Raw genomic sequence first — 57671 nt, 5'->3', positions numbered from 1 at the left:
CACAATCACGCGCCGGTGGGCGCGGTAGACTTGCCGGGACAGCTTGGTTTGCATTTGCTGCACCGCATCCAGCGTGTCCTTCCCTATGCCGGACATGACGAAATACGGCTTATCCTGGCCGCCGCCCCCACCGCCGGAGCTGCCGCCCTCGGCGCTGCCCATACGAAAAGGGGCGATCACCTGCGCACTGATCATCAGGTCTTCGTTCTTGGCTGTATCGATCCCCCAGGCCAACTCCAGCGCGAGATCGTTCACCTCCGAGCTGTCCCAGCAGCCCGCCGACAGTACCAACGTCAGGAGGGCCAAAGCAACCCTTCCAACTTTCCGCATTGGATTCATGATTCGTTCCTCCCCCGATCCGGGCTCGGCTGCTGGCCTTCCGGCACACGCCGTTTATTCCCTGCAGTGGAGAGCAAGGGGCGTCGATGCATGCTCCATCGGGGCGCACGGATCCATACATCCTTCATGTTCTCGGGAGTATGGGGCGAGATCGGCGTCATGTATGGAACTCCAAACGAACGGAGGCCCAGAAGATGGATGACGATGAGAAACATGCCCGCAATAACCCCGTACAAACCCAGCACACCAGCTAAAATCAACATCGGAAACCGCAGCAACCGGAAGGCCGTCCCGAGATTGTAACGTGGAATCGCAAACGAGGCGATCCCCGTCGTGGCCACGATAATCACGACCGAGGCGGACACGATGCCGGCTTGAACCGCGGCTTGTCCGATGACAAGCGCACCTACAATGCTAACCGCCGAACCAATCGGCTTCGGCAAGCGGATCCCCGCTTCGCGGAGGCCTTCAAACATAAACTCCATGAGCAACGTCTCGATTACGGTTGGCAGCGGAACCCCTTCCCTGGCCGCGGCAACGCTGATCAACAAATTCGTCGGAACCAACTGCTGATGGAAGGTAGTCAGCGAGACGAACAGCGACGGAAACAGCAGGGAAATGTTCAGCAAAGCAAAGCGAATCAGTCGAATAAACGACGTATATATGGAACGCTCATAATAGTCCTCCACCGCTTGTAACCCGGACCAAAAGGACATCGGAGCAATCAGGACAAACGGCGTATTATCAATAAAAATGGCGATCTTCCCCTCCAGCAAGCTGGAGCAGACGACATCAGGCCGCTCCGTATTTTGAATTTGGGGAAAAGGAGACCAGGGTACATCTTCGATGAATTCTTCGATATACCCCGATTCCAGCACCCCGTCAATCTGGATGCGTTCCAGCCGCTGACGGACTTCTTTTAAGACCGATTCCGATACGATCCCCTCAAGATAGGCAATGACAATATCGGTTTTGGAGTATTGGCCCAGGGTGAGGGACTCCATCTTGAGCTTCTCGCTGCGAATCCGTCTGCGAATCAGACTGGTGTTCGTTCGCAGGGCCTCGGTAAATCCGTCTCGGGGTCCGCGAACAGACAGCTCAGCACTAGGCTCCTCGATAGCCCGCTTCTCAAAGCCCCCCAAACTGAGCAGCAACACTTGAGGCTCCCCGTCGATCAGTACGGCGAGCTCGCCTTTGAGGATGCTTGCCACGATATCATTGATCTTCTGAACCGGCTTGACCTGAGCAACAGCGCCTAGCCGATCCTTCAACAGCGTCCCGAGCGATCCTGCGTTCTCCGCACTGCCAGGCAAACCCTCAAACAGCAGCGGCTGCAAGGCAACTTGATTCAGCATGTCCGCGTTAACCAGCCCGTCGACATAAACCAAGAGCACCCGGGCTTGCTCGGGAATCGTAAACGAACGATAGATGAGATCGGAACTGTTACGGAATATTTGTTTAAGAACCTGCTCGTTGGCAGAGAGATCGTCGGAGATTTCATCGGTTTGGTCACTGCGCGGCGGGCGGCCCAATGGATTTCGCGGCACCGTTTTGTTTTTGGATTTCATCCGCATCGGAATCTTCATCACTTTGCTCCTCCATCCTGATGATGTTAGTATTCCGGTTAGGGAATCAATCATGCAAATGATGGATTCCCTGCATGAAAAAGGGGCTTGTTCCAAGGTAAATCCACCTTAGAACAAGCCCTTTCGCTTACCGCGCACTGCGCAATTATTGCGGGGTCGGGGTGATCGCACTCTCTTGCGGAGCCTGGCTTCTCGCTTTCAGGAAGACGTTTAGCCGCTCGGAGAACAGCCACATCGCTGCGGCCGACAACACGATGTACACCGGGAACACGCCAATCGTGGAGTGCGAAGCCAGGAATCCCAGCAGCGGCGGCATAAACGTGCTGCCGGTGTACGCCATGGCCATCTGGAAGCCCATGATCGTCTGCGATTGCCGCTTGCCGAATCGGACCGGCGTTTCATGCAGCATACAGGGAAAGATCGGAGCGAGTCCAAGGCCGATGATCAGTAAGCCGACCAGCGACAGGGTTGCGGGGAGCGGCAGCACCAGCACAACTGCACCGAGCAGAGCAATAATCTGGCCTGCGCGGATCATCACGCGGTTACTCAATTTAAACGTGACGAACCCGGCAATAAAGCGGCCTACCGTGATCCCGGCAAAATACAGCGAAACCCAACTCGCCGCCGTCGCCGCATCCACCCCTTTGATGCCAACGAGGTAGCTGCTGCCCCATAGGCCGACCGTCGATTCCACTCCGCAATAAAACAGAAACGAGGCGAGGGCTAGTTTGACGCCGGGAATCCGCAGCGGTTTCACCGATCTGGCGTCCGGCGGCTCTGCTTCCCCCTCGCTTGGCCCCTCCTTCCGGGAATCGCCGGCGATCCGGGCCACACGATCCCACAGCGGCAGCGTGAGGAACAAGATCACCACCAGCGCGAATTGGATGATCGCTACGGTCAAGTATCCGCTCCGCCACGGGCCCCCGCCGGAGATGAACCCGGCCATAATAACCGGCCCCAGTGTGGCGCCAACGCCCCAGAAGCAGTGCAGCCAGCTCATGTGATGCGCTTTGTAGTGCGCGGCCACATAGTTGTTAAGCCCGGTGTCAACCGCCCCCGCACCCAGGCCAAGCGGAATCGCACAAACGCCAAGCCAGAACACCGACGGCGCCGCCGAATAGCCAAGCAACGCCGCGGCGGTCATCAGACAGCTGACTAGCGTCACCTTGCCCGTGCCGAACCGGCCCAGCAGCGATCCGCTGGCCAAGCTCGAAACGATCGTGCCGGCAGCTACGATCATATATAATACGCCGGCGGTGCCTAGCGGAGCTCCCAGGTCGCCTCGAATGATCGGCCAGGCCGAGCCCAGCAGCGAGTCGGGCAGCCCTAAGCTAATAAAGGCCAAATAAATGATCAATAAAAAAAATGTCGCCATTTTTGTCTCTTCTCCTTCTCCTTCTCCTTCTCCTATCCAAATCAAATCATCAAGGTGAGCCCCAGATGCGTAAGACCATTCAAATAATCGCGCCGCCAATCGCTCATCATCAGCCGAGGCAGATGCTCCGCCGGAACGTATTGCGCGCTCTTCGCCTTAATGTCGTTCAGCAAGGACACGCTGACTTCATCATGGCAAAACACCACCGTATGCGGGTTGATTATTGCAGTACACGCCGCGATCAGTCGGCTGACGGCATCCGCTCCCGCTTCGCCTACCCTCGCGTAGCCGGGTCCCTTAGGGGGGCGCGTCTGCAGGGCCTGCCCGAAATTCCGCTCCTCGTATTGCGGAACGTAGGAAACCTCCCCCGAGAAGAACGTATTCCCCCGCACGACATCCCCGTTAATCAGGATCCCCGCCCCCGGTCCGTTCTGGCCAAAATAGAGGTACACCAGCGACGGATTATCGCTCGAATCGAGGCTGCGGGAATAACCCATTACCGCAGCGTTCATATCATTCTCCACGGCGGTGGGCAGCCCAAACCGCCGCTCTAGAGCGCCCTTCAAATCAAAGTGTTGAAGCGCCTCGTAATCGGGGATATGAATGATCCTCCCTTGATTGACCGCCCCCGGCACGCCGATCGCCAGCGATCGGATCTGCGGAAAACGGCGGATGCACTCCTCGATCAGTTCGGCAAGGCTGTCGCCCGCATCCGTCAACAGGCATGGGCCTCGACCTTCATCTTTCACTTCCCCGCGGCAGTTGTAGACGATGTAGTTCGATTCCGTCCGCTCCAGGAACACGGCAAGGCCCAGCATATACTCCGGGTTGTATTCATACCGCTCCGCCCGTCTGCCGCCGCTGGAATTATCCATTCCGACGACCGCGATCTCCCCGGTATCTTTCATTTCGGCCAGAAATTTGCTGACGGTCGGAAAGCTTACCCCCAGCTTCGCGCTTAGCTCCGCTTTTGTTGCGCTGCCCAGAGCCAGCAGGGTGGACCGGATGCCGCTGTGGATGAGTTGCTTCATGTCTTTGGGAGTCGCCGGCAGTTCGGTCATTTAAGCACCTCCACTTACTTTTTAAACATCTTTAATAAGTCAACGTCAGCGTACCATATCCAAACGAAGAGGGGAAGGGGAGGGAAGAAATTTTCTTGCCGCCTACGGCTCGTATTCGCTGAGCTTCCCTTCGTACACGAGCTGCAGCCGGTCACACTGCCGAAAATCGTCCGGTGTCACCAGCGCGGGCAGCTTGTTCCACAGCTTGATCCCCGAGCGCTCCAGGATCTCCGCCACGAATTGCGAGCAGAAATAGGAGTTGCTAAACTCAATCGGCTCCTTCAAAGCGATGCCGATGATACCGAGAATGTTGTACAGGAACTTTTGCCGTTTGCGGATAAACAGCTGGAGCACACGTTCCATTTTTTCCACCTCGCGCGGGGTGACCTTCAGCTCGTAAATGACGCAGGTCGTGTTCGGATATTTGCTGAACGTACCGGTCTTGATATCCTCTTTCACAAAGCCGCCGTTTAACGGGTTGTTCGGATGCTTCCGCCCGAAGCTGTACAGCTCCGACAGCTCGCGATTAAACGAGATCGAGGCATGGTTGTAGGGCGCCCTCGTGTATCCTTTGATCATTTTGGTAAAAAGCGTTCCCGTATTCGTAAGCAAAATAAACACCGAGCATTCCGCGGCCATGGACGAAATTCCTCTTCTCCCAGGTAGACTAATTATGGACTATTCCTCCATAATAACATATGATTCCTTTGGTGGAATCTACCTCCTGAGGAAGTTGGGATTTGACATGTTAAACAACCTGCAATGGACGATGATCGTGATCTTCGTGGCCTTGGCGGCCATCCACCTCATCTGTTTCGTCCTTAAGCGGAAGCATTCCGGTGACGAGACGTATCTTGCCTTTCGCCAGCGCTTGCGCACCTGGTGGGGCATGTGGCTGATTCTCTGCCTGGCGACCTTGTTTAATCCGGTCGTGTCGCTGCTTGCGGTGATGCTGCTGTCTTTTTTCGCGTTAAAAGAGTATTTCTCCATGATCCGTTCACGCAAATCCGAGCGCCGATTGTACTTATGGGCGTATCTAGCGATTCCGGCCCAATTCTACTGGGTTTTGATCGAGTGGTACGGGATGTTTATCGTCTTTATCCCGGTGTACGTGTTCCTGTTCCTGCCGCTTCCCCGCATGATCAACAAAGGAACGGCCGGATTCTTGCGCAGCGTGAGCCGGGTTCAATGGGGCTTGATGCTGATGGTGTTTGGTCTCAGCCATCTCGCGTATTTTCCGTTCGCCACGTCGCAGTATGGGGCCGGTCTGGTACTCTATCTGGTGGTCCTGACCCAGCTCAATGATATCGTTCACTATGCGGCTTCGTCGTACTTCGGCAAACGCAAGGTTGTGCCGACGGCCAATCCGTTCGTGACGTGGGAAGGCTTCGCCTGCTCGTTTGCGGTGACGTCCATCACGGCTTACTTCCTGGCCCCGGTTCTGACGCCGCTGGGGGCTTCGTTTGGCTTGTTCGCCGGGATGCTGATCGGGCTGGGCGGCTTTATCGGCAGTACCACCATCTCCGTGCTGAAGCGGGATTTGCTCATCGGGGATGACGACAAGGCCCAGGCCTTGAAGAAGAGCTACCTGAGCCTGGTCGACAGCTTAACGTATACGTCGCCGGTCTTCTTTCACGTGACGCGTTATTTCTTTGATTTCATGTAACATAACCTATCGATAACATTTAGGCGGTATAGCGGATAAGCATCTCTCATTCCGCACGACACGGCCTCTATTTCCCCGGTATCGTGCAATCCTAAGGGGGAATCGCTCATGGTGACCGCTATCATTCTCATCGTACTTACTTTGCTGCACATCCCGTCGGCCATCATCTCGGGGCGCAATGAAGCGCGAATCAAAGCGCAGGGAGGCCGCGAATACGGACAAACCCACAGCCGCGCGCTCATCGTCGTGCAGTTTCTGATTTATGTGGGCAAAAAGAGGCTTTCCGAAGTGTCTCCACCTCGGGAAAGCCTCTTTCTTTCGCGCTCGCTAGAACCTGCATTAGGTCCACCATAGCTCCTTCGGATAAGCCGCGTCTCCGATGTAGACGGGCTCGCCGATTTTGGGCGTGGCGATGGGCACGCCTAGGCGTTCCGCTTCGGCGGTTGCGCGGCGGACCGGATCGTTCCAATCGTGCAGCGACAAGGTGAAGGCCCCCCAATGGATTGGAACAAGCAAGCCTCCCTGTACATCTATGTGGGCCTGAACCGTCTGTTCCGGCAGCATGTGGATCTCGCTCCAACGCGGATCGTATTGACCGCATTCCATCAAGGCCAGATCAAAAGGGCCATACTTCTCGCCGATCTGCTTGAAATGCGGGCCATATCCGCTGTCTCCGCTGAAGAAGACCTTCCGCTCCGGAGTGGCGATCACCCAGGAGCACCATAGGGTGCCGTCCCGGTTCGTGAGCCCCCGGCCCGAGAAATGGCGGGCGGGGGTGCTGGCGAGCTTCAAACCGTTCCATTCCAGCTCCTCCCACCAGTCATGCTCGCTGATTCGTTCCGGCGCCACACCCCACCGTTCCAAGTGGCTGCCGACCCCCAGCGGGACAAAGAACCGCCCGACCTTATCTTTCAATTTCCGGATCGTGCCGTAATCCAAATGATCGTAATGGTCATGGGACAGGATCACCGCATCGATCTCCGGCAGATCCTCCGGCTCGACCGGCAACTGCCGGTTATACCGCTTGCCGCCGAAAGGAGGAACCGGCGTGGGCGACGGCCCCAGCATCGGATCGAGCAGGAGGCGCTTGCCTCCGAGATGCAGGAGAAGTGCCGAGTGACCTAACCAGACGACCTTGTCGCGGTCTAGGTCACTCAGCGTTTCTGGCGTCAACGGCATGACCGGCAGCTGCCGATCCGGCCTCACCCGCGGGTTGCCGCGCAGGTAATCCCTTAGCAGCGAAACCATATTGCCCGACGAGGGCTGAAAGGAGGCCGTTGGCTCGGTGTAGGCGAACTTCTTGCCCTGCCATTGCGGAGACAACGCGTAACGCGTTCTTTGGGCAGCCGTAGCCTTCCCGCCAAAGGCGGGGTACAGCCGGAGAAACAACGAAATACCGATGAGAAGTACGAGTAAGATCCCTAAAGCTATGTACATGTAAGATACCGCCTTTTCCTGTGTAAAGAGTAAGAGTGGATCAGGATGGATGGATTCAAGCAGAGTATACTGCATGACGGGGGGTGTTGCCAAATGAGGGGAAGCGCTCACCTACTTAAAAAAGAAATAGACCGCCCAATCACCAGGGAAACGGTCTATTTCTGATCGTGCAGCACCAAGAATAAAGCCGACGATAATGTTACCACATTCTGCTGAACTTATACAAGGCGTAGAAGAAGGGTAGGCGGTCACCGCACCCAGGTTACGATATCGTCCAGCGCCTGTCTCGATTTCGGACGTGGTTCCCTTACGCGGTAGCCGAAGGCGGCGAAGCAGGCGATGCCAAACCGGTCGTCCTCCAACAAACCTTCTTCCCGGAGGAGCTGTTCCGCCTGTACTTTGTCGAACCCTTCGATTGGACAGGAATCCACCCCGATCAGCGCCGCAGCTGTCAGCATGTTGCCCAGTGCGATATAGGCCTGTTTACAGGACCAGTCGAACATCGCGCGGTCGCTTTCGAGCAGACGGAAGTCGGACTCCTGAAAAGTACGATAATTGCCGGTCAGCATCTGGTCGACGATCTCCTCGGGGATGTGGTGAACCTCTTTCATCATATGGGTGACGTAAGGGGCATCGTATCTCAGATCCTTTATCGTCCGAGCCAAAATAACAACAAAATGGCTGGCGGTCGGCAATTGTCCTTGGGCTCCCCAGGAGATGGCGCGAAGCTTCTCGCGGAGCTCCGAATTCTGCAGGACGACGAATCTCCACGGCTCCAAACCTACCGAGCTGGGAGATAACCGAGCCGCCTGCAGGATAAACCGAAAGTCTTCCTCGGGAAGAGTCCGGTCGGGATCAAATTGCTTGCAGGCATGACGGAATTGATAAGCCTCCAAGATGGCTTGTTTAGCTTCGGACTTGTCCAGTTTCTCCATTAGACTCATAACGAAAATTCACTCCTCCACGTAAAAAGGTTGCAACCCTTCCGACTTATTAGGTCCCGCAAAACGTCCGGTACGGCCGGTCGCAAGCAGCCGGCAGTTCTGCGTATTCTGCCTGTTCCGGCGTATGGGCGTAGGGTTGCTGCAAAGCGTCCAGCAAACGCTGCATCACGCTGTAATCGTCTCGCTCTACAGCGGCTTCTAAAGCTTCCTCTACCCGATGGTTGCGCGGGATCACCGCCGGGTTGCTGCGCCGCATCGAATCGCGGACCTCCTCTTGGGATTCGGTCTGGCTGGCGAGCCGCGCCTGCCACCGCGTAAGCCATTCCACCCACTCGGGGGTGCCGGCCATCGGCGGCTCCTCCAGCCGGCCCAAGGTCAAGGCAAGGAACGTATTGGTGAAATCGGCTTGATGCCGGTGCATCAGGTCGAGCAGGTCTTTGACGAGGGCGGGATCCTCGTCCTGTTCGCCAAACAACCCCAGCTTCGACCGCATTCCTTGCAGCCAGGCGGCCTCAAACTGCCAAGCAAAGCCTTTCAGTGCCTCTTCGGCGAGTCGGACAGCCTCATCCTCCTCCTCGTGCAGCAGCGGCAGCAAGCTCTCGGCGAATCGGGACAGGTTCCATACCGCAATGGACGGCTGATTGCCGTAGGCATATCGGCCCTGACGGTCGATGGAACTGAACACGGTCGCGGGGTCGTACGCGTCCATAAAGGCACATGGCCCGTAGTCGATCGTCTCGCCGCTCAGGGCCATGTTGTCGGTGTTCATCACGCCGTGGATGAAACCGACGAGCTGCCACTTGGCGATCAGCGCGGCCTGACGCTGAGTCGCCTCCCGCAGCAGCGCCAAATAGCGGCCGGATTCGCCGGTGTCGGCGAGCTCGGCCAGCTCCGGGTAATGGCGCTGGATCACGTAATCGGCGAGCGTGCGGACGTCCGCTGGCTCGCCAAATTGCGCGGCGTACTGGAACGTGCCGACGCGCACGTGGCTGGCCGCTACGCGGGTGAGAATCGCCCCGCGCAGGCTCTCTTCGCGGACCACCGTCTCCCCGGTGGTCACCACCGCCAGGCTGCGGGTCGTCGGAATGCCCAGCGCGTGCATCGCCTCGCTGATGATGTACTCCCGCAGCATCGGGCCCAGCGCGGCGCGCCCGTCGCCGCCGCGCGAACGCGGCGCGCCCGTCGCCGCCGCGCGAATACGGCGTCCGGCCGGAGCCCTTGAGCTGGATGTCAAAGCGATCGCCACCAGGCGCGATCTGCTCGCCGAGCAGCAGGGCCCGGCCGTCCCCCAGCATCGTGAAATACCCGAACTGGTGGCCCGCGTAAGCCTGGGCCAGCGGCTCCGCCCCGGGCGGCAATGCGTTGCCGGCGAAGACGGCTACGTTCTCTTCGCTCCGCAGCGCCTTCGCGTCCAAGCCCAGCTCCGCCGCCAGTTTGTCGTTCAGCACGATCAGTTTCGGCGACCGAACCGGCTTGGCCTCCTGCTTCGTGTAGAAGAACTCCGGCAAGCGGGCATACGTATTATCGAAATTCCATCCGGTTTGCAGGTTTCCGTTTGATTCGCTCATCGGCTTCTCCTTCGTGTTTCGTTTTTTCGTTTATCGTTTTATCGGTTATCGTCCCGTTCGGGTCTCAATGCAGGACTTGATTTATTTCATTGTACGGGATGGACGTGCTCCGCGAAACCCAGGAACGTTCTGCACCGAGTCTACCGTCTTCCACCAAGCTTCCGTCGGGTAGTCGAATCCCCCAATCCGTACAGGCTCCCCGATCTTTGGCAGGGCCAGCGGAATCCCCCGCTGCTTGGCCTCCTGGGTCAGCCGACGAACCGGATCGTACCAGCTGTGCATCGCCAGCGCAAACGTCCCCCAATGGATCGGCAGCAGCACGTTCCCCCTGACATCGAGGTGAGCCCGCGCCGTTTGCTCCGGGAGCATATGAATATCCCACCACCGGTCGTCGTATTGGCCGCACTCCATGAGGGTGAGGTCGAACGGGCCGAATTTTTCGCCAATTTCCTTGAAATGGGGTCCATACCCGCTATCCCCGCTAAAATAAACCCTCTTCTCCGACGTGGCGATCACCCAGGAGCACCATAACCCGCCGCCGCCTTGTTTAAACAGACTCCGCCCCGAAAAATGCCGGGCCGGCACGCACGCCAACCGAACGCCTTGGAGCTCCAGCGCCTCCCCCCAATCGCACTCTTCGATCTGTCCGGGAGCGACGCCCCAACGTTCCAGATGGCAGCGAATGCCCAGCGGTCCAATGAACCGTCCTACCCGGTCCTTCAACTGCCGGATCGTGCCGTAATCCAGATGATCAAAATGATCGTGTGACAGCACGATCGCATCCATCGGCGGAAGCTCGTCCAGGTTGCTGAAGGGCAGCTCGCTGAATCTTTTGGAACCCCCGATCGGCGACGTGGAGTCACCAAACACCGGGTCTACCAACAGCCGCACTCCCCCCATTTGCAGAAAAAGCGAGGAATGGCCAAACCAAACGACCGTATCCTCCTGGAATTCTTCCATCGTCTTGCGGTCTAATTTGACCTGAGGCAGGGCACGCTCCGGCTTCAGCTGGGGCTTCCGCTGCACGTATTCGCGAATCGCCGTAATCAAGGTGCCCGGCGAAGGCTTGAACATTTTGGTTTCCAGGGGATACTGAAACTTCGTCCCTTTATAATTTGGGGACTTCCGGTAGCGTTTCATGTCTTCGGGGGAAGGCTTCCCGCCAAACGGAGGGTATACCTTCTCGAATAGATCCAATCCCACAGCAAGGAGCACAACTACACAAATGAGGACAAATAGCCACATCATCGGGTGAATCCCCTCCTCTGAATGAATAACTTCCATCCAGGAAGGTTGTGCCAAAGCCCGGCGATTTATACAAAAAGGCAGGACTGCTACGGGCTGCTACTTCAAGCTACGCTCCTGACGAAAAGCCTCGATGCGCTCCCGGTTATTTGCGTCGATTCGCACCGAGATGCCGTGGCAGTTAATGACAACGCCATCCATATTCCCGGACACTGCCAACAGGTCGTCGTAAGCGGCGATGTTGCTGCTCCAGGTTGTTTTATCGTAGACTTTCTCGAACTCGGGCCAATCCGTAAACGCCGGGAGCCACGCCGAGCCATCCTCCGCGCTTAGCACGCCAAACTGAAGGATCGTCCCTTCCTTTAACGTTTTCATCCCCTGCTCATCCGTTGGCGAGGGGTCCGCTTCCTTCAACTGCATCGGCAGCAAATACTTCGCCTGTAGAATTTCATTCAGCATCTCGGCCTCCAGCGCATTTAGCTCCCGGTCTCGGGCCTTCGGATCTCCTGTCGGCGCATGCAGCGTTTGGAAGAAACGGATCATCGCCCGCTGCAGCCCCGGATTCGTTACGGGAATGTTGATTTCCGGCGTCCCGGTCCAATCCGGCGGCGGTACGATCTCATCCCGTTGGAGTTCGATATGATACTGTCCGTTATCCACGAGGACCTTAGGTAAACCCAGAATATGAAGCTGCCCAAACGTCCTCAGCACGTCTTCCCCGCCGATCGGTTTCATCTCCAGCATCAGCAGCTGCTGCCGGAAATAATCCTCTGCGTTCGCGGCGAACGCCTCTTGCGAGAACATCCATACCCGATCTTCTCCATCCACGTAGGGATATCCGGTCGCCTGGTCGTACGCGAGATAGAGCGTTTCGGTATTTTTTATTTTTTCGTACAGTACGCCAGTAAAGGCCTTGATCCGTTCATCCAAATACACATCCGGAAAAGCCTCCTCCGCCTTAAACCGCTTGGCCGCATGCACCAAAAAAATCAGCTCCTGAATCTCCAGCCCGCCGAGCACTTCCTGCGAAATCTCCGGCGTTAGCAAGAACCTCCGCCCGATCTCGTCTTTCCGCTCCTCGTTCATCTGGCACCCCATTTCCCATCTCGTTTGAATATAGTATAGCTTATAACGATGTAGAGAAAGTAAATCATTGGTATACTGATACCAATAACGATAAGGAGGACCCTACATGAATGACGATCATGGAAAACCCTTCTCCCCTTCTGCCGATCCCCACGGGGCTAAGGCTAACTTTGATACGAATGAACATAAATTACACTCCTCTGGAGTACCTGGATTTTGGAGACAAACCACCAACCTGCTGATTTTAGCCGGGGTCATCGCTGTAATTATTTTGATTAGTAGATTTCTATAGACTACAGCTCCCGGTAGCTTCTGGCGTTATTTCGAAAGCTCTTCCCCAAAAAGTAAAAGTGCCGACCTGCACGGGAAGCTCTGCAAATCGGCACTAGTATGAAATTAGTCGATGATAAACATAATCATCCTCTGTACTTCCATCAAAAGTAAATGGAACTTTATAGATCCCCTTACTTTTTTCCCTATACCTTATAGGGATGGTTATAACTACATGGTTATAATTACGATCTGGATAATTATCGAATGTAACTGAAGCTGTTTGAATATTTGCGTTTACTATCGAGGTATTTGTTCATAACACTCCCCTATTTACGAGTCTTTTCAAACTCCCTAAGATGCGATCAATTCCTTGCACCGTAACTATCGTTGAAGATGCTTAAATGGTGGCGTTTGTTTATAAATCCGCAAGAAGACGAAGAAAACAAATAACAGGTCAATCATGGTGGTATCTGACCATAATCGACCTGTTAGATGTATCGGCATAGCGTTATTTAGGGTATAAAAGTAAAGCATTGACGTGCGCACAGAGAGTTGGAGAAATCTTTATACCGGTATTACATGGGTTAATTGTGTTTTTGGTTGAATGATAAGTTCATTCGGCACGGGTAGCCCTCGCTGCTTTTAGTCACATTCTTTCCAGTAAACGTCCTGAGCTACAATGCAGACCTTCCCCACATCATCATTACCTGCAAGAATGATTTCTATATTCCCCTTATCATCTTGGACTTTCACTTCGAGAATCTCATTGCTGTTAATCATAAACTTTAGCGGTTCAATCTGAAACGAGCCTACATCAGTGAAAGTCAGTATCCCCGCCTGCATCTCGGATTCAGATTCATCATAATTTGCTTGCTTCCACTGACACAAGTCGAGTCTAATTTGAACCTTATTCTCATTAAGCAAATATTCAATATTCTCTACAACGCTATCGTGCAAGTCAAAAGTCGCTAGCAACTCAGTTGGTTTAATAAAAATCTCCTCCTATGGGACGATATGAGACGCTTTTGAGCCTTTAGCAACCGGATTACCATTTGCGTCAAGGTAATAATCCGCTTTTGTAGTACCATTTGGATTAGTAACATGGTAATGGTCTTTGCCTTCAAAGCCATTCGCTCCCGGTTTTCCTGGGTCAAACCTTACCTTCATTCCAGTCTCAGGGTCAATAAATTCCCTAGAAGCTGTATTCTTTGCCATCCCCTCAGGTGTAACATCTTTCCACCCATTTTTGATTGGTTCCTGCGGGTCTTTTGGTAAGTTATTCGGTGAGAACTTAACTTTTCCCGTCCCCTGAGCAGCATTACTCTTCGGTGCCTTTGACTTTTTTCCTCCCGATGATTTCGGAATCTTTAATCCATTTATTGGGACATGCGTTGAGCCAGCTGTATATATCTCGTCTGCTAACGGTATTGCTAATACCCACTGCTCAAAATATTCTTCTTTACTTATGCCAGATGCTTCCCAAAATGTCGAGTAGTATGGCGTTTTAAGAGGTTTATAGCCTGGTTTATTCATATCAAAATTATGAAATCCGTATACTTTACCATCTCGCAGATATGGGAATGCATTTACCATAAAGTCCGGAACGTAGTATTTTGTAGGGTCGCTTCTATTACACTGCCCTAAATGTGCATCTTTCCCATCTGGGGAAACACAGAAGTTTCCACTGGGATCTACGTAAGCTACTGGATTATTCTCTACATATACATACCCATTCTGACTCTGCGGGTTCCTCAGCGTGCCCTCATACGTATCCTCACTCACAAACCGCCCGATTTCGGAGTCAAAATATCTTGCCCGCGCGAAAGAAAGACCGCTCACATCATCATAGCCGAGCCCCGTGTAGCCGAACAGGTATGCTTCCCATTGTAATAACGAGTGCCACTTTCGCCCCGCCTTAGACATCGTAAACACGTCTTGGATAGGGGCAGGGATGTCATAAGCAACATCACATCGCACGAACAGCGCTTTCTTCGCATAGTCTCGAATTTGTTCGAGCCAATGACGGAAGTAAACAAGAGACTTCGGATAGGCTTCAATCCTCAGCGTGTTCTTCTGAGTTCTCGGAGCCAAAATCAACTTATAGGAGATATGCAGGAAGTGTTCTCCCGTATTGATTCTGTGATACCGTACTGAAATCCTCTTTCCCCCACCGTCATTCTGACTCCGCAAAAGTGACAGATGCGCTTATGGAACTCATTGAAAAAGTCCCAATATACATCTGTAAAATCGATGACAATGCGGTCAATGGATACAGTGACCCCTTCCATGTGTCGCCCCCTCCCAAATTTTTCCATGAATTTCAGGCTTAATTAGAGGGCAGGTGGCTAGCCTTTAACACATGACCTTCCCGTTGTGAAATGTTCAGTTCAGTCCTGACAATATAGTTGTCGGACTATCCTGCGAATTGGTTGCGATGCTCTCGACACTATATCCATCGGGGTATGTATTCGCAACGTTGCGTTAATTTGAAAAAACCGCAAGAAAACGAAGATAACAAAAAACAGGTCTATCATGGTAGTATCTGACCATAATTGACCTGTATAATGCAACGAAATAGCGTTATTTAGGGTATAAAATTCAACCCTTTACGTAGTACGTACAACTGAAATGACGAAATCTTATACGGGTATTACATGGGTTAGATGTGTTATTGGTTGAATGATGGGTTCGTTCGTCACTGGGTGTCCCATCGAAATATGAAGTTATTTCAACAGCTCAACAAATCCCAAAAAGTTTTGTGCGAGATATATTGTAGATGCTGTACTCCCTTTATTTGATTCAACGTATACGACAACAGGAGAATCGCTACCGCTATAATCAAAGCAAAACATATTTCCTTCCTCATCAACTGCAAATGGAAAATGCTTTGGAGGCAAGGTATATCTCTCAGAGTTGTATTTATCTAAAATATCAAGTTCATCAAAGGCTAAAAAAGTTAATAAGTAACCAAAGACAACTTTCCTATCGTTGACTTCAAGTATTTTTGAAGATGGTTGACCCCCTTGGTATTTTTGAACTACTTCAAGGAAGTCATCAGGAAATAAAATTCCAAAATTCTTCTCTACAGTTCTTATTACATCTATATCAGCAGGGTTGTACCCCGATTGCCATTCAATCTTATTTCCCATGGCTTCACTTCCTCATTACTTAGTAAGCGGATGATAATTAGGAATTACCATCCGCTATGAACCTACTTATTCCATTTTATTGCATCTTGTGACCAATAGGTACTCCAATTTGGGTCACCAACCTGACTGACTTGAATAATTTCACCAGTATCATTCCTTCTGACGACATAACCGCCATCCTTATGATAATAAGCAGTTACAGGAGCATTGTTTTGACCTTTTCTTTGGTCTGTCCAATTCACCGTTCCGACAGGTTCATTTATTGCTTCACCAATCCTCTTATCATTCCATCCACGCTCTGTTATTTGGTCTGCAATACTCTTTCCACCTTTTTTCACTGGTTCTTGACTGTAGTGGAATGGTTGACCTTCGTAGCTCTTAACATTACCCGTCCCCTGAGCAGCATTACTCTTCGGTGCCTTTGACTTTTTTCCTCCCGATGATTTCGGAATCTTTAATCCATTTATTGGGACATGCGTTGAGCCAGCTGTATATGTCTCGCCTGCTAACGGTATTGCTAATACCCACTGCTCAAAATAATCTGCTTTACTTATGCCAGACGCTTCCCAAAATGTCGAGTAGTATGGCGTTTTAAGAGCTTGATAGCCTGGTTTATTCATATCTAAATTATAATATCCGTATACTATACCATCTCGCAGATACGGGAATGCATTTACCATAAAGTCCGGAACGTAGTATTTTGTAGGGTCGCTTCTATTACACTGCCCTAAATGTGCATCTTTCCCATCTGGGGAAACACAGAAGTTTCCACTGGGATCTACGTAAGCTACTGGATTATTCTCTACATATACGTACCCATTCTGACTCTGCGGGTTCCTCAGCGTGCCCTCATACGTATCCTCACTCACAAACCGCCCTATTCCGGAATCAAAGTATCTCGCTCTTGCGTAAGAGAGTCCGCTCGAGGCATCGTAACCTAGTCCCGTGTAACCGAACAGGTTGTCCGGTCCTGGATAGTTTAGGTCGAACTTCTCCGGTGCCTTCGGTGTGCCGAACTCATCGTAATGATAGCGAAGCGCTACCTCTCCGTTCCGATTCAGCAAGGCTAGCGGGCTGCCCAGCATGTCGTTCAGATAGTACAAAGTTTCAGGCGCTGTGTTCGGTGCCGCTCCACTTGCCCCAGGGGTTGGCTCCCAGTCGGAGCTGCCGTCCGCACTCGGCAGATAGCTCATGCTGAGCCGTTCCCCGGCTGCTCCGTAAACGTAAGATTGCTCCCATTTCGTGCCGCTGGCATCTGTCGCATACAAAGGCTCCGGCCATGGACTGGTCAAGTCGTAGGTGAAATAGACTTCGCTCTGCTGCTTCTTGAATTGCGGTTCCCAGCCGCCACGCGATCCTGCCGGATGGCCGGATGGATAACGGTCTTGCCGGCTGCCGGTTCCTACAAATATGCCCATGTATACCCGGTTGTTGTCCCCGTCATACCGGTATACCGACTGGTCGCCCGCCGGGTTGATGTGACCGATCAGGCGGTTTGCCGCATCCCATGTGTACGTCTCCAGCACGCCAGGTCCTGCAAGCGCCGCAGCCGTCATCGGGTCAAAAACATCCAGTCCATAGACTTGGTCCGTTACGGCAGACTGATCAGGTTCCAAGGGAGCCGGATCCATTTCAGTCGAGGCGGCCTGTGTTGGGTCCATCTGCGACGGGTCGTTGGGAATTGGATCCAACAACTTCGGATAAGCGTCCGCCAATGGATTTACGGTATCCAGCACATCCGGTTTTCCCGTGATATCCGCCGGGAGCAGCGGGTCCGTGTCACCATTACCATAAACATCCTGCTGCACACTCTTGGGGCGATACGCATCATCGCCGCAGCGCGGTCGACGCCCTCTACTTGCAGCAGGTTGCCGCGCAAGTCATACGTGTAGTCTTTGTAGTCGGTCCCTTTGAGTTCAGCTTGAAGTCTAGCTTCTGCATGATTTCTCGAATGTGATTCTCCACATCGCTCATTTCACGATGGACGTCCCGAATCTGATTCACATGGCTTCGGACAAGGAAATCCCGATGATCCTGACCGTTCCGCTTCGTATTCCCGTCAGATTGAACACCTTCGAGAATGAGGGTTGCTTTCTTGGTCGAGCAGACGTTATTGCTATTCTTTCGAAGGAACGGCGTTAGGTCTTCTAGCGTGACCCCCTCAAGCAAATACAGTGAAGGATATTCGTGCCAAAAGGCTAGAGCCGTTCTTCCATCTACTTCGGAGAAGAACTTGCTGTAACTCGGATAGTTATAGCTTAACTGCGTGTGAAGCTGATTCTTGAGCATGACAAGGGTATCTCGTAAGCTGTACCGCCTCATGACTAGCTGTTTCAGAATCCAGTAATCGTCTTGTGGGTGGGCGTTTGGCAACCTGTCCAACTCATCCAATAACAGCTTGGCAATGTTCTCCGCATCCCAACTATCATGCTTTTCTGTCATGGCATAGCTTTTACGCTTCCAGTTAGATAGTGCGGCATTGACCTCTTTGACTAGGAAATGATTCTCCACAAGGTAAACGGCTAATGACCTTCCGTAGCCGCCCACATCCTCAAGTCCGAATACTATCGTCATGCCTTCCTGCACATGTTTCTTGACCTTGCTTACCACCGCAGGGAACGCCGATGGCTTGTTCTCAAACTCAATGACCTCTAGCTTCTCATTCCAACAATTGATGACAACAGCAGTATGCGTCCGCTTATGTAAATCAACGCCAACATATATAAACTGTTCTTTACGATGTCTCATGGTTATTATCCCCCTTCGCCGCTTATAGCGATTAGGGAAAAAGAATAGCCGCATCGTCTGTTTAGTATTCTCCCGAAGGGATACATTGAAGGGTAAGCGTGTCCATTCTTCCTCTTTAATCGCTATAAGATGGCTTGATGTAGTCCAGTTGCGGTAATGCCGCCATATTGATACTGACCTTTGTAAAATTCCCTGCGGTCAAGTATCCGCTTGACTTGTACTTTGGTGAACTGCTTGCCTTGCTGTGTCGTAAAGCCTTCTTGGTTCAGTTGAAATGCGATTTCTGATAAAGACCAATTCGGGTTCTGTTCCCGTATGTCAAAGAGCCGTTTCACTGCTTGGGCTTGCTTGTCGTACACTTCAATTGCCTTCTGTCCTTTACGGGCTTTATAGCCAAATGCCGCCCGTCCTCCTGCGTAACCGCCCTCTTGGGCTTTCTTGTTGCGCCCTCTGCCTAGCTTGAGGGCGATTTCTAGCCTTTGGTACTGGTCAAGCAATTCCATCAGACCATTAATAAGGAAATCGCTTGGGTCTTTCTTATGGATGGAATAAGTCGGTTGCTCGATGCTTTTCACATCCACGCCGTACTTCTTGAACTCCCGATGCACCAACACTTTCACAATGTCTGACCGCCATAAACGGCTTGTATTGAGGACAACAACAGCGTCATAGGTTCGGGTGGCTAGTGCGGATAGCATGCTTTGAAAGCCGATTCTGTCAACTTCAAGGGCTTCTTCATCGACCTTCGCCCCACTGATTCCTTCATCCGTAAAGATGTCCTGCAAGTTCCAACCTTGCTCCTGACAAAAGGAACGGATTTCGTCTTGTTGGTACGCTAAACTGTAACCGTCTTTGGCTTGTCCGCTTGTTGAAACTCGAACGTAACCGATGACATTCATGTTGTTTCCTCCCCTCCGTTACGATAACTTTGATCTCTGTAACGCTTAGTAGATACAACTTAATTATATATCGACTAGACGATACATTCAATCACTTTTATTACCGTAGAACAGAACGTATAATGGAGAGGAATGACTGGATAGAGAGAAGGTTGACTAATGCCTGTAATCGTTAAACTCAAGGAAATCTTGGCTGAAAGGAATATGTCTCAACGAGAGTTAGCTAGACTAACCGGATTAAGACCAAATACCATCAGCCATTTATGTTCAAGTGAAGTGGATAGAGTACATCTAAGTACCTTCGAGGTTATTTGCAAAACGCTCGACATACCACTACATGAACTAATTATCTTGGAGGACAAGTAAGGCTAAAGGGCAACTGGTACTTTGCTAATCAAGTCGCCCAGTATGGCACAAGGTACAGTAATTGCTTCCTCCCACTGTTCTTCCGCAAGTCGGTCGAAGTCCAATGTCGGGCGTTGCCGCATTTGCTCCACGATTTCCCTACGGTAATAAGCCGTAACATCCTGCTGTTCCAGTTCGCCGCGCATCAATCCATGCACCCTTTGTTGCAGTTTCGGTTTCAGTAGTCCAAGCGAAGTGGCTTGAGCACAAAGGTAAAGCCTATTGAATAGCGGCGGATACTGAACCAATACGCTAATTGGGATTTTTTCATCCGGCTTATACACGATTTCAAACCTCGTTAATTCGCCTTCGATTCGCACCCCACGCCTTTGCAACAGTTCCAACTTCTTGTCATATACTCGACAATATCCGGCTACTTGCCGCTGATGTCCCTTGTTGGAGTAAAACGTTCCCTTTCTTTTCTTCATGCTCCGCCCAGTTAACGAAAGAACGAACAATTCGGATAAAGGCAAGGGGATGCCAAATGCCACTTCGGAACGAACATGTAGAATGTCCGTGGCGTTATCTCCAATCGTTGAAATCCAAGACTGGAAATGAACTAATGATTCGGGCGGGCATTCAAGCCGAAGTGTATGTTTCTTTGAAGGGCGGGCATAAAAGAGTTGATACGAAAGATATGCCCAGTGCTTGCCCTCCCTTACTCTTACACGATACTTGAACCCTTTGTCTTTCAAGTAATATACGGCATTGTAGTATTCACATAGCCTCTGACGAAGTGGATTGAAGAATGTCCAGTACACATTCGTAAAGTCCACTACAATGCGGTCGATTGATACATTCACACCTTCCATGTTCAGCCCCCCATCGGAAATTTTTTAACGAATTTCCGTCTATAATTAGAGGGCAAGGTGGCTAGCCTTCACGTTGCCTTACCTGTATATGTCAACTGCTCGTCAGCAGATTTCTTTCTTACGATGTAACAATCGCAGTAAAGGTCAGTTCAGTTGCAAACAGAATCAAAATACTTCACGTTTGCCGCCTCCAATATAAATAGTCGTGTTATCCTTCCTAGAAGATGCGACTTCTGACCTTTTCACCCTCCCTATCGAGACAAGATATAGTACAGTTGCGGCTCAAATTAGAAAAACCGCAAGAAAGCGAAGATAACAAAAAACAGGTCAATCATGGTGGTATCTGACCATAATGAACCTGATATATGAAACGGAATAGCGCTATTTAGGTAATAAAATTCAAGCATTTCTGTGCGTACAGGCATATTAGGGGAATATCATACGGGGGTGATGGGGGTTAAGTTCTTTCGGGCTTTGCCGACCGATTCATTCGGCACTGGGTGGTGTAAAAGAAAGACCTTGAGGATTTTAGCCCCCAAGGTCTTATTTACAATCGTATTATTCTTTACGGATGATATAGCAGGTATTGAACAAAACTTTTCCCTGTCCTAAAAGAGTCCAAAATTCTTCCGGCGATATAACACCACATATTATTTCTCTGTCTTCGCTCTGATACCTCGCTAACAGCATTACAGTTTTTATTGGAGACTGTTCAATTAAATATGAGATTATTTTTACTACATCCTCTTCATAACCTTTTTTGATTATAAGTGGCGTTAAATGATATTTAACATCTTCATCTTTCATCCAATACGGAAGTGCAGTATCTTCTTGGACGTGTTCAAAATCAGAGTCACAAAAAGAGGCATATACCACCCCATCATCTTCTTTAATAAGAGAATACCAAATCCCGGAGGTTTGTGTCATGAATGGATAAATGGTATGGTACCTTTTTCCATCTTCGTCATCAATTTCATTCAAAACAGATATTGACGATGAAAATGGCAGTATAGTTTTTTCCCTTTGGTTAACAACCAAAACATTAAAATCGTATGGCATACTTTCTCCTCTCTCAATCAGCATAATCCCCTATTTTCCAAGTCGTATCAAAAGATTTTCCTTTATTAACTGTCGAAACAACTCTTATTGTCCCGTCACTTGCTAGATGAATATCAGGATTTTTACCTAACTTCTGTAGTTCTTTTCCATATACAGGGTCGTTTTTTAAGTCCTTTAATATGTCGAATTTAATCCCTTTACTTCCACTTGGATGGAAAGAACCCTTCTTAAGTCCAAAGTTTTTCTCAATTTGGTCAGGTGAATACTTCTTGAATTCTAAACCACAACTATTATGCGTCCAAATACCGAGGTTAGAAACAAAGTACGTATGGAAATCCTTCACCTTAAAGTTGTAGACGGTCTTATGTTCCTTTTTAACCTCAATCTTTTCAATGGCTAACTCTTTGCCATCCGAAGTTGTCAGAACATCGCCTAACACAAGGTTTTTGGATTCTACCCAACCTTTGCCGACAATCCAAAACGGATGCTCATCAGTAGTCGTTATGACTTCGTCACCAACAGTAATATTATACGTTTCCTCAACATCACGTTGGAAGAGCCATTCGACTTCCTTGTAAGCCATCTCGCCAGTCTCATCGTCTTTGGCTAGGACTTTATCCCCTACCTCAATTTCCTCGATAGGTTTCTCCCCTTCGTCTGTGAGAACCTTAGTTCCACTTGTAAAGCAGTTACATGCTTTCTTTGCTTTTTTAGTGTATTTAATAACTTCCTTACCTGAGTCTATTGCCTTTTCTGTCTTTTTGACAACTTTATATGCCTTGAAGACCGGAATAACCTGAATAAGCGTCCCAGCTTTTTCGAGACCACTTGCATCTTTGCTCATTAAGGTTTTGGCATCATCCAGATAAACCATATCAAAGGCCTGTTGTCCTCCCTTGATCTGCGCATCAAGATTCGTCTTACAATTTTCCATGTCTACAGCACAAGTTAACGAAGGAGTTGGCCCCATAGGCATGATATATTGCCCGCTCGGATCCACATAAATCAACGGATTATTCGCCACATACGAATACCGGTTCAAACTTAGCGGGTTAGCGATGCTGCCTTGGTACGGGTCCTTGGAGACGAATCTGCCCGCGTTCGGATCATACCAGCGGGCGCGCAGGTACTGCAGATCCGTCACACTATCCCAGTATTCGCCCGAATAACGGAAGACGTTCGGAACCGTCTCTTCTTCAGTTTCCGGGTTGCCCCAGATGTCGTAGGTGTAGGTGTTGAGTTGGTTGCCCTGGCTGTCGGTCAAGCCAACGACGTCGCCGTGGCCATTGAGTTGGTAATACTGCACCTCACCCGTGGCCTGGTCCACGCGAGACCATAGACGGCCGCTCAGGTCGTAGATATAAGTATACGTTACGCTTGGCGTGCTGCCATTGACGTTGGCCTCGGCGATCAGCTTCGCGTCCTCATCATAATAATACCGGGTTCGGTTGGTCCCTTCCACACGCTCATAGAGTAAGCCATCCCCGTTATAGGTATAGCTCACTTCTTTGCCGTCTTCCGTCTTCACCTTCGTTAAGCGATTCAGGCTGTCGAAGGTAAAATTCGCATTCGTCAAGCCCCGGAGTTCCCGGCCTTCCACGGTCAACTGATTGCCGCGTTCATCGTAAGCGTACTTTTTGCTTGTTAGTCCGCTTTCGGTCTGAATTCGGTTCAGCGGATCGTACGTAAACGTATCGACAGCACCGTTTTGCGTACGGCTGATGATGTTCTTGTTAAGGTCATAATCATACTTAAACGTATGCCCGGTAGCTACGCTCATCTTGGCCAAGCCATATGCCGCTTCAGTTACGGTCGCGGCATTTTCTTTTGCGTTGACAGCCGCTTTCTTCGCAGTGGCCGCAGCTCCAGCGTCTACCGTCATCTCCGTCAAATCATAACCTTCATAGCTGTAGGATGTACTTGGTCCGTTAACTGACGCTCCTTGCTCCAGCAATCCGTTGGCCTTGTAATCAAATGCAATCCGGTCGATTTCCGACAAAGCCGTTGGGGCAGCCGCCAACGCGGACATTCGAGTCCCCGCTGCATTTCGCACTACACCCAATGTGCTGACCCGGTTCATTTTATCTAACGTGTAGCTTGCGCCAGCCGCTTTCCCCGTGGCGTCCGTCAGCGTGTAGCCTGTACGTATTTGCTTATTGTAGGTATAGTCGATACGCGTGCCATCCGGATAACGAATGAACGTCAAGGATCCGTCTGTCGGGTCGTAGTTGTAAGTCGTGCTCCCCGTGGCATCCGTCATTCCCGTACGGCGACCCATTGCGTCATAGGTGTATTGAATCGTCTGATCCGGAGCTTGAATCTTCGTAAGCAAGTTATCGCTGTTATATTGATACTCCGTAAACCGGCTCGAATGGTCCAGCGATTTGATTAGATTCCCTCTCGAATCGTAAAAATAAGCCTCCACCAAATGCTCTTCGTTCATTTGGCGAATCAAGCTGCCCGCTTCGTTGTACTCTTTTTCCACGTATGTGTTGTCCGGGTATTCGATCTTGATCAAGTTGCCGGCCAAGCTATACGAATATTTCGTCATGCGCTGCTCCGGATCGGTTATGGCCACCACCCGTCCCAAAGCATCATACTGATGGAGGGTTTGCTGCCCCTTGCCATCCGTCACGGATACCGCATTCCCCTCCAGATCATAGGTGGCCTGTTGCAGTGGAGTAAAGACACCGTTCTTCCATTCTTCCACGGCTAGCGTGTTCCCGAGCAAGTCCAGCTGCTGCCGCTGCTTCACTCCGGCCGGGTCCGTGTAAGTTACCATGCGATTCACCATATCATAGTTGGTTACATCCTGCGAACCGTCAGCGTAAAGCGTCTTGGTTGGTCGGCTGAACCCGTCATAAGTGAATTTCGTGATGTTTTGTTCGGCATCGATTTGCTGGTCCAAATTCCCCGCTTCATCATAGGTGTATTCGAAGATGGCGTCATCCACCACTTCTTTAACCAAGAAGCCAAACGGGTCGTATTTCTCCAAAGTGACGATGCCTTCCGGCCCGGTCGTTGTGACAATATTATGGTCATCGTCATATTGAACCGTTGTCTGGGTCTGATCGCTGTACAGCGCCTTGATCACCCGTCCTAGTGCATCGTAGGTGTATGTCGTGACCGCACCCGCTTCATCTTCCGCCGTAAGGAGATCTCCCGCCGCCGTATAGGTAAAGTTCTGCTTCGATTCGGTGGAGGTTCCGTCAACCGCATGGATGACCATCGATTGTTGGGTGAGCAAGTGCTTCCCGTAAGGAGACGCATATGCAAAATAAACCGCATTCGTCCGCTTATCATCCTTGACCTTCTTTACGGAAGGATTGCCGTAAGCATCATACTCCCAGTCGGTTTGCGCCAGCAGCTTGCCGGCAGCGTTATTTTCTCTGATCGCAAATTGTGACACGCTTCCCCGGTCATTGTATTGGTAACGTACAATTCGCTTTTGTCCTGCACTGATTTGGGTCTGAACCTCATTCGGCAAAGACCAGAAGTAAGGCGCGGAGGAACCGGCATACTCGTAAATCGTTTCTTGTCCCGTACTCCACTTTTCCGACAACAGCTGCCCTTGCTCATTGTACCGGTAGGTTGCCGTCAGAGGCTGCGATTCGCTGCCTCCTTGCGAATAGCCCTCTGTAACCTGCACAGGCACATTCCAGCCCGTCACCTCATCATAACGAAATTGCCGCTTAAATCCCGTGGTGGCTTCTTCGCTTCTCTGCTCATCAAGATACAACCGATCCGGCTGACCGTTGCCTTGAAAAGCCTTCCGAACCTTCAACGTATCTGTAGTACGAGCTTCTTGAATGGTTATGGTCCAGACTGCGGCCTGACCAAAGCTGTTCAAGTCTTCCCCGGAATAGCTAAACTCCGCAGGATGGAGAACAACATCCCCAAGCGGCGTCGAGTAGACATTTTTGCGTTCCTTCACTTTAAACACAAAGTCCGTCGCATATTCGCCGATTTGCTTGCGGGCGGGTGCGTAATCAAACTCCGCCGTTCCCGAAGCAGGATAGATCACACGCATCAAAAGGGCTGAATGCTTAACCGGCTGCTGCCCCTCTTGATCCTTTAAAGCCGCCAAGAAATTATAACGAGATTCCGGATAGGTATAAAAATACTTGGTACTTCGGCCCAACGCGTCTTTAACCTCTTTTAATACAGATTGGCCGTTATCCACTGCCGTGTAGAACTCCATTTTCCGGTCCGTACCTGTTTGGGTTACGGTAACCTGACCTGCTGCATAAGCGAAGGCCAATTCATTGCCGTCACTATTCTTGATTCGGGACAGGACCGTTGCGTTATCTTGAGAAGTATAGTTGAATTCAACCTGGTTCCCATAATTGTCGGCAATTAGCATGAGATGACCTGAAGTGCTGAAGTAATACTGGTTCCCGTTCAACACCGAAACCTTCGTGGCGCTGGCAAGACCTCCAACCGTCTTGGTTGCGTCCGCGGTCAGCAACAGGTCCTTCCAGGGATACCCTTGCAGCTTAAGATCATCCGATAACAAATAACGCCCAATCCCCGGAAAATCCAAAATCCGCGCACCTTCCCGTTCTTCGATGAAGGGAAGCGCCCATCTCCAGCCTCGGCCTAGCGCAGAATCCCGCTCTTCCCGGCGGACGGCCGTCCGGTTCACATAAGCTCCGTTTTCCAAAGCAACGCCGATTTCCTCGCTGGCCCGCGCACTGTCATATATACGCGTTAGCCCAAAAGGAAGCGCCCCGGGCAGAGTTAAATCCGTAACACGAAGCTTCACGTCGCCAGTAGCAGCGTCAACCGAATCCTCGGCATAACCCATTTCATACATCGAAGATTCATCCAGCAGCGACAGTTGTTCGATAGCCGATTGATCGTAATCGGTTGCAACGGCGGAAACGGTGGGCAGGCTATCCATTTGCGCCAATGGTTCTTTCGTCCGCCCGGACGCCGGGGACGAACCCTTCGCTTGTTCGACCCCCCATGCTGGCTTGAACTGAGAAATAGCCGATTCATAACCGTCCTTCCCGCCAAGTAATGCCTTATAAATCTGATAAAGTGTATATCCTTTGGACAACTGCTCGTCCATCCAGTCTTCATGAACGTCAAATTGACGCATGATCCCGGATACGGTCAGGAACTCCGCGGGAGCCGGGGAACCGGCAGTGGTATTCTCCGTTCCCCCACGATCCGCAGCCGCGCCAAAAGACACGGTCTCCAACAAGCTTGTGCTAATCAGCGATAAACATAGGACCAGGCCTATGACTTTCTTAAACATCCTTGATCACCCCGTGAGTTTCGTATTGGTTCAACTGCGACACTTTACTGGAACGGAAACACTTTCTTCGTTCGACTCTTCAGATTCCCATTCGAGTCGTAGTTGTAAATCAACTTGTCTCCGGTTGGGAACATAATCTCCGTAAGCCGCCCATCCGGCCGATAATTCATTTTCGCTTCCGGAACCACCGTCATGACCGAAGCCATCAATTGCAGTTCAAGGGGTAGAGCGTTCTTCTCCTCAAGTTTCAAGTAGTACGTCTTGCCGCCCTGCAGATCAAACTCCAGAACGGTGTAATCGAGTCCGAACTCCTGCTCCACCTCGCTGCTTGAGGCAAGCGCCATAACCAAGGCTGGCTGATCGTACAGCGAAAGGATCGGTTGAATCGCAAAATTCTGCAGCTCTTTGGTAGCAAAACGGTAACGTCCTGTTTCCGGGGCCGTAAACCGGTAATAGCCATTCTGTCCGGCTTGTTTATACACGTATAAAACCTGACGATGCAGCAAGTCCTCAAACACGTAATCCTGACCCTCTACAAATTTGAAGCTGCGGTAAGGAGCCGTGAAAAGAACCGCATTGGCCGAAGTCGTCTTCACTTGGATCATCCCTCCGGCAGGAACAGCGTACGAGACCGCAGTTTGATTCCCTTGCCGGATGATACTTCCGTTCGCATCCAGAATCGTGAAGTCAAAGTAGCGGTTAGCCGATGTGTTGGCGTTGGTCGTCAGCTTCGCCTCAAAGTTGCCGATGTTTTCAAAACCGATCCGTTGTTCCGGTTCCAGTACGCGTTTCAGCAATGCCGGTTCTGCGCTTGGGCTTGCTTGAAAAGCTTGTCCACAGGTGAAGGTTACAGCACGATCCGTTGTTACCGTCACCACAACCTGGCTGTTCGCGGGTACGGAGAGATTACCGTCCTGATCAAATTTCGCCGTATCCGGCGTACCGTCCGCCCGATAAATTGCGTAGTCGTACCCCGTACCCAGACTAGCCTTCGCATCGCTGGTCAAGGTCTGAGGGGAAGCCTGCAAGTTGGTGAATAGATAGCTTTCGTTTTGGTACAAAGTCACCCGTTTAACCGTCGGATCCTCGCCCGCCGTGCCTGTGAACGAGGTATATACCGCCCCGAACGTAATCGGAGCCGCCAGCGGAGTTACCGTAATGGTGTAGCCTGCTGAAACTTGCACAGACGTGTACCGGCTTGCGCCTTCACTATGCACGGTCCCGTCCGGACGCCGGATGACATAGGCAAATTCATTCGTATTCAGGGTAGCGTTGCTGTACAGAGATTCTGCTTCACCGCTAATATTTTTGTAGGTATACGCGCTGCCTGGAGCAACCGTGGCCCGAAGTAATGCAGGATTCGCCGATAAGTCCACCGTAATCGTATCCGTGTAAGAGATAGTCACCGGACTTGCCGATTGGCCTGTAATTCTCGCGTACCCTCCGGCTGGAATCGTCACGTTCTCCGTCTCTTCAAACGATACGTGATAGACGCTGCCGTCCGCGCGGTAAACGGCGACATCATATTTGCCCCCCACATCCCGCGCATCGCTATTGATAATAATCGATTTGGTGCCTGAGTTGCTGAACGTATAAGACTCCCCTAACTGAACGATCTGCTTGGAGATCGCCACCCCGGGCTTGTCCTTCCACGAGAACAGGCGATAGTTCGCGCCGAAGGTTACCGGAGCCGAAACGGCCGTGACGACAATCGAGTTCCCGCTGGATACTTGAGGGTCGGTGTACGTATTTGCCCGCTTGGCTTGCTGCGTCCCGTCCGGATAATACTCTACCCAATCAAATCGGTTGCTGGAGGTCGCATCGGATCGCAAGGTACGAAGCTTCGAAGAGATATTCGTAAATTCGTAGCTCTCTCCTTGCGAGAGGGTCACCCGGAAATGGGATGGCTCTGTACTGACCTCCGCAGAAAAATCATCCGTATAATCAAAAGTCACTGGGACCGACCCTTGCACGGTAATGATCGCAAACCCGCCGGCCGGCAGCTGCGGTGTGCTGATCGAGTCAAAGCCCTGGGAGTAGTAGCTGCCATCCGCCTCATAAACGGTATAATCGTACAGGCCATCCACCTCTCTGGCATTGTTATTCACAGGATTACGAAGTGTGCCATTATTGGTAAATTTGTAAGAAACACCTGGAGATAATGTTACTCGGCTAATAGCGTCATCCTGGCGATTACCGCCCATAAAGGATCTGTACGGACCCCCAACCCGGACCGGATTATCGGTAAGAAGAGTTAGCGTCATATACCTTCCCACGGCTACCAAAGGCATGGTCGAGGTATTCGTTCCCCGTGAGGTTTCCGTACCATTCGCGTCATAAACTACATAGTCAAATTTGTCCTTGGTGGTTCCAGAATGTTCAATTCGATCCGATTTCGTACCTACGTTTGTAAACTTATAGCTCTCTCCCGGATACAGCAGCACACTGTCATAGGCTGGTTCATCCGTTTCATACCCAATGAAGCCTTCGTAAGGGACACCTACCGTTACTGGTTCTTCTGAGGCTCCGGTTAAAATAATCGAATCACCCACGCTGAAGGAAGGCTTGGTATATGTGTCAAAACTTGACTTCTCTAGGGACCCATCTTCTTTATAAACCGCGTAATCGTAACGTTTCCCGTTTGTTGAAGTCGCGTCACTCATAATAGATCGACCTGCATAAGCTTGATTGGAAATGAAGTAGCTCTCTCCTCGGCGTAACGTCTTTTTTAACAGGGCAGGAACCGGGGAGTAAGCATATGAAAGTTCCGAATTAAAACTGACCGTCAGAGGATAAGGATAATCCACAGTAATGACCGTGGTACCCCCTTTGGATAGCACGCTTGCACTGCCAGTATGGGCGAGATCATCATAAGTTACCTTGCCTTCACTGTTGTAAGAAACATAATCATAGCGAATATCATTGCTGGATTTGGCATCCGTTGTAATCGAGATTAAGTTGGATGTATCGTTTGTAAATCGGACGCTCTCCCCCGGATAGATGACTAATTCCGTCTTCTCAGCAGCGAGTAGATAAACGCTATTCGTTACGGTATATACATCCTTCGTCACGGATGGGCTAGAATCGTGTTCAACAGGTGGCTTTACCACCCCAAGGGAATTCCAGCTGGATTCTCCTTCTGCCCTTAACGATACCGGCCCCAAACTTCCTAAAAACAACAGGGCGACAAGACAAGTTAATATTGCTTTGCTCCTCCTCATACAATTTCCCTCTCCTTCCATATTAAGGATTTTTGATTCATATCTCTTATCGGATCTCCTATTTAGTTGATAAATAGGAATATTGTACCTACATGTTCTTAGCTCAACTTCATCACCTCCCTTCCGAACCTTGCTCTTCTCATTGCAGTGCCCTTAATTGCAATAAAAAAAGAACCACGATAAATCTATCGCAGCCCTACAAAGTTAATGTTATGTGACCGACACTAACATTTTATTCTTTATCATCCAGCTCTATCGGTCTATAAGCGGACATGCAAAGGACAGAAGGCGGTCGAATAACGGACAGTTTTGTATAGAAGATGACTTATCATGGATCTATCTATGGATTAAATCAACACATAAGGTCGAAAAAATCCGTACAAGGCATATAAATGAATTGTCGAGCTCCATAGTCGAAAGGTAAAATATAGTTATCAAGCAGATAAAGGAAGGTGATCGTTTGCCCTTTACCATTGACAATACGATTCTTCTCTTCTCCCTGCTGTTGTTCATCGGAGTGTTTACCACCAAGTTTTCCTCGCGGCTCGGCTTGCCTTCCCTCGTATTCTTTATTGCTGTCGGCATGATCCTAAGTAAGTTTATTTACTATGACAACGCCGTGATCACCCAGCTCTTTGGCATCATGGCACTGATTGTCATCTTGTTTGAAGGCGGGCTGCAAACCAAATGGCAGAACGTCCGTGGCGTATTGGCTCCTTCCTTGTCGCTGGCGACCCTCGGGGTTGTGCTGACCACGCTGGTCATTGGGGCTTGCGCAAAATACATCCTGGACGTCACTTGGCTGGAAGGTATGCTGTTTGGTTCGATCGTCGGTTCAACGGACGCCGCGGCTGTATTTGCAGTGCTCGGCGAGAAAAACATCAAGCAGAAGCTCACCTCCACCCTTGAAGTTGAATCCGGGTCGAATGACCCGATGGCTGTCTTTTTAACCGTCTCAGTCATCCAGCTGATCCAATCCCCGAACGCTAGTATGTTCACGATGATTTTGAGTTTTTTCTGGCAGATGGGCTTGGGGTTGGCGATGGGCTTGCTCTTAGGAAAAATCGCGGTTTGGTGCATCAACAAAATCAACCTCGATTCCTCCGGGCTGTATCCCGTGTTAGCGATGGCTTTTGCGATCTTTACCTACAGTTCCACATCCCTGCTCAAAGGGAGCGGACTTCTTGCCGTCTATGTCATGGCGATGTGGGTTGGTAACGCCGACCTCACCTACCGCCACTCCATCTTCCGGTTTAACGAAGGCTTTGCCTGGATGATGCAAATCCTCATGTTTATTCTGCTTGGACTTCTGGTCTTCCCCGCTGATCTCATTCATATCATCTGGCAAGGCATGGCGTTATCCATCTTATTGATGTTTGTCGCCCGGCCGATTGGTGTCTTCCTCAGTACGATGTTCATGAAATTTAACGTGAAAGAGAAGCTCCTGATCTCTTGGGCCGGACTGCGCGGTGCAGTGCCGATCGTGCTGGCCACCTACCCACTTATCGCCGGCATTGAAGATGGCCACCTCTTTTTCAATGTTGTCTTCTTCGTTGTGTTGACCTCCGCTTTAATTCAAGGGGCGACGATCTCGCCTTTAGCAAATCTTCTAGGCCTGTCCGAAGGCAAGAAAACCATAGTTCCACATGCACTAGAGCTGGTATCTATGGGCAAAACCAATCACGAAATTGTAGAAATCCAAGTCAGCGAAAATTCCGCCGCAGACGGACAAGAGCTCAGGCAGCTGAAAATGCCGCAGGATTCGTTAGTCAACGCCATTATCCGCGACCAGAAAATGATCACCCCAAGGGGCCACACCCGCCTGCAAGCCGGTGATACCTTGTACGTTCTGGCGCGAAAAGGACAAACCGAGGAAATCAAAGCGCTGTTTCACGAGCAGGTGCTATTGCAGGAGAATAGTTGAGAGAGAGGGAACAGAACATCTGTGAAGAAATGACTTGGTATCCATTTTTCTATGTCTTATACTAGATTTGGTTGTTAATATTTGGGAGGGCGTAGATGGATAAATGGGTGGAGTATCAAGTTACGCACGAATTGTGAGGCGGGAAATTTGAGGAGAGATAAGAGCGTTGATGTTTTTCTGTGTATTCTCTTCGGTATTCTTACGGGATTAATGCTTGGAACCAGCGAAAATTACGGAGTCACGATATTGTTAGGGTGCATTTTTGGTTGCTGACTTTTATTTACGCGAAGCTCCCCTCTTCGAAGACTCCAAATGATCCAAAAGAACAGAGTGAAAAAACGGAGACGAAGGAGCACTAACCAATATGAAACGAAGAACTATGCTGCTCTTGATTCCCCTAGGGATTCTCGCCATGATCGTACTCTTCCTCAAGCTGTACCCCACGATGGTCAAAAACACGAAATATGATCTCCAGCTCGGGTTTGTCCAAAACCAAGAATTCCCCAGAATCAACGATCCTTCGGATCACTTTAAGAACGACACCGGGCTCATCGCCATGGCCATCTATCCGGACAAGAAGGAAAGCTTGCGGCAGGCTCAGCTATATGTCACCAAACGCGGAGACAGTGAAATCCTTCAGGTTGAGAAAATGAGAGAGACAGCGGACTTAGCGGCCTTTGAAATGCGGCTGAACAATCTGCAGTGGGAAGCCGGCGAGTACACCTTGTACTTTAAACGCGGGTCGGATATTCAAATGAAGCTTGATTTTACATTGGAGTAAAAAATGCTAGTTATGTCGTGTGAACGAAAATAACCCGCCCAGGTTAGCGCCACGGGTGCGGGTTATTGATCCAAACACTTTGGAGGTTTCCCACCCAAAATGTTGTACCGGGAGTCGGATGGTCGTCCGGCTCCTTATTCTATCCTAATCCTATCACGGCTGTTTCATTCCTGCAATTTACGAGTTAGCCATTTTAAGTGAATCGGGATCACATCCATAATTGGTATATTTTGTGATTAATTTAATATGAGATCTTTATTTAATGGTCTATAATGGTATTTGTTAAGTAATATACCAAATTAGGAGGTTCGAGGATCTTGAAGAAACTAATAAGAGTTTTATTGCCTGTTATTTTACTTCTTTCGTTTTCAATTCAAGTCAGTGCAGAAGAGATAGTGAACACAGACTCAAGTATTCATGGTCATGTTAAAACAGTTGTAAAATTTCCTGGTAGAACTTTAGAGCAAGTTCAAGACTTGTATAAGTCAATTGGCGTTGATCTTACATCCGAAGAGAATGCAATATTAGAATCAAATAATGGTATACCAGAAATAAATATCAGTATGCCTAATGTGATACTAAAAATAGACGAAAGCATAGTACCTATAATTAATAATGAGTTTTTTATTAACCACCTGACTAACGGAACTCACAAAATTCAGCTGTATTCCACTAATTCTTTGGTATTTGAAAAGGAATATACATTAGATTATGGATTAAATCATATACCTCTAGAACTGAATCTGGATTTTAACAATCTAGTTCTAAATGCAGGAGTTAAAATGAATTCAACTATCAGTAAAGATGAAAATAATAAACTAGTCTCTCCATTTTATGATCCCGATCAATATTATAATGGAATAAAAGTTGGATCTTACTTTGGAGAAGGTAAAGGTAAGATGAAAATGCTAACGCCTGAAGGGCACGTAAGTTGCAATAAATCAGACTATGATCATGGTGCAAACTTCCCTTTCAATGGAGCTGATTGTACAAAAGCTGTTGCTGGAGGCGTGCTTTATCTCAGTAATCCATCGTTATACAATCGGTATATTCAAGGGATCTATTGTGTACAAGAAGCAATGGGTTCTGGCGATGATAGTAATGAAGCAAATTCATATTGTAATCACAAACCTAAAAGCAGTGGTTACTATAAAGGGTATAAGAATATGGGGTATAATTGCTCAAGCTTCACCTTCCTAAATGGTGACGAACGTTTGAATAAATATTAATTTTCAACTGGACTAGGAACTGCTCAAATCGGTTCCTAGTCCAGCTTATTATTATAAACTGGTTAATAATCTTCAAGGTAACGAAAGGAGAGCGTATTTTTGAACAAGAAAACTATTCCAATACTTGCTGCTCTGGGAGTTCTCTGCTTAATTATTCTTGTTCTAAATCTATACCCTATACTCGCCAGGAACACAAAATATGATCTTCAAATCGGATACACCCAAAATCAGGAATTTCCTAAAATAAACGATCATTCGGATCATTTTAAAAACAATGCCCAACTCATAGCTATGGCTATCTACCCGGACAAAAAAGAAAGCCTACGTCAGGCTCAGTTATATGTCACTAAACGCGGAGACAGCGAAATCCTTCAGGTTGAGAACATGAGAGAGACGGCGGACTTAGCAGCCTTTGAAATGCGGCTGAACAATCTGCAGTGGGAACCCGGAGAGTACACCTTGTACTTCAAACGCGGCACGGATCTTCAGATGAAGCTTGATTTTACGTTGGAGTAAATCAGGCTTCTTTTATTTCGAATTAGCTCCGCAATCCTTATCAAATTCTTATAATTCCCCCTTACCATAGGTTCCAGAATGGATGAAAAGGATGAGTACACATGAACCATAACCTTATTCTGCAGACGCAGAACCTATGTAAAAGCTTTAAGGGGCAGCAAGCCGTCAATAACGTCTCGCTCGCGATTCAGGAGAACTCCGTGTACGGATTGCTGGGACCCAACGGTGCTGGGAAATCCACCTTGCTTAAAATGCTGACCGGCATGCTGCGGCCGACTTCCGGTGAGATTCAATTTCTAGGCGCCCCCTGGTCGCGCGAGCATTTATCCCAAATCGGCGCTCTTATTGAGTCACCTCCGCTCTACGAGAATTTAACGGCCCGAGAAAATCTCAAAGTGCGGACTACACTTCTTGGTCTACCGGACATTCGCATCGATGAAGTGTTGCAGACAGTGGGTTTAACAAACACTGGAAAAAAACGCGCCGGCCAGTTCTCCATGGGAATGAAGCAGCGGCTGGGGATCGCCATTGCCCTGCTCCACCGCCCCAAGCTGCTGATTCTTGACGAGCCCACCAACGGTCTCGATCCGTTTGGCATTCAGGAGCTGCGCGAGCTGATTCGCTCTTTTCCAAAGATGGGGATCACGGTTATCTTGTCCAGCCACGTCCTGTCCGAAGTAGAGCAAATCGCGGACCACATCGGCATTATTGCCGGAGGCGTGCTGGCTTATCAAGAGGCCGTTGCTCCGGGAGAACATCTGGAATCCCTGTTCATGCAAATCGCTCGTGAACACCAGAAAGGAGATCAATAAGATGCAAGCTTACCTCCGTGCAGAATTTCTTAAAACGAAACGAACCTTTACGAGAAAACTGACCTGGTTGGCTCCTCTGCTCACCTTGCTGTTATGCGCAGTATTGATGGGCGGACGGTTCTTTCAAATCGCCAGCTACAACTGGTGGTATACCCTTTTGCTTCCCGGAGCGCTCACTTTGATGTGCACGGGTGTAATCCAAAAAGACAGCAAAAAGCTAAAATATCGAGCGATCCTCGGATTGCCGGTGCCTCTGCCCAAGATTTGGCTCGGTAAAATCGGCGTGATCGCCGGGCTGTTATTGGTTTCCTCGGTCATTTTAATGCTCGGGATTGCGCTTAGCGAGCTAGTCTTCCCTGGTGGATTGACTTTAGCGGATCACGCTTTGGGCAGCTTGCTGCTCTTTCTGACCTTCCTTTGGCAGATCCCGCTCTGTCTGTTCTTAACCGACCGGATCGGCATGTTTGCTACGATGATCGTGAATGTGCTGGGGAACATCGCCTGCAACGTTCTGTTGGCTACGACTGCGTATTGGTGGGCTGTGCCCTATGCGATTCCGTCTCGGCTGATGTGCGCCGCGATCGGCGTGCTTCCTAACGGGTTGCCGGTTCCCGAAGGTGATGCCTTGTGGGATAAGAGTGTGATTTTGCCAGGGGTGTTGATCACGCTCGTCCTGTTCTTCCTGCTGTGCATCTTGACGATGCGTGTATTCCGCCATTGGGAGGCCAAGTAATATGAGCACCTACTTCCGTTGTCTCCGATCTGAACTTATCAAGCTCCACAGACAACCGACCCTGTGGGTGCACTTACTCGTCCCGCTGGTCGTGATTGTGATTTTCTTAGGTTATTACGCCTATACTCCGTTTACGCCGGCTTCTAAAGTGAGCGGTTATTTGCAGGTGCTTGCGGTTTCTTTTCCAACGATGATCGGTATCATCTGTGCCATCGCTGCAGACCAGGAGGCTGCCGCCGGAAATTATCAACAGCTTCTCACCTTGCCGAACCGCCTCATCGCCCTGGCTGGTAAGCTGACCGTACTTCTCCTGCTGGGCTTGGGCAGCACAATTCTGGCTTCGGTGGGGTTCGGAGTTGGCTTCCTTTATCTATTGTCTCAATCGCCGTATGGGCTCACATTCTATATCGAAGCCGCTGGGCTCCTGTTCGGAAGCAGTATGTTTCTCTATGCCCTGCACCTCTACGTGGGTCTGCGCTTTGGCAAAGGGGCATCCATCGGTCTTGGGATTCTGGAGAGCCTCGTGTCCGCCCTCCTGCTAACCGGGCTTGGAGATGGTAACTGGATTTATATCCCTTGCGCCTGGGCTGCCCGGTTCGTTAGCCTTTGGATGCAATACGGGGTCGCGAACACTGCCTCCCTCCCGATCCCGGCGAGCTCTTTGCTTGAACCCGGAATCCTTACTTGTCTTACAGGAACCTTGGCAATCATGGTATTCTTAGGAGTGTGGTTCCGGCGATGGGAAGGTACGAGATCGCTGGACTAAACTTAGATCTCATCAATAAAGAAGGGATAGAACATGGCCCATATTCTTGCGGTAGATGATGATCCCGCCGTACTGACCTTGATTCGGAATATTTTGCAAAAAGAAGGACATCTCGTCACAGCTCTCTCCGCTCCTTCTGATGTGTTAACGCTGCAATTGGGAAGCTTTGACCTGATTGTACTGGACGTGATGATGCCGGAGCTGGACGGGTTCACCCTCTGCCGGCAAATTCGCAGCAAGGTCGACTGCCCCATCCTGTTTCTGACTGCCAAATCCATGGAAAATGATCTGGTGGAAGGCTTAAGCATCGGGGCGGACGATTATATCATCAAGCCGTTTGGCGCAGGCGAGTTAAGGGCGCGAATTGCTGCCCACCTCCGCCGGGAAAGCCGGGAACGGCGCAGCGTTCTCTTGATCGGCGAAGTACATTTCAACCTGTCGGGCAAGGAGATGCGGGTGCGGGATACCTTCATCCCGTTGACCAAAAGCGAATATGCCATCTGCGAATTTTTGGCGTTACATCGGGGGCAAGTGTTCTCGAAGGATCAGATTTATGAATCCGTGTTTGGATTCGATGGAGAAAGTGAAGTTTCTACTATCGTCGAGCATGTCAAAAATATCCGTGCCAAGTTGAACCAAATGAACGTGAATCCGATTGAAACCGTGTGGGGGATAGGTTACCGATGGAAATAGCCCGAGTCACGCCAGGACCGAAAGAAACCAAGCTGCGTACGCTGTTTCTTAAATATTTAGCCGCTTTTTGTCTGGGAACGATTGGGCTTGCCCTATTGCTAGCCTTGATCTTTATGGGGTTGCTGTTCTCGGGAGCCGTTCTCCCTGCAGACTATGCCGAGAAGCAGGTGGAGGACGTCAAGTCTCGTCTCACGGCGGGACAGGAGGTACGGTTGGACTCTCCCTCTGCGTTGTACCAATATGCGAAGTACACGGTGGACGGGAAGCTCCTGGAACACAGCTTATCCGCCAAGCAAAGTGAGACGGCGTGGAAGCGTATGGAGGGGGGCCAAGCGAAAGGTTACTCTTTTCTATATCATTATACGAAGGTGACGCATGGCCAAGAGGTCTATATCTTCCGGTATTCTCTTGCGGCCCAGTTTAACTTAGAGCCCCTGCGCCGCTTGATGCCTAGTGCGGAACTGGCCTTTTTTGTGCTGTTCTGCCTTCTCTTTCTGCTTCAAGCCGTTCTGTTGGCCTCTTCGTTTGGACGAAAGTTAGCTCGCAAAATGAGCGGACTCCAGGAGGCAACCCAGCGCATTCAGGAGCAGGAGCTGGACTTCGCCATCCAATACAGCGGGATCGCTGAAATTGACCAGGTGCTGCGGTCCATGGATCAGATGCGGGATGCCTTGAAGAATTCGCTGGAGCAGCAATGGAATCTGGAGCGCCGCCGCCGGGCTCAAATCTCAGCGCTCGCCCATGACGTCAAAACCCCGCTCACCATCGTTCGCGGCAATGTTGAACTTCTCTCGGAAACAGAGCAGTCGGAGGAGCAACGGGAATACACCGAGTATATCTCCCAAAGTGCCCGTCAGATGGAGACTTATATCAAGACCTTGATCGAAATCACGAATACGGAGACGACGGCTTCCTATCAGCCCGTAAACCTCGAACTGAAGGAGTTCATCCATACGCTCGAAGCGCAGATGCAAGCCCTCGCCGCAGTTAAGGAACTTACCGTCGAAGTCCACTTCGTTGGCGCACTGCCGGACGAGCTCAATGCCGATCCGGGTTTGTTGGAGCGCGCCCTCATGAACGTCATCGCCAATGCCATGGACCATACCCCGGCGAAGAGCAAAATCACGCTATCGGTGGAGGCTGCAGGCGATCGGATTCAGTTCCGCGTGACTGACGAAGGTCCGGGCTTCTCGCCCGAAGCGCTCAAGTACGCCACCGAACAATTCTATATGGGCGACCCCTCCCGCCGAAGCAACGGACACTTCGGCATGGGCCTCTATATCACCCAATTTGTTGCCCAATTGCATGGGGGTGAACTGCATCTCGCCAACTCTCAGGTGACAGGCGGGGGCGAGGTGACGATGGAGGTGCCGGTGTATCCATAAATTTCTTACATGGCTCCCCCTCCTGGCTGTGCCCAGGAGGTTTTTATTCTCTCCATAATTAAGTCACTTCAATTCTTGCACCAGTTTTTAATTATTTGGTCAGTCCGTTCTCGGAAAAGGCATCGGTTCGAATTACAAAAGCCAACTCTTGGATGTCGTGATCCCAACTACACAACAGCCGGAAACCTCTCAAGACAGCGCCTGGTTCATAATCCTTACTGTCTGAGCTCGCATAGGCCAGCATATTCTCCTTAAGAACAAACGAAGCTGTACCATGATCGAACTTCAACTCAAGCCTACTAAACTCGGGTATCTTATATTTCATCTTCCCTTCTTCCGTCAAAATATAATCAATCAGCTCGTACGAGCCTGGTTCAGTTGTTTGGTCTTGAAATTTTATTTGAATCGTTTCTCCTAATTTAACATAGGGAAGATCTGCAACGTTATTTTCCATAATGGATTGAAAAGGAGTCATATTACTGTAATCCGACTTTTCCACGTTCTTTGAAATAATAACCGGATTAATATCCTGATTATTGGCCTTTACTTCTACAGGATTCCCCTCACCACCAGCCTTGGCAGAATTGTTATCACCACTACAAGCCGTGACCGTGATGAGTAGCGCCAAACTGAAAACCAGAAGCACGATTTTTTTCAATATCTATCTCACTTCCTTTATTATTTAAAATCGGTCCTATCCACGTTCGAAGATAGGACCTCTTATATTATACCAACAAATATATTAATTTTACATTTCGACCTAATTCTTTTTCCACAGTGTTAAATGATCTGATGCGTACGGGGCATAGTCTGCTTGATGCTTCATAAGAGGAGCCATACCCCATTTTGAGATCACTTTTAAATATTTTGGACTCGCTAGTGGCCCACCAGCTTGATACACAATTCCAGAATGCTCACCATTATCATAGTATACGCGTGTTCCTATAACGGCATTAATCAGGTTGGTAAAACTAGAATAACTTCCATCCGTCATATACGCACTTGGGTCGTTCATCCAATATGTGTTACTTGTAGAATCAGAATACCAAGCGTAAGAATGGCAGTTGTAATTGGTAGTTGAAGTCGAAACAAATGTAGCGTTTGGATATGAATTGATATATGCATTATTGAGTTGCGTTTTTAAAGTAGCAGATAGTTCCTCTCCTCGAATGATCACTGGTACACTTGTACCCTTGGGTGTTTTTACAGTGCTATTCGTCGCAGTAAGAATCAAATCCTTGGCTAAAGGTTTATTAGATACCGATTGCCAAATAGATTTTTCTGACAAGAGTACGCTTAGAGTTAACTCTTCCAGAGATTGATCATTACTGAATGTCTTGTTAACCTGTAATTTCGCTAGTAGTGCATCTCCAGCATCAGCACGAGTTAACAACTCTCTAAATGCATCTGAATCTTTAGCCAGTGCTTTGAGTCCAGCTTCATATGAATCATAAGCATAGATATTTATAACTAGAGGGTATTCCAGTACTGCGCTAACAACTTCTTCCGTGGTCATTCGTTTTAAAATATCATTTGGAATTCGGGTTGCATCTAGCATTTCCTGCTTACTTGATAAGTTGGCCCACTCTGGATCATCAGGCGTAATCTTGTATTCAAATCTTTCATTTGATTTTGCTTGACTTAGATCACCACTGACAGCCTCATTTGCAAAAACATTCACACTAAACAAACAAAGCAATAATGTTGCCAATAATAAACTAAGTAACTTTTTCAAGTTTGGCGCCTCCTTTTTAATCTTTAATTTGTTGCAATTTTCACACTACCCACTGTCTAGTAATAACCCCCCTTATAAAATATTAATGTAATTTTAAACCACAAAATGATTATATATCATTTTATATTGTAAAAATAGTATATTATGGAATTTGTCGCGTAAAGTTAAACATTTTTTCCCATCTCGTAGTGTTAAACGAAATTGTACCTTTCGTCTACTCATTATCGAATCGAGTTAGGATGCACGTTAAATTTACTGATCTACTTGTTTCATCAAACCCAAACTTTTATTTATCTCAAGGCGTTATTCCAGCCTTAATAGAAATGGTTGCCAAATCTTTTTTAACAGTCTTAATTTCTACTTATTAAGTATCCTTTTTGAGTGAATGTACATTTTGGATTCCCCCATAAACACTTAACCACCCAACCCGTGAATCAAGGTCTGCATGATCGGAACGTTCCCCGCCGCCACAACGCCAATCCAACCACTAAGTATGATCCACGAGAACATTCTTCTTCTCATAGTTCTTTTCCACCTCACAGAATAGATGTTTGTACTGATCTTGAACCTCCCCAGATGCTTCATGCCTGAACTTCTCAAACAACCGAGCGTAACGAATCAACATCGATTCATGGTTGAACCTCAAGGCAAGCTCCATTCCTTCAAAAAGCTGCCGAAACCCCATCTCATACCGCCGAGTACGAAAATAGTAATGCGCCAGTTCCCACAAATACCGAACATATTGATCCGCCACGATTTGCATGTTGTATTTACCGAAACGGCATGACCGATCCATATACGTAAGATGTGCCCCAAACCGATCAAGCAGATGATCCACGTTCAACCCAAACTGGTTAGCCGCCTGCAGAATCCGGTACATCGCAGGAACAACCTCCTGCACATTCGATGCGACCCAATCCGCATAATTCGCCAGCACCTGTACCTCCCCCAACATTAAACGGTACACATAGGCATTGGCCCGGCCCCATTCCTGAAACTGCTCCACGACCCGTCGCTCTTCCTCGTCGCTTGCAGCAATCCCATGGAGCGCATCGCCGCTGTATAGAGTCACATATTCCAAAGCCTGAGCATACTCTTGTCTGGCATCACACACATTGGCCTTCAACAAATACGCATAGAGCAGATAAAAAAGCTCCGGCCGAGACGCCCCCTTATCCATCGCCTCCTTCCGTTTTCGATTTACCCGATGGCGGTATTGAATCGTCGCCTTCTGCTCCAGCTTCTCTGCCAGGGATTCAACCCGATCCCACCGATGCAAAGAAGCGTACACATCTGCCAAATCCTTCAATGCATCTAACTGAACCCTTTCGTCCAATCGATCCACATAGTCTTCGAACAAAACGGCGGCGCGCAAATTCTCCTCTTGATTCTCTCCAAGATGAATCGTAAACAAGCGATATCGACTTAACGCCAATCGTTCGGAATGCTGGTATTTCTCACACTCAGCAACACAATGGTATAGCAATGCAGCTGCCTTTCTTTTTCCCTCTCGAAAAAACTGCTCCGCCATTTCAAACAACACTGGCATATACGATAATCGATCTGCCACCGCCTGCACCAGCTGCTCCAAGCAACCTAGCTTGTTCAACTCCGCGCACCGCCGGATAAACGGCCCCAACCGTCTCCAATGCAGCGGCACCCCACGCAGACATTCTTCTAAGTAAATCTCGTAAAGGGCCCCCTGCTCCAGCCCCATCCCCTCCGTGATGAGATCCAAGTTATGTATGGAAATTTGCCGATACCCGCTCAACATCGCGCTGATCGTCCCCTGATTAATCCCGGAAATCTCAGAAAATTGCTGAAGCGTGAGCCCCGCCCGCCTTAAATAGCTCTCCAACTCTTGTCTGACCGTGGTTGCAGGTTTCATGGGAATACCTCCCCCCGTGTGCAAAACGTAAAACGTTTCTATTTCGCACCCTAATTTATCCATTTCATCCTGATTGTATAGTCTTTTTTAAGTACAGTCAAGAAAAATAGTACTTATTAGTACTATATAATGATATTAATTTCTAGTATACTTATCTGTATTTGCCCAACCACCTTACCTAACCTAAAAGAAGAGGTGGTAATCTATGAATTTACCAGAAATCGTTGGAAAACGAATCCGTGAATATAGAAAACAAAAGGACTGGACCCAAGAACAACTGGCCGAAGCGGCTTCACTTCATTACAGTTACATAGGCGGCGTAGAACGAGGCGATCGGAATATTTCGCTAGAGACGTTAGAGAAGATTGCTACTGCTTTGGATATTCCGGCTGGGGAACTATTTCGTCCGGAAGTGGTACTCGATAAAAAGCAATTGCTGGATGAACATATGAAGTTGGTAAGCGCCAGAAGTGCAGAGGAGATTGCGTTGATTACAAAGATCACGCGGGAAGTAATTTGGGGGATGGGGATGAAGAGTTAGAAGCTTTTCTATAGTAGCTCCCATACTGAGGTGATGCTATGCCAGATTTGCGCAATTCTCTAGGAAATCGAATCCGAGCCATACGAAACGCAAAAGGCCTCACCCAACAAAACTTGGCGGATTTGTCCGGTTTGGACTATAGATACATCGGAGCTATTGAAAGGGGAGGAAGGAACTTCTCTATCGATACCTTGGAGAAGGTCCTTGTGGCACTAGAGATTTCTCTAAATGAACTTGCTTATTTGGGTATAGAGCAGAGTGCAAAGGAATCTGTCCGCTGGGAAGCTGTTGACCAGTTCATTGCGAATACTGAGAGATTGAGTGAGGAGCAGATTGAGATTTTGCGACGGGTGAATCAGGAGGTTTTGAGGGCGTTTAAATAGCCCTTCCCGGAAAGGAAAAAGCTATTTGTGGTTGAAATGAAATTCTATCACTATTCTGGAACCACGCTTATCCAATATTCACCAACCCAATATTTTTTGATAATATATAGCTATCATATATTGGAAGGAAGCGTGACTGTTACGAGCACACAGCTGTATCTTTTGAATAGCATAATTGATGATTATAAGAATTCTGGCTCCTTCAAAAGCACCGATGAGGCATTCGAATTTTTCTCAGCAGAGCAAATACTAAAGGATAAAGATATTGGTCCCGAGGAAATAGAGTCCGGCCTTATTGGGGCTGCGAGAGATGGTGGAGTTGATGGGTTTTTCGTCTTCATGAATGGTGAGTTCGTTTATGATCCAGATGAAATAAAGTCTTCTAATCAACCTACACTTGAACTCCACCTGATGCAATTTAAAAACACTAATTCTGTAGAGGAACTAGTCCTAGATCGCTTTATTGCATCATCAGAACATATTTTCCAGCTTGGCATTAATTTTAGTACTCTCAGTGAGATCTATAATCCAGCCCTAATAGAAAAGATAAGTTTATTCCACAATACATGGATGAAGGTTGCTGGGCGACATCCAAAGATTCTTGTGCAGTATTATCATGTGTGTAAAGGCGACAAGACCAAAATATTAGGCCCCGACATCCAGAATGATGCATATCTTAGAAAAATGACTTTATTATCGCAGAAGGTTAAAAACACTGGTGGGAACATTATAGAGTACTCATATAACATTGTAGATTCCGAGTCGTTGATGGAGTTATCTAGAAAGAATCCAACCTACTCACTGCCATTAAAATTAAATGAGACACCTATAACAATCGATTATCAGCAAGAACAAGGCGGTTATATAGCATCAACAACTCTTTATGAATACTATAAATTCCTCTCAGATTCGGATGGAACGCTTCGTAAATATCTTTTTGAATCAAATGTTAGAGACTATCAAAATAATACAGATGTGAATCAAGAAATTGGGCAAACAGTTACCGAGAAGCCTGAATTTGACTTTTGGTGGCTTAATAATGGGGTAACAATTATTGCCGAAAAGGGAACTTTGGCCGGGAAAACCCTTCACCTAGATAATATTCAAATCGTCAACGGTCTTCAAACTTCATACACAATATTTAATGCATTAAAAAACGGTTCCTTTGAGGATGATAAAAGATCAGTACTACTAAAAATAGTTATTACAGGAAAAAAGGAAACTTCTGATGCTATAATTAAATCTACAAATTCTCAAAATTATGTTCCTCCTTCAACATTAAGAGCTACTGACACAATACAAAGAAATATCGAGGAGTATTTAATATCCAAAGGGTTTTACTATGATAGAAGAAAAAACTTCTATAAGAATCAGGGAAAGCCAAGAAATAAAATTATTTCAATTAAATACTTATCACAATGTCTAACTTCCCTTGTACAAAAAAATCCATCAAAAGCTAGATCAAACCCCACAACTCTAACGAAAAACGAAAAGGACTATAGAAGGCTTTTCCCCGTAAACAGACAACCAGAAATATACCTAAAAAGTATTGAAATTATGAAACAGGTTGAACGTGCATTAAGAGGTATGATTACAACTACTTCTCAAGAAGATTCGATTGCTACTAACTACCCTTTTCACGTGGGGAGAATTTTAGTATCAATACTATTAAATAAAGCGGACTATAATGATCGCGAATTTGCTGGAATTGATACAAATGAAATCAACGATGAAAAGATTAGGGATGCTTTCTCTATTCTAAAGGAGATACTTTCTGATTATCAAAGGTCAAGTTCACGTCAGGAGCTAATTAACATTGCAAAAAATATTGCTTTTAGTGAACATTTGACTGAAGAATTAAAAAAGTACTTCAACTAATTGCTTCTTCCGAATAAAAGAGTACAACTTGTGAAAAACCGAGTATAGCTCCTCCCATGCGGGATGGGGCTATATTATTATCAGAACCATAACCTATTAATAATAGGGGGAGACTTTGTAAGTGACACTTATGATAGATCATGTAATATTGCTCGTATTCCAAGTTATTTGCTCCTCTCCTCCTTCCCTTCTTCGCTCAGCATTACTTTTCCAAAGACAGGGTTACTCTCTCCTCAAGATTCGTCAAATCCCGCCTGAATTCGTCTTACGTAAAGTCCCCCCGCCGCCCAGATGACCGTCGGACGCCACAGCAAGCCAATTGCTCCGGCCAATTCCAACACACCGGTAAGCGAAACGATGAAACCAGGGTACGGCAAGATCGGCGGCACCATGCTTATTAGCTCCTCCCGCATCCCAACAAAATGTACCGTGCCGGTCAACACAAACATCATTGCAACCCCACCCCGAAGGGCAACGGGCCAAGTGCGCAGTCGTTTGACTCCCGCAGCTCCCAGGGCAAGGATCACCAGCGTAACAACGACAAGGGTAATCAGGGGTTCCATGAGCAGACCTCCGTTATTTTCAAATGAAGCGAATTCCGTGGCATTAGAAACCTTTGGTGATCATCAGGTAAAGAATCCCGAGCGGCAGCAACGTAGCCATCGTGCCGTATACCGCCCAGTTCCGAGAAGCCTTATGATATTCCGCTGTGACGGTGCCACTCTTGATACCTTCGGCGCTCAGGCGGATCATTTTGCGCTGCATGGGAATGAGGATAAGCAGCCAGATCAGTCCGGTCACAGCAAACAAGCCTAAGGAGAAGGTCAACCAATTCAGACCCGCCAAAGAGTAGCCCAAACTCCCCGTCATCATACTACCGGAAAGGACGATCAGGGCGAGTCCGGGGATCGTAAAAACATAGTCAGCAATCATCACATTCTTAGCAGCATCGTGCATAATTAGTGGATTCCCGGTTCGATCGGCCCGTATTTTCCAAAACGCCGCCGTTACGATATTTCCAACCATCAGTAAGACACCGATTAAATGCAAAGTTAACCATAATTCCACGTTCACTCACCCTTTCTCTTCCCGTTTTTGGCCGGGGTTCAAAATGTCCGTCATCAGCGCCGTTAGGTCCTGCGCTTTAACAAAAGCCTGCACATTCGGGATTCTTGCGCGAAGTCGGAATCCGAGGGTCATCAGAGTGAACAACTCCGCGGTTTTATCCGCCTCAACCGTTTCGGGAATGACGCCGTGCTGCTGACCGGTTTCAATCCAGAGCTGGGATAGAAATACGGTTCGGTCATAATACTGCTTCAAGGCCTCTGCAACCGCTGGGTCCTCTTCTTTACCGAATAAGTACACGAGCACTTTGTTGGTCACGTTCAGCGGATTTTCGAATTCGACAATACTGTCCTTGATTTTTTGCATCGGATCATCAAAATTACGGCGGCCTTCCTCGATCTCATTCATGAAGCGTCGGTTGGTTTCTTCAAGCCCTTCCTGCAGAAGCATCACATAGAGTTCGTCCTTGCTGTTGATATAATGGAAAATCGCACCTTTGGACAGACCGGATCTGCCCATGATATCCTGCATCGTAATTGAGTGACATCCCTTCTCCTGAATCAACTCTTTCGTTGCATCGACCAGCCGTCTTAACGTCTGTTGTCTGCGCTCCTCCTGTTTCAAAATCAAACCCTCCAGGTATTACTTCAAATTTTATGTAATTTCATTATACATACAGACCGTTGGTTTGTAAATAATCGTAAACCCCGCCTTGTATTTTCTGTTTCCACCGACATCATACTATATCATTCTGTTCCAATGGTATGTTTCGCCTCATATCGGACAGGATAGAAACATAAACTACTTGTAGTTTAACTTGCAGTTTAATTGTAATTCAACTTGTAGTTTGATATGCTAGGGGGTGAAAATACATGAAGCAAGAGGGGGGGAGCCTCGTGACAACCATGGAGATTCGAAAACAGGCTCAGTTGCTTGTTCGAGAGATCGCACAAAAGCCCGACCAAGAGTTGATTACGATCGACGCAGGTTCTCTTAAAGGCCTTATTGGGTTAATGAGAGATTACGCTGTCCTTACCCACGCAACAAATTCGGACGCCGAAATGACGACGGTGGTGGATTCACTAGTTGACTACGTCGATATCAACGACAACTCTGCAAGTTATCGTTCCGGCACCCCTACTTATCGAACCACAGACCTTGCCCGAATCTTTGGAGTTTCCGTCACCGCGATCAACAATTGGATTGACGAGGGGCGTTTCATTGGCTATGAACGACAGCCACGCAAACACGCGCGTATTCCGCACTTTACGCCATTTCAGCATCGGGACGGAAGCGTGGAACCTCTGGGATTAGTGGTGGAAAGATACATGAAACAGGAGCATAAATCATTTGCCGATGCGGATGAAATGGCTATGCTTTTAAATGAAATCGAAGCCCTTCAACAAAAATACGGTGGGAAGAATTTTAGTGAAGCTTTTGATTCTGAACGTTTGACTAGCGAACAGGAAAGCGATGCCTCACGTTGGCGGTTTTACTTGGCGCGACTTAAAGAGCTTTCATGAGTCGTTATAGCGAATACGTTGAGAAGCACGTGCCTCGGCCTCCCCTTGTCCCCACCGATTGGGATTACGTGCGTCATGAGTTTGATGATATTATTGATGGTTCGATTATTGCAGGAAACAAGGAAGGACCCGAACGGTACCCCCAAGTCCGTAAAGCCATCCAAATCAAATATGGCGGGGGTACCCTTCATGCTTCTGAATACATACAAGACCGTAAAGGCGAGGCCCCTCATGTGATTCGGTTTGAATATGATTGGCAGTATGACCCCGCTGACCCAAATGCCAGTTGGAGGTTCCACTACGATACTTTTCATCCAGAGGCCTATTGGCCAACGACCAGGCACTTTCATCAGCATGACCAACCCACTCCGCAAAAGACGAGTCATGGAAGGTTGTCCAATTTCTCGGTCCGAGACATGTGCTCTGTACTGGAAACGATACGAGTAGCCTTAAGGGTATCTAAAAAAATGCCCTTACCTTAATCTTTCTAACAAATTCGGTTTCTCATAAAAAGGAGGAATCCCCCCATGCAACCCTACCCCAACAAACAAGCCCTAATCTCTGAAATCCAGAAAACCGCTCGATTATTTATCGATGAATTTGAAGGGATCCCCGAAGCGGAGAAAGCCCTGCGGGTGGAGGAAGTGGACCGCACGCCGCAGGAGATGATTGCCTATCAGCTGGGCTGGATCAACCTCATCCGGGGTTGGGATCGGGACGAGCTGGAGGGCAAAGAGGTGGTTACGCCAGCGCTCGGATATAAGTGGAATCAGTTGGGTGGATTATATCAAAGCTTCTACGGCCAGTATCAGGACCAGTCCCTGTCCGAACTTAGGGCGTTGTTTATCACGGCTGTCGAAGAGCTGACGCCATGGCTGGAGGGGTTCCGTGACGACGAATTATTTACACCGGGAGGTAGAAAGTGGGCGTCCTCCACGCCTTCCAATTGGCCGATTTGGAAATGGGTCCACATCAATACCGTGGCGCCTTTCAAATCCTTCCGCAGCAAAATCCGCAAGTGGAAGAAAGTGCGCTCGTCGATGGAATTTAACGGGGCTCTTTAGCTCTAAGATCCGTACAAAAGGTCAAAACCGCAATGTAGAGTGGATACAGCGCACATGCCGCGATCATCACCAAACCCATCGCCGGAAGCGGCACCTCTTGGGGATCGGTGATCGGATAGATGTAAGCAAACCCTTTGATGAAGAGCAGGAAATACGGAATCCACAAGATCGTTGTCAGGTATTTGAGCTTTCCCGGGTTCAGCCGGAATCGCGTAAGAACATATGCGAAAACAGACGATATCATCAGAACAAGAAGAACCGCCACAGTTACATAACGATCCATGGGGGTGATCCCCATGACTCTTTCAAGCCGATAGACATTCATCAGAAGTTCTACTTGAACAAATAGGGAACCTGCATATAGCACGCTCACGCCATTTACTTTCCAGAACATCTTCATCCCTGGAATCAAACCTCCCCTACCCTACGGTTCGTCGGGGACATAAGAACCCTCCGCTCCTACGAACCCATCTCCCCCTCGATCCGCTTCATAAACTCATCTACCGCGCTATAGCCCAGCTGTTTCAGGTACCAGTTGTTGGCGGCGGCTTCGATCAGGCCGGCGACGTCCCGCCCGGGTTGGAGCTGGATTTCGATATGCGGGATTTGGACGCCTAAATATTCCGTACACTGCGGGACCGTCTCCAGTTCATTATTCAAGGCATTCTCTTGCCACGGCACCAGCTCGATATCCAGAACGATCCGCGTCTCATCCTGAAAAGCCCTGCGTCCGTACTGCCGCACCACGTTAATCAGACCGATGCTGCGCAAAGCCAGGAATTCGCGAGTCGTCTCGTTATGGGTTCCGAGCAGCGTGGTGGGGCTCAATTTCTTCAACACCACGATATCGTCCGCGACAAAACGATGCCCTCTGCGGATCAGCGTATGCGCCGTCTCACTTTTGCCGATTCCGGATTTGCCTCGAAGCAGAATACCGATACCCGACACGTTCACGCACACCCCATGAATCGAGATCTCCGGTGCCAGCGCCTTAACCAGATAAGCGTCGAGCTTGGCGATAAACTCCGTTGCCGTCTCCTCGGTACGCAGCAGCGGAATGCCCTCCTGCTCGCAATACAGCTCCAGATAAGGGATCTCCTCCTGCCCAGACGTCACGATGAAGCACGGAGGGTGATATTTTACGATGTTCCCGATATGCAGCTTACGCTCCTCTACGCTTAACGTTAATAAGTAATTGATCTCCTTCCGGCCCAACACCTGCACCCGATTCATCGGAAAAAAATCAAAATATCCCACGAACTCCAACCCCGGCCGATGGGCACGGGGACGAGAGACTTCGCGATCCATGCGCCCTTCCCCCGCAAGCACCTCCAACTTAAACGTGTCCACCAGCTTCTGTACGGTGATCGTCTTCATCTGATTCGCCTCCTTGCGTTTTATTGCGATCGACTTCCCATCCAGCGTTCCGGATCCTTCAGCGGTTCGTTATCGGAGAACAAATCCGGGTCCTCCTTTAACATTTCCGTAATGACTTCAGCCACCAAGGCAGCATCGCAGACCCGAACCACCGCATCCCCCAGTTTTCCCTTCCGCATCGCCCCTCGAGCCTCAAGCACTTCATCCACTTTCCAAAAATGCTCCGACCAAGGCAACCCGCAATGTCTGCGGGATGGCACCGAAATCTCCGTCCCGTCCGGCGTGATCGTGTACAACATTTCGTGATCGTCGGTGAGTCTCCCCGGGATATCCACCCACTCCTCGACCCCATGAATGAAGGTGTTCCGCTTCAAATCCACCCCAACCAGCAGAATCGTCGCTTTGCGGTCAAGCAGCTTCCCCCAAGAGGAGCCCCGGGCGCACGGGGTATCAAAAAGATGATCCTCCGCCGTAAACGCCTTGGCCTCCCGCCCTAACGCTGCAACCGAATGCGTGGGATGCCACGATCGCACAACCCCCGGCCGTTTGCGAAAGAGCTCCGGCAGAATGCCGACACACACCGGCGATTGCGCTACCTCGAAGCGGGGTTGCTCCTGATTGATATACGACCAGGTATGCGTAGGCAAGACCAGCAGCCCTTTTTTCATATAAGTTGTAAACGCATCCAATACCGTATCTGCACCGCCTTCTACCTCACCTATGCTTTTCATGGAGGAATGCACCAACACCGTTCCTGTACCGTCCAAGCCTAGCGCCTTCAGATCATTCAACAAACTCTCCTGGGTATGCATCAACCTGTCTCCTTCACCGATTTTTGCTCTTCTCCCTCCACGTTAATATGAGAATGTAATAAAGTCAAAAGGCTGCCCTTTGTGATTTTTTTCATCTTTTTTATTGACACCCGCCCTAACGAGAAGGTATATTAATTGACATTGAGAATCATTATCATGTGAGACGGTGGCAAGTCGATATCATACATAAAAGGATGGGGTTATACATGAAGGTAAATCGCAAGCTCTCATTAAAACCACTCGTTATTCCAGTTCTGCTGATCCTCGCGCTGGTTGGCTGTTCCTCGAAACAATCGGCAAATGAGGCAGCTACCAATACGGCGGCAACCAATAGCTCCACTACGACCGACACTACGGCGGCCGCACCTGCGGAAACCACCGAATACCCAATCGTAATCAAGCACGCGCTTGGCGAAGCCGTGATTGAGAAGAAGCCGAAACGGGTCGTAACGATTCAATGGGCGAACCATGACGTAGCCCTTGCGCTGGGCGTCGTTCCTGTAGGATTCTCGGCCGCGAACTTTGGCGTTCAGGACGACAGCGGGCTGCTGCCTTGGACGGCGGAGAAGCTGAAGGAGCTTGGTTTTACGGATCCAAACGTGTTCCAGGATACGGACGGTCTTGACTTTGAAGCGATCTCCGATGCGAATCCGGATGTCATCCTGGCCGCTTACTCCGGTATTACACAGGAAGACTACGATACGCTGAGCCAAATCGCTCCGGTCGTCGCTTACCCGAATGCCCCTTGGGCAACCACTTGGCGGGAGCAAGTTCTGCTGAACGCTACTGGGATGGGCATGGAAGCCGAAGGCGAGCAACTGATTAAGGATACCGAAGATATGGTCAAAGAGAAGCTCAGCCAATATCCGCAAATCGAAGGAAAAAAAGTCGTCTGGGTCAACTTCTCGGCCAAAGATATGTCGCAATTGCACATCTACACGCCGGTCGACTCCCGCGTCTCCTTCTTGTATGAGCTGGGGATGGAGTATCCCGAAAGTGTAACGCAGCAAATCACCGACCCCTCCAGCTACTCCTTGAAGCTAAGTGCGGAGAATGCTGGAGCGCTAAACGATGCCGATCTGATCGTAGGCTATGGCAATGACGAGTTGTACCAAGCCATCAAAGCCGACCCATTGCTGGGCAAAATCCCTGCCGTCGCCAGAGGCTCCGTTGCCTTCATCGACAGCGACACCCCGCTCGTGGCAGCCGGCACGCCGAACCCGCTCTCGATCGCTTATACGATTGACGAATACTTGAAATTGATCGGCGCAGCAGCCGATAAGGTACAATGAGCCATTCGGAGCTAAAAAACAAACAACCCGCCTTGCACCTGCCGCGGTATTTTACCGCGGTTCTGGTGATTTGTCTGGTCTTGCTGGGTCTATGCATCATCGCTTCGCTGGTCTTGGGTTCCAAGGCCGTGAATGGGCAAGCCTTAATTGACGGGTTGTTTCATCCAGATATCGATTCCTTTGATGCCAATATTATACGGAAAAGAATCTCCCGCACCGTGTTCTGCTTGTTCTGCGGAGCCGCGCTGGGGGTGGCCGGGGCACTTATGCAATCGGTTACCCGCAATCCGCTGGCGGACCCCAGCATCTTGGGCGTTAACACCGGGGCCTCCCTTTTTGTCGTTTGCGGCATTGCGTTCTTGAACATCAACACCGCAAATCAATATATTGGGTTGGCTTTGGTAGGATCCGCCGTAACGGCGGTGTTCGTGTTCGGGATCGGTTCGATGGGGCGTGGCGGAGCCACGCCCATTAAGCTTGTTTTGGCGGGTGCTGCCACCAGCGCCGCGTTATCCTCGCTGGTCACCGCCATTATGATCCCGCGCTCCTACGCCATGGACCAATTCCGGTTCTGGCAAGTCGGAAGCGTAGGATCGGGGACCTGGAGCGGGATTGGCGCGTTTCTTCCGTTCCTGATCATCGGCGTCCTCGTCGCCTTCCTGACCGCTCCCGCGCTGAATGCGCTGGCCCTGGGCGACGATGTGGCCACCGGTCTTGGCGTTCGGACAGGGACGCTGCGGCTGATTGCCGCGCTTGCCGGTGTCCTCTTATGCGGTGTAACGACGGCGCTCGCCGGGCCGATTGGTTTTATCGGCCTGTTATCGACGCACCTGGTTCGCCTGATCCTGGGGCCGGACCTGCGGCTGGTGATCCCGATGTCCGCCGTTTCCGGTGCCATCATTCTAACGATCTCCGACGTTCTCGGCAGGCTGATCGGCAGCCCTGGCGAGCTGGAGGTCGGCGTCGTTACGGCGTTTATCGGGGCACCTGTCCTCATCTTATTAGCGAAGAAAGCGAAAGTGCGTTCATTATGAGAGACCAATCGCTTGAATTCATTATGGCGGGCCGACGTCAAAGACGCCGCCGTTGGATCGTTGTCACCAGTCTTTTAGCCGTATTAGCTATTGCCTTATGCTGCGCGATGCTCCTGTTGGGGAATACCATCTACCCGGTGAAGGAGGTCATCCGCGCGCTGTCGGGCGAACAACTTAAGGGCGTGTCCTTTGCGGTGAACACGATACGCTTGCCGCGGATGCTAGCAGGGTTATTCGCCGGATTCGCCTTCGGGATCGCCGGCTACACCTTCCAGACCATGCTGCGCAACCCCTTGGCGAACCCGAATGTGATCGGCATCACCTCGGGGTCCAGTGCAGCGGCCGTATTCAGCATCGTCGTACTGCATGCCAGCGAAACGTTTGTTTCAATCGCTTCGGTGATTGCCGGGCTTGTTACGGTCACGATCATCTATCTGTTATCGAGGGGCAGAGCCTTCTCCATCGGACGCCTCATTCTAATCGGGATCGGGCTTCAAGCCATGCTCGATGCGGTGATCTCCTATCTGCTGCTGGTAGGTGCTCAGCAGGATATTCCCGCCGCACTGAGATGGCTCACCGGCAGTCTGAACGGATCGCAGCTGCGGGAGCTGCCTCCTCTTGTGGTGGCGGTGCTTGTTTTTGCCCCCGTCATTATCATGCTAGGTAAACATCTGGATCTCTTGGAACTTGGGGAGCAATCGGCTTCCTCTCTTGGGGTAGCCACCGACCGGACACGGATCATCCTGATCTTGAGCTCCGTCTTTATGCTTGCGATCGCCACCGCAACGACAGGGCCTATCGCTTTTGTCTCTTTCCTGGCGGGACCTATTGCGCGGAGGTTAACGGGAGCCGGGTTCTCCAACGTCATTCCGGCAGGCTTAGTGGGAGTGAATTTGGTGCTGGCGGCGGATCTCATCGGGCAATTTGCCTTTGAATACCGCTTCCCCGTGGGCGTGATCACCGGATTGCTCGGAGCGCCGTATCTGATCTTCTTGCTGATCCAGATGAATCGAAAGGGAGAATTGTAATGAAACCGACGCATCTTTTTCAGGCTGAACAACTGGTTGCGGGTTATGAGAATAAGACGGTCATCCACGGGGTGGACCTGGCGATTCCCAGCCATCAAATCAGCGTGATGATCGGAGCCAACGGCTGCGGCAAGTCGACACTGCTGAAGACGCTGGCCCGGCTGATCAAACCGACTTCGGGCAACATTACGCTCGACGGGAAGCCGCTGGCCAAAATCCCGCCGAAGCCGCTCGCCCGCATTCTCGGGCTGTTACCGCAATCCCCCATTGTTCCGGAGGGCATTACCGTTGCGGATCTCGTGGGGCGCGGAAGGTTCCCGCATCAATCCCTGTTCGGCGGATGGACAAAGAAGGATTACGAGGCCGTGGCGGAGGCGATGCGGATTATGAATATTACGGAGTATGCCAACTACCATATTGATGAGCTGTCCGGTGGTCAACGGCAACGCGTCTGGATTGCGATGGCTCTTGCGCAGCAAACCGACATCCTGTTTCTCGATGAACCTACCACGTTCTTGGACATTACGTATCAAGTTGAGATTCTCGATCTGCTCACGGATCTGAACCGGCAACAGGGAACCACCATTGTGATGGTGCTTCATGATATCAACTTGTCCGCGCGGTATGCGGATCATATTTTTGCCCTTCATCAAGGGAAGCTGGTGGCGGAGGGGAAACCGGAAGAGGTCATTACCAGCGAGCGGGTGAAGGACATTTTTGGACTCGATTGCACGGTCATCAAAGACCCCGTATCGGGGTCTCCGCTGGTGGTGCCCAAAGGGCGTTATCATTTGAACGACGCCTATGTTTCGATTCCTTAGATAGTAGCGTCCGCCGTCGCAACGGCTCTGCCGTCCCGCACAAACTGCGCGGCAGCAGCGCACTGCTCTTCCGTCACCGCCTCCAACGTCACAAAGCCGCGGGGTTTATGCTGTTCTAGCAGCCTCCAGAAGAGCGGATAGTTTAGCTCTCCTAGGCCTGCAGCGGTTTCGATCAGTTCGCCGTTGGCGCCGCGCTGCAGATCCTTGGCATGGGCGCTGACGATGCGCGGGCCCAACAGATCAAAGGCGGTCTGGATGACCTCGTCCTGGCGGGCGAAGTTATCGGCATTCATCAAATTGCACGGGTCGATGACGACGCCTACGCAAGAGGACGGGAAGCGCTCGAGGGTTTGCGCCATCGTCTCCGGCGAATCGATCAAATGGCCTTGCGCGGCTTCGAGGCCGATGGTGACGCCCCAGCGCTCTGCTTCTTCGACCAGTTCCTCCAGCGCCCGATGAAGGCGCTCCCAATAATCCGGTAGGCGACTTACGTCCGCCGGCTTCCCCACCTCGGTCGCCACGATCGGCGCGCCGAAATGCCGCGCATGGCGCAGATGCTCCTTAAACCGGTCCACGTTGTGCCGGTAACTCTCCTCCTCCAAGTCGATCAGGCTGGCATAGCAGCCTAACACGGCGATCCGTACGCGGTGGTCCGCAAACGCGCCCCCGATCTCCGAGGCTAACCCCGGGCTGATTTTGCCAAGCGAGCTATCCACATCCGAAATCGCCTTCGACAATGCCAACTGCACATACGAGAAATCAAATGCCTCTACCTTCGCCGCCAACTCCCGAAAGGGCTGCTTTCCAAGCAAATGCGCCAGTATGCCTACCGACATCAACCTCTCCTCCTTTGGGTTCATTCCATAGATACATAGATACTCCAACATTAGGGGATACATTCGACTTGATCCGGGCAAACTCCTGTGTTGAATCGACGAATCCGCTTCGTACCAAAAAGCCCCCACCCCCGCGACACCGCGATTTTGGTAAGGTCCTGTTTGTCATACTTAGTGCAGCCCCTTACTTTCTTCGATACATCTGGTTGATTTGGTCAGCCAAATATGCGGGGCTATACGGGGTGCCTTCTTCGATCCACCACGAGACGATCCCCAGCGAGGAGGCGGCTATGATTTGGATGGGCACCTGCTTGGCGGGATCCGCCGGCTTCCTCCGCTCCCTCCGAACCGACACGATTTCGGTAAGCATCACGAACAACCGGTGGCGGAACTCCTTATTTTCCATTAATACCTGGAATAAGGCCGCATTCTCGTAAATTTGCTCCAAAAAAGAAACCAGCGGTGATTGATCCTTCATCGAGCCGTTCTCGGTGAGCGGACGCATTCTTCGAGCCAGCTCGTCGAGCACTTCCTTCGTTAATTGCTCCAGCAGATCCTCCACGTCGCGGTAATGCAAATAGAACGTAGCCCGGTTTAACCCCGCACGATGGGCCAAGCCTTGAACCGTAACTTTGTGCGGGTCGGCCTTCTCTTGCAGCAGCGCGATCAGCGCCTCTCGAAACATGCGTTTCGTTCGCGTAATTCGAGGATCAACCTTCTCCTCTTGATTGGTCGACATCTCGACTCTCCTTTGATGATCATCTGCGACTTGTTCGACAGCATCCAGCGGATCTGTCGTTTAGTCTACAGTTCATTGTAAAGTGTAAATGGTCTTTTTCCGGCGGGCGTGATACTATTTTTTATCGACAGAATATCAATTAGTCGACGTGCCGTCAATTAGGCACCCCTTGAAAGGAGTAATACCTTGAATCCCTCAACCCCGCAGGTGAATAAAAGAATCCTGATGCCCGTCCTGCTCTTGGGCTCATTTTTATCGATCCTAAACCAAACGATTCTGAATGTCGCTTTGCCCGACTTGATGAAGGAATTTGCCATTACCGCTACCACTGTGCAGTGGCTGATCACCGGCTTTATGCTGGTCAACGGCATTCTGGTTCCGGTCACAGCGTTCCTGATGCAGCGGTTTACGACCCGGCAGCTGTTTGTGACCTCCATGCTCCTGCTGCTCGTGGGTACATTGATCAATGCCATAGCGCCTAGCTTTCCGTTTCTCTTAACGGGGCGGCTGATCCAAGCCGCAGGTGCCGGGATCATCATGCCGCTGTTGATGATGGTTGTGCTGGTGGTGTTCCCCAAAGAAGGGCGCGGAGCAGCCATGGGCCTCATCGGCCTGGCGATGATCGTCGCTCCCGCCATTGGCCCAACCTTAGCTGGCTTTGTTATTGAGCATCTCTCGTG

At 49.8% G+C, this 57671-nt stretch carries 52 protein-coding genes and 1 pseudogene (2 of these 53 running past the window's edge); 23 read left to right on the top strand and 30 right to left on the bottom strand.

Features of this window, described 5'->3' with window-relative positions; genetic code table 11:
- From BN3277_RS06405 to BN3277_RS06385, 5 genes are all read right to left on the bottom strand, one after another.
- Positions 1 to 339 carry the 5' end (the start) of a Ger(x)C family spore germination protein gene (locus BN3277_RS06405; protein ID WP_449289968.1) on the bottom strand. 891 nt of this gene lie to the left of the window's left edge, so only the first 339 of its 1230 coding nucleotides appear in the window; it begins with the start codon at positions 337 to 339; its stop codon lies beyond the left edge, outside the window.
- Complete coding sequence (locus BN3277_RS06400) at positions 336 to 1907, bottom strand: spore germination protein (protein WP_059041805.1); 1572 nt, start codon at positions 1905 to 1907, stop codon at positions 336 to 338. Before BN3277_RS06400 ends, BN3277_RS06405 begins: the two co-directional genes overlap by 4 nt.
- A gap of 163 nt (positions 1908 to 2070) precedes the next feature.
- Positions 2071 to 3300: an MFS transporter gene (locus BN3277_RS06395; protein WP_059041445.1), complete on the bottom strand. Its 1230-nt coding sequence runs from the start codon at positions 3298 to 3300 to the stop codon at positions 2071 to 2073.
- A 41-nt stretch (positions 3301 to 3341) separates the two neighbouring features.
- Positions 3342 to 4361: an ROK family transcriptional regulator gene (locus BN3277_RS06390; RefSeq protein ID WP_059041444.1), complete on the bottom strand. Its 1020-nt coding sequence runs from the start codon at positions 4359 to 4361 to the stop codon at positions 3342 to 3344.
- 102 nt (positions 4362 to 4463) lie between these two features.
- On the bottom strand, positions 4464 to 5000 hold the full coding sequence (locus BN3277_RS06385; protein WP_059041443.1) for a hypothetical protein: 537 nt from the start codon (positions 4998 to 5000) through the stop codon (positions 4464 to 4466).
- Between the two features lie 106 nt (positions 5001 to 5106).
- Between BN3277_RS06385 and BN3277_RS06380 the strand changes: the two genes are divergently transcribed.
- Positions 5107 to 6027 (top strand): phosphatidate cytidylyltransferase, encoded by a 921-nt coding sequence (locus tag BN3277_RS06380; protein WP_059041442.1) that lies wholly within the window; start codon positions 5107 to 5109, stop codon positions 6025 to 6027.
- Between the two features lie 108 nt (positions 6028 to 6135).
- The gene (locus BN3277_RS06375; RefSeq protein WP_059041441.1) at positions 6136 to 6381 is read left to right on the top strand and encodes a hypothetical protein; all 246 of its coding nucleotides are present in this window, start codon (positions 6136 to 6138) and stop codon (positions 6379 to 6381) included.
- On the opposite strand, the gene BN3277_RS06370 is transcribed toward BN3277_RS06375, so the two are convergent.
- The 5 genes and pseudogenes from BN3277_RS06370 to BN3277_RS06350 form a co-directional block, all read right to left on the bottom strand.
- Positions 6367 to 7464 (bottom strand): MBL fold metallo-hydrolase, encoded by a 1098-nt coding sequence (locus tag BN3277_RS06370; RefSeq protein WP_059041440.1) that lies wholly within the window; start codon positions 7462 to 7464, stop codon positions 6367 to 6369. The genes BN3277_RS06375 and BN3277_RS06370 overlap by 15 nt on opposite strands.
- Before the next feature lie 248 nt (positions 7465 to 7712).
- Entirely contained in the window at positions 7713 to 8408 is a 696-nt protein-coding gene (locus BN3277_RS06365; protein WP_082691344.1) for an NAD(P)H-dependent oxidoreductase, read from the bottom strand.
- Between the two features lie 49 nt (positions 8409 to 8457).
- A pseudogene (locus tag BN3277_RS06360) lies at positions 8458 to 9976 on the bottom strand (protein adenylyltransferase SelO).
- Positions 9977 to 10057: 81 nt separating this feature from the next.
- On the bottom strand, positions 10058 to 11224 hold the full coding sequence (locus BN3277_RS06355; RefSeq protein WP_059041439.1) for an MBL fold metallo-hydrolase: 1167 nt from the start codon (positions 11222 to 11224) through the stop codon (positions 10058 to 10060).
- A gap of 96 nt (positions 11225 to 11320) precedes the next feature.
- Positions 11321 to 12307, bottom strand: a complete 987-nt coding sequence (locus BN3277_RS06350; protein ID WP_232436349.1) for an SseB family protein — start codon at positions 12305 to 12307, stop codon at positions 11321 to 11323.
- Positions 12308 to 12413: 106 nt separating this feature from the next.
- Between BN3277_RS06350 and BN3277_RS06345 the strand changes: the two genes are divergently transcribed.
- Entirely contained in the window at positions 12414 to 12599 is a 186-nt protein-coding gene (locus BN3277_RS06345; RefSeq protein ID WP_059041437.1) for a hypothetical protein, read from the top strand.
- 983 nt (positions 12600 to 13582) lie between these two features.
- On the opposite strand, the gene BN3277_RS06335 is transcribed toward BN3277_RS06345, so the two are convergent.
- From BN3277_RS06335 to BN3277_RS06310, 5 genes are all read right to left on the bottom strand, one after another.
- Positions 13583 to 14503: an RHS repeat-associated core domain-containing protein gene (locus BN3277_RS06335; protein ID WP_148500989.1), complete on the bottom strand. Its 921-nt coding sequence runs from the start codon at positions 14501 to 14503 to the stop codon at positions 13583 to 13585.
- 800 nt (positions 14504 to 15303) lie between these two features.
- Positions 15304 to 15729, bottom strand: coding sequence for an SMI1/KNR4 family protein (locus tag BN3277_RS06325; protein ID WP_059041433.1), 426 nt, complete (start codon positions 15727 to 15729; stop codon positions 15304 to 15306).
- Positions 15730 to 15791: 62 nt separating this feature from the next.
- On the bottom strand, positions 15792 to 17537 hold the full coding sequence (locus BN3277_RS06320) for an RHS repeat-associated core domain-containing protein (RefSeq protein ID WP_059041432.1): 1746 nt from the start codon (positions 17535 to 17537) through the stop codon (positions 15792 to 15794).
- A 46-nt stretch (positions 17538 to 17583) separates the two neighbouring features.
- On the bottom strand, positions 17584 to 18477 hold the full coding sequence (locus tag BN3277_RS06315; RefSeq protein ID WP_059041431.1) for an IS110 family transposase: 894 nt from the start codon (positions 18475 to 18477) through the stop codon (positions 17584 to 17586).
- Positions 18478 to 18599: 122 nt separating this feature from the next.
- Positions 18600 to 19376, bottom strand: coding sequence for a recombinase family protein (locus tag BN3277_RS06310; protein ID WP_059041430.1), 777 nt, complete (start codon positions 19374 to 19376; stop codon positions 18600 to 18602).
- A 159-nt stretch (positions 19377 to 19535) separates the two neighbouring features.
- Between BN3277_RS06310 and BN3277_RS06305 the strand changes: the two genes are divergently transcribed.
- On the top strand, positions 19536 to 19742 hold the full coding sequence (locus tag BN3277_RS06305) for a helix-turn-helix domain-containing protein (protein ID WP_059041429.1): 207 nt from the start codon (positions 19536 to 19538) through the stop codon (positions 19740 to 19742).
- Between the two features lie 2 nt (positions 19743 to 19744).
- Here the strand turns inward: BN3277_RS06305 and BN3277_RS06300 are convergent, their stop codons facing one another.
- The 4 genes from BN3277_RS06300 to BN3277_RS06285 all read right to left on the bottom strand — a co-directional run bounded on the left by BN3277_RS06300 (position 19745) and on the right by BN3277_RS06285 (position 29986).
- The gene (locus BN3277_RS06300) at positions 19745 to 20593 is read right to left on the bottom strand and encodes a hypothetical protein (RefSeq protein ID WP_059041428.1); all 849 of its coding nucleotides are present in this window, start codon (positions 20591 to 20593) and stop codon (positions 19745 to 19747) included.
- 558 nt (positions 20594 to 21151) lie between these two features.
- Positions 21152 to 21676, bottom strand: a complete 525-nt coding sequence (locus BN3277_RS06295) for a hypothetical protein (protein WP_198342950.1) — start codon at positions 21674 to 21676, stop codon at positions 21152 to 21154.
- Positions 21666 to 26915 (bottom strand): polymorphic toxin-type HINT domain-containing protein, encoded by a 5250-nt coding sequence (locus tag BN3277_RS06290; RefSeq protein WP_232436348.1) that lies wholly within the window; start codon positions 26913 to 26915, stop codon positions 21666 to 21668. The genes BN3277_RS06295 and BN3277_RS06290 overlap by 11 nt, the downstream gene beginning before the upstream one ends.
- A 44-nt stretch (positions 26916 to 26959) precedes the next feature.
- Positions 26960 to 29986, bottom strand: a complete 3027-nt coding sequence (locus BN3277_RS06285) for an RHS repeat domain-containing protein (protein ID WP_232436347.1) — start codon at positions 29984 to 29986, stop codon at positions 26960 to 26962.
- Positions 29987 to 30596: 610 nt separating this feature from the next.
- Here BN3277_RS06285 and BN3277_RS06280 point away from each other — a divergent pair.
- The 9 genes from BN3277_RS06280 (at position 30597) to BN3277_RS06240 (ending at position 38975) form a co-directional block, all read left to right on the top strand.
- Entirely contained in the window at positions 30597 to 32060 is a 1464-nt protein-coding gene (locus tag BN3277_RS06280; RefSeq protein WP_059041425.1) for a potassium/proton antiporter, read from the top strand.
- Between the two features lie 364 nt (positions 32061 to 32424).
- Positions 32425 to 32841, top strand: a complete 417-nt coding sequence (locus tag BN3277_RS06275) for a hypothetical protein (RefSeq protein WP_059041424.1) — start codon at positions 32425 to 32427, stop codon at positions 32839 to 32841.
- Between the two features lie 317 nt (positions 32842 to 33158).
- Positions 33159 to 34070, top strand: a complete 912-nt coding sequence (locus BN3277_RS06270) for a hypothetical protein (RefSeq protein WP_059041423.1) — start codon at positions 33159 to 33161, stop codon at positions 34068 to 34070.
- A gap of 99 nt (positions 34071 to 34169) precedes the next feature.
- Positions 34170 to 34586, top strand: coding sequence for a hypothetical protein (locus tag BN3277_RS06265; RefSeq protein WP_059041422.1), 417 nt, complete (start codon positions 34170 to 34172; stop codon positions 34584 to 34586).
- Between the two features lie 101 nt (positions 34587 to 34687).
- Positions 34688 to 35398 carry a lantibiotic protection ABC transporter ATP-binding protein gene (locus BN3277_RS06260; protein ID WP_059041421.1) on the top strand — a complete coding sequence of 237 codons (711 nt, stop codon included), beginning with the start codon at positions 34688 to 34690 and terminating at the stop codon, positions 35396 to 35398.
- 1 nt (position 35399) lies between these two features.
- Positions 35400 to 36131: a lantibiotic immunity ABC transporter MutE/EpiE family permease subunit gene (locus tag BN3277_RS06255; RefSeq protein WP_059041420.1), complete on the top strand. Its 732-nt coding sequence runs from the start codon at positions 35400 to 35402 to the stop codon at positions 36129 to 36131.
- A 1-nt stretch (position 36132) separates the two neighbouring features.
- Positions 36133 to 36897 carry a lantibiotic immunity ABC transporter MutG family permease subunit gene (locus BN3277_RS06250; protein WP_059041419.1) on the top strand — a complete coding sequence of 255 codons (765 nt, stop codon included), beginning with the start codon at positions 36133 to 36135 and terminating at the stop codon, positions 36895 to 36897.
- Between the two features lie 33 nt (positions 36898 to 36930).
- On the top strand, positions 36931 to 37590 hold the full coding sequence (locus tag BN3277_RS06245; RefSeq protein ID WP_059041418.1) for a response regulator transcription factor: 660 nt from the start codon (positions 36931 to 36933) through the stop codon (positions 37588 to 37590).
- Positions 37581 to 38975 (top strand): HAMP domain-containing sensor histidine kinase, encoded by a 1395-nt coding sequence (locus BN3277_RS06240; RefSeq protein WP_059041417.1) that lies wholly within the window; start codon positions 37581 to 37583, stop codon positions 38973 to 38975. Before BN3277_RS06245 ends, BN3277_RS06240 begins: the two co-directional genes overlap by 10 nt.
- Positions 38976 to 39066: 91 nt before the next feature.
- Here BN3277_RS06240 and BN3277_RS06235 read toward each other — a convergent pair whose 3' ends face one another.
- From BN3277_RS06235 to BN3277_RS06225, 3 genes are all read right to left on the bottom strand, one after another.
- On the bottom strand, positions 39067 to 39633 hold the full coding sequence (locus BN3277_RS06235; protein ID WP_059041416.1) for a hypothetical protein: 567 nt from the start codon (positions 39631 to 39633) through the stop codon (positions 39067 to 39069).
- 102 nt (positions 39634 to 39735) lie between these two features.
- A complete protein-coding gene (locus BN3277_RS06230) occupies positions 39736 to 40710 on the bottom strand; it encodes a hypothetical protein (RefSeq protein ID WP_059041415.1) in 975 nt (324 codons plus the stop codon).
- Positions 40711 to 41197: 487 nt separating this feature from the next.
- Positions 41198 to 42598: a helix-turn-helix domain-containing protein gene (locus tag BN3277_RS06225; protein WP_059041414.1), complete on the bottom strand. Its 1401-nt coding sequence runs from the start codon at positions 42596 to 42598 to the stop codon at positions 41198 to 41200.
- 205 nt (positions 42599 to 42803) lie between these two features.
- Here BN3277_RS06225 and BN3277_RS06220 point away from each other — a divergent pair, with 205 nt between their 5' ends.
- From BN3277_RS06220 to BN3277_RS06210, 3 genes are read left to right on the top strand one after another with little or no spacing between them, the layout of a single operon-like run.
- Positions 42804 to 43139 carry a helix-turn-helix domain-containing protein gene (locus BN3277_RS06220; protein WP_059041413.1) on the top strand — a complete coding sequence of 112 codons (336 nt, stop codon included), beginning with the start codon at positions 42804 to 42806 and terminating at the stop codon, positions 43137 to 43139.
- Between the two features lie 38 nt (positions 43140 to 43177).
- A complete protein-coding gene (locus BN3277_RS06215) occupies positions 43178 to 43522 on the top strand; it encodes a helix-turn-helix domain-containing protein (protein ID WP_059041412.1) in 345 nt (114 codons plus the stop codon).
- Between the two features lie 36 nt (positions 43523 to 43558).
- Positions 43559 to 45400, top strand: a complete 1842-nt coding sequence (locus BN3277_RS06210) for an AIPR family protein (RefSeq protein WP_082691370.1) — start codon at positions 43559 to 43561, stop codon at positions 45398 to 45400.
- A 233-nt stretch (positions 45401 to 45633) separates the two neighbouring features.
- On the opposite strand, the gene BN3277_RS06205 is transcribed toward BN3277_RS06210, so the two are convergent.
- Genes BN3277_RS06205 through BN3277_RS06195 form a run of 3 tightly spaced genes read right to left on the bottom strand, consistent with a single transcriptional unit; the run spans position 45634 to position 47089 of the window.
- Positions 45634 to 45963, bottom strand: a complete 330-nt coding sequence (locus tag BN3277_RS06205) for a DoxX family protein (protein WP_148500986.1) — start codon at positions 45961 to 45963, stop codon at positions 45634 to 45636.
- A 43-nt stretch (positions 45964 to 46006) separates the two neighbouring features.
- A complete protein-coding gene (locus BN3277_RS06200; protein ID WP_059041802.1) occupies positions 46007 to 46468 on the bottom strand; it encodes a DUF2269 family protein in 462 nt (153 codons plus the stop codon).
- Between the two features lie 6 nt (positions 46469 to 46474).
- Entirely contained in the window at positions 46475 to 47089 is a 615-nt protein-coding gene (locus tag BN3277_RS06195; RefSeq protein ID WP_059041411.1) for a TetR/AcrR family transcriptional regulator, read from the bottom strand.
- A gap of 248 nt (positions 47090 to 47337) precedes the next feature.
- Here BN3277_RS06195 and BN3277_RS06190 point away from each other — a divergent pair, with 248 nt between their 5' ends.
- Entirely contained in the window at positions 47338 to 47988 is a 651-nt protein-coding gene (locus BN3277_RS06190) for a MerR family transcriptional regulator (protein WP_059041410.1), read from the top strand.
- A gap of 527 nt (positions 47989 to 48515) precedes the next feature.
- Complete coding sequence (locus BN3277_RS06180) at positions 48516 to 49052, top strand: ClbS/DfsB family four-helix bundle protein (protein WP_059041408.1); 537 nt, start codon at positions 48516 to 48518, stop codon at positions 49050 to 49052.
- Here the strand turns inward: BN3277_RS06180 and BN3277_RS06175 are convergent.
- From BN3277_RS06175 to BN3277_RS06165, 3 genes are read right to left on the bottom strand one after another with little or no spacing between them, the layout of a single operon-like run.
- The gene (locus BN3277_RS06175) at positions 49036 to 49452 is read right to left on the bottom strand and encodes a hypothetical protein (RefSeq protein ID WP_232436346.1); all 417 of its coding nucleotides are present in this window, start codon (positions 49450 to 49452) and stop codon (positions 49036 to 49038) included. The two genes, BN3277_RS06180 and BN3277_RS06175, sit on opposite strands and share 17 nt — an antisense overlap.
- A gap of 59 nt (positions 49453 to 49511) precedes the next feature.
- Complete coding sequence (gene hprK / locus BN3277_RS06170) at positions 49512 to 50429, bottom strand: HPr(Ser) kinase/phosphatase (protein ID WP_059041407.1); 918 nt, start codon at positions 50427 to 50429, stop codon at positions 49512 to 49514.
- Positions 50430 to 50449: 20 nt separating this feature from the next.
- Positions 50450 to 51241, bottom strand: a complete 792-nt coding sequence (locus BN3277_RS06165) for an AAC(3) family N-acetyltransferase (RefSeq protein WP_059041406.1) — start codon at positions 51239 to 51241, stop codon at positions 50450 to 50452.
- 206 nt (positions 51242 to 51447) lie between these two features.
- On the opposite strand from BN3277_RS06165, the gene BN3277_RS06160 reads away from it, so the two are divergent.
- The 4 genes from BN3277_RS06160 to BN3277_RS06145 are packed head-to-tail and all read left to right on the top strand — an operon-like array spanning position 51448 to position 55416.
- Positions 51448 to 52533, top strand: coding sequence for an iron-siderophore ABC transporter substrate-binding protein (locus BN3277_RS06160; RefSeq protein ID WP_187380039.1), 1086 nt, complete (start codon positions 51448 to 51450; stop codon positions 52531 to 52533).
- Positions 52530 to 53567: a FecCD family ABC transporter permease gene (locus BN3277_RS06155; RefSeq protein WP_059041404.1), complete on the top strand. Its 1038-nt coding sequence runs from the start codon at positions 52530 to 52532 to the stop codon at positions 53565 to 53567. The genes BN3277_RS06160 and BN3277_RS06155 overlap by 4 nt, the downstream gene beginning before the upstream one ends.
- Positions 53564 to 54595: a FecCD family ABC transporter permease gene (locus BN3277_RS06150; protein WP_059041403.1), complete on the top strand. Its 1032-nt coding sequence runs from the start codon at positions 53564 to 53566 to the stop codon at positions 54593 to 54595. Before BN3277_RS06155 ends, BN3277_RS06150 begins: the two co-directional genes overlap by 4 nt.
- The gene (locus BN3277_RS06145) at positions 54595 to 55416 is read left to right on the top strand and encodes an ABC transporter ATP-binding protein (RefSeq protein WP_059041402.1); all 822 of its coding nucleotides are present in this window, start codon (positions 54595 to 54597) and stop codon (positions 55414 to 55416) included. Before BN3277_RS06150 ends, BN3277_RS06145 begins: the two co-directional genes overlap by 1 nt.
- On the opposite strand, the gene BN3277_RS06140 is transcribed toward BN3277_RS06145, so the two are convergent.
- Together BN3277_RS06140 and BN3277_RS06135 are read right to left on the bottom strand one after the other, a co-directional pair.
- Positions 55413 to 56252, bottom strand: coding sequence for a sugar phosphate isomerase/epimerase family protein (locus BN3277_RS06140; RefSeq protein ID WP_059041401.1), 840 nt, complete (start codon positions 56250 to 56252; stop codon positions 55413 to 55415). The genes BN3277_RS06145 and BN3277_RS06140 overlap by 4 nt on opposite strands.
- 184 nt (positions 56253 to 56436) lie before the next feature.
- On the bottom strand, positions 56437 to 56991 hold the full coding sequence (locus BN3277_RS06135; RefSeq protein WP_059041400.1) for a TetR/AcrR family transcriptional regulator: 555 nt from the start codon (positions 56989 to 56991) through the stop codon (positions 56437 to 56439).
- A gap of 186 nt (positions 56992 to 57177) precedes the next feature.
- Here BN3277_RS06135 and BN3277_RS06130 point away from each other — a divergent pair, with 186 nt between their 5' ends.
- A protein-coding gene (locus tag BN3277_RS06130; protein ID WP_059041399.1) for a DHA2 family efflux MFS transporter permease subunit crosses the window boundary here: on the top strand, positions 57178 to 57671 show its 5' end (the start). Its footprint extends 985 nt past the window's final position; 494 of the gene's 1479 nt are visible here — the first part of the coding sequence; it begins with the start codon at positions 57178 to 57180; its stop codon lies off the right edge, out of view.

It is taken from the genome of Paenibacillus rubinfantis, assembly GCF_001486505.1.
GTDB classification, from domain to species: Bacteria; Bacillota; Bacilli; order Paenibacillales; family Paenibacillaceae; genus Fontibacillus; species Fontibacillus rubinfantis.
Note: the sequence above shows the minus strand (reverse complement) of the source record. Positions and strands in the feature narration are given on the sequence as shown.

Bases quoted from the DNA above. Each gene is read 5' to 3' on its own strand.
- BN3277_RS06400 (WP_059041805.1), bottom strand. From the start codon at position 1,907: ATGAAATCCAAAAACAAAACGGTGCCGCGAAATCCATTGGGCCGCCCG.
- BN3277_RS06395 (WP_059041445.1), bottom strand. From the start codon at position 3,300: ATGGCGACATTTTTTTTATTGATCATTTATTTGGCCTTTATTAGCTTA.
- BN3277_RS06390 (WP_059041444.1), bottom strand. From the start codon at position 4,361: ATGACCGAACTGCCGGCGACTCCCAAAGACATGAAGCAACTCATCCAC.
- BN3277_RS06385 (WP_059041443.1), bottom strand. From the start codon at position 5,000: ATGGCCGCGGAATGCTCGGTGTTTATTTTGCTTACGAATACGGGAACG.
- BN3277_RS06380 (WP_059041442.1), top strand. From the start codon at position 5,107: ATGTTAAACAACCTGCAATGGACGATGATCGTGATCTTCGTGGCCTTG.
- BN3277_RS06375 (WP_059041441.1), top strand. From the start codon at position 6,136: ATGGTGACCGCTATCATTCTCATCGTACTTACTTTGCTGCACATCCCG.
- BN3277_RS06370 (WP_059041440.1), bottom strand. From the start codon at position 7,464: ATGTACATAGCTTTAGGGATCTTACTCGTACTTCTCATCGGTATTTCG.
- BN3277_RS06365 (WP_082691344.1), bottom strand. From the start codon at position 8,408: ATGAGTCTAATGGAGAAACTGGACAAGTCCGAAGCTAAACAAGCCATC.
- BN3277_RS06355 (WP_059041439.1), bottom strand. From the start codon at position 11,224: ATGATGTGGCTATTTGTCCTCATTTGTGTAGTTGTGCTCCTTGCTGTG.
- BN3277_RS06350 (WP_232436349.1), bottom strand. From the start codon at position 12,307: ATGAACGAGGAGCGGAAAGACGAGATCGGGCGGAGGTTCTTGCTAACG.
- BN3277_RS06345 (WP_059041437.1), top strand. From the start codon at position 12,414: ATGAATGACGATCATGGAAAACCCTTCTCCCCTTCTGCCGATCCCCAC.
- BN3277_RS06335 (WP_148500989.1), bottom strand. From the start codon at position 14,503: ATGTCTAAGGCGGGGCGAAAGTGGCACTCGTTATTACAATGGGAAGCA.
- BN3277_RS06325 (WP_059041433.1), bottom strand. From the start codon at position 15,729: ATGGGAAATAAGATTGAATGGCAATCGGGGTACAACCCTGCTGATATA.
- BN3277_RS06315 (WP_059041431.1), bottom strand. From the start codon at position 18,477: ATGAGACATCGTAAAGAACAGTTTATATATGTTGGCGTTGATTTACAT.
- BN3277_RS06310 (WP_059041430.1), bottom strand. From the start codon at position 19,376: ATGAATGTCATCGGTTACGTTCGAGTTTCAACAAGCGGACAAGCCAAA.
- BN3277_RS06305 (WP_059041429.1), top strand. From the start codon at position 19,536: ATGCCTGTAATCGTTAAACTCAAGGAAATCTTGGCTGAAAGGAATATG.
- BN3277_RS06300 (WP_059041428.1), bottom strand. From the start codon at position 20,593: ATGGAAGGTGTGAATGTATCAATCGACCGCATTGTAGTGGACTTTACG.
- BN3277_RS06295 (WP_198342950.1), bottom strand. From the start codon at position 21,676: ATGCTGATTGAGAGAGGAGAAAGTATGCCATACGATTTTAATGTTTTG.
- BN3277_RS06290 (WP_232436348.1), bottom strand. From the start codon at position 26,915: ATGTTTAAGAAAGTCATAGGCCTGGTCCTATGTTTATCGCTGATTAGC.
- BN3277_RS06275 (WP_059041424.1), top strand. From the start codon at position 32,425: ATGAAACGAAGAACTATGCTGCTCTTGATTCCCCTAGGGATTCTCGCC.
- BN3277_RS06260 (WP_059041421.1), top strand. From the start codon at position 34,688: ATGAACCATAACCTTATTCTGCAGACGCAGAACCTATGTAAAAGCTTT.
- BN3277_RS06255 (WP_059041420.1), top strand. From the start codon at position 35,400: ATGCAAGCTTACCTCCGTGCAGAATTTCTTAAAACGAAACGAACCTTT.
- BN3277_RS06250 (WP_059041419.1), top strand. From the start codon at position 36,133: ATGAGCACCTACTTCCGTTGTCTCCGATCTGAACTTATCAAGCTCCAC.
- BN3277_RS06245 (WP_059041418.1), top strand. From the start codon at position 36,931: ATGGCCCATATTCTTGCGGTAGATGATGATCCCGCCGTACTGACCTTG.
- BN3277_RS06240 (WP_059041417.1), top strand. From the start codon at position 37,581: ATGGAAATAGCCCGAGTCACGCCAGGACCGAAAGAAACCAAGCTGCGT.
- BN3277_RS06225 (WP_059041414.1), bottom strand. From the start codon at position 42,598: ATGAAACCTGCAACCACGGTCAGACAAGAGTTGGAGAGCTATTTAAGG.
- BN3277_RS06220 (WP_059041413.1), top strand. From the start codon at position 42,804: ATGAATTTACCAGAAATCGTTGGAAAACGAATCCGTGAATATAGAAAA.
- BN3277_RS06215 (WP_059041412.1), top strand. From the start codon at position 43,178: ATGCCAGATTTGCGCAATTCTCTAGGAAATCGAATCCGAGCCATACGA.
- BN3277_RS06210 (WP_082691370.1), top strand. From the start codon at position 43,559: ATGAAATTCTATCACTATTCTGGAACCACGCTTATCCAATATTCACCA.
- BN3277_RS06205 (WP_148500986.1), bottom strand. From the start codon at position 45,963: ATGGAACCCCTGATTACCCTTGTCGTTGTTACGCTGGTGATCCTTGCC.
- BN3277_RS06190 (WP_059041410.1), top strand. From the start codon at position 47,338: ATGAAGCAAGAGGGGGGGAGCCTCGTGACAACCATGGAGATTCGAAAA.
- BN3277_RS06180 (WP_059041408.1), top strand. From the start codon at position 48,516: ATGCAACCCTACCCCAACAAACAAGCCCTAATCTCTGAAATCCAGAAA.
- BN3277_RS06175 (WP_232436346.1), bottom strand. From the start codon at position 49,452: ATGAAGATGTTCTGGAAAGTAAATGGCGTGAGCGTGCTATATGCAGGT.
- hprK (WP_059041407.1), bottom strand. From the start codon at position 50,429: ATGAAGACGATCACCGTACAGAAGCTGGTGGACACGTTTAAGTTGGAG.
- BN3277_RS06165 (WP_059041406.1), bottom strand. From the start codon at position 51,241: ATGCATACCCAGGAGAGTTTGTTGAATGATCTGAAGGCGCTAGGCTTG.
- BN3277_RS06160 (WP_187380039.1), top strand. From the start codon at position 51,448: ATGAAGGTAAATCGCAAGCTCTCATTAAAACCACTCGTTATTCCAGTT.
- BN3277_RS06155 (WP_059041404.1), top strand. From the start codon at position 52,530: ATGAGCCATTCGGAGCTAAAAAACAAACAACCCGCCTTGCACCTGCCG.
- BN3277_RS06150 (WP_059041403.1), top strand. From the start codon at position 53,564: ATGAGAGACCAATCGCTTGAATTCATTATGGCGGGCCGACGTCAAAGA.
- BN3277_RS06145 (WP_059041402.1), top strand. From the start codon at position 54,595: ATGAAACCGACGCATCTTTTTCAGGCTGAACAACTGGTTGCGGGTTAT.
- BN3277_RS06140 (WP_059041401.1), bottom strand. From the start codon at position 56,252: ATGTCGGTAGGCATACTGGCGCATTTGCTTGGAAAGCAGCCCTTTCGG.
- BN3277_RS06135 (WP_059041400.1), bottom strand. From the start codon at position 56,991: ATGTCGACCAATCAAGAGGAGAAGGTTGATCCTCGAATTACGCGAACG.